Below are 57,671 nucleotides of genomic sequence, written 5' to 3'. Positions count from 1 at the left end.
GCTTCGTTGTCTGCCTGAAACACTTGGCCTTTAGCATTTAATAACAAGTCGCTGTTCCAAATAGCCACGGGTTTGTGCTCAACAATGTAAACCTGTAATTCGTCAGGCCATTGTTTTCTTACCGATACTGTTGCGACCCAAGGTAAATCCTGCACCGAGCGTTGTACTGCTTTCACATTAAGTTGAAAGTAACTACTTAAATCAACCTGCTTAATAGCAGCGACGACCTCTTTGTCAGTGGTGTAATTAGGTTTGCCTAACACCACTATTTTCTTTATTTGTGCATCTTGGTTTTCAACCAGCCAATCAGAGATCCAATATCCGCCACGAATAAGAAGACCAGTAACCAATACGAAAAAGCCCACACTCAATATCTTTTGCCAATTGAGCTGTGAATTAACTAACTGAGCTTTCTCAAAAAGAGCACGCATATTAAAGCGTTTGCTCCAAAATGCGAACAACTAATTGCTCAAAAGTTACGCCAACCGATTTAGCCGCCATAGGCACTAAAGATTTCTCTGTCATGCCCGGCACAGTATTCACTTCTAATAAGTAAAATTGGCCATTTTCATCTTGCATTGCATCAACACGACCCCAACCTTGCGCACCAACTAAAGCAAAAGCATGCGCCGCCATAATTTGTAATTGCTGCGTGTGCGCCTCACTCAATGCTGCTGGGCAATGGTATTCAGTACTATTTACTTTGTATTTGGCCTCGTAGTCATAAAAACCACGCGGGGTGACCATTTCAATAACAGGTAATGCTTCATTACCTAACATGGCAACAGTAAACTCACGGCCGGTGATCCACTGCTCAACTAAAACCTGGTCGTCATACTTAAAAGCATTATTTAAAGCGTCGGTTAATTGCTCTGCCGTTTCAGCTTGAGCCATACCAATGCTTGAGCCTTCATGGCTTGGCTTCACCATGACCTTGCCAAACTCATTGATAATGTTGGCTGCATCAAAGCCTGCTTTTGCATCAACAACGGTAAATGCCGCAGTGCTTAATTGTGCCGATTGGAACAGCTGCTTACAGCGAATTTTATCCATTGCCAAAGCACTGCCTAACACACCACTGCCAGTGTATGGAATACCCATAAACTCAAGTGCGCCTTGAATGGTGCCATCTTCACCACCACGACCGTGCAAAGCGATAAAAACACGATCAACGTCTGAGGTTTGTAACTCTGAAAGCGCACGTTCTGCAGGGTCAAACGCAAAAGCATCGACACCTGCTGCAATCAGTGCATTTAACACAGCATTGCCTGAGTTTAATGACACTTCACGTTCAGCTGACGTTCCGCCTAGTAATACTGCTACTTTACCAAACTGTTTCATTATTCACCTTTTAACGCAGCGATTGACATCTCTGTTGCTGCCAACTTCTTAACGATTTGACCAATGTTGCCGGCACCTTGCGTGATCACAAGGTCGCTGTCTTGCAAAACATTTGAAAGAACTTTGCCCAACTCTTCATTGTCTGCAACATGAATTGGCTCTACACCTCTTTGACGTAAGCTACGGCATAAACTCTTACTATCAGCACCTACAATAGGTGCTTCGCCAGCACTGTATACATCTAACAAAATAAGTTGATCAACTTTAGAAAGTACTTTGACAAAATCTTCGTATAAGTCACGAGTACGTGTAAAACGATGCGGCTGATAAATCATCACTAATCGACGCTCAGGCCAACCTGCTTTTGCAGCCTCAATGGTGACATCAACTTCTGATGGGTGGTGACCATAATCATCAACCAGCATCACATTACCTTGTTCATTTTCAAATGTGCCGTAATGTTGGAAACGGCGACCAATGCCTTCAAACTCTGTGAGTGCAGCTAAAATCGCAGCATTGCTGATATTGTGATCTTTCGCCACGGCAATCGCTGCTGTCGCGTTCAGCGCGTTGTGTTTACCTGGCATATTTAAATGTACGGCGATCTCTTCGCCTGACTTAGTCACAACTTTAAATTCGCTGCTATTTACCGTTTGTTTGAAGTTTACTAAACGATAATCTGCCGCGTCGTGCTCACCATAAGTAATGGTTGGGCGTGCAAAGCGAGGGATAAGCTCAGCGGCAACGTCCGAATCAATACACACCACAGCCAGACCATAAAACGGTAAGTTATGGATGAACTCAACATAGGTGTCTTTCATCTTCTCGAAGTCACCTTCGTAGGTATCCATGTGATCCGCTTCGATATTGGTAACAACTGATACCATTGGCTGTAGATGCAAGAAAGAAGCATCACTTTCATCGGCTTCGGCGATTAAATAATCACTGGTGCCTAATTTAGCATTGGTACCCGCGCTATTTAGCAAGCCGCCGATGACAAACGTAGGGTCAAGTTCTGCTTTAGCAAAAATACTGGCGATCAAACTGGTTGTCGTTGTTTTACCGTGTGTGCCCGCAATGGCGATACCGTGACGATAACGCATGAGCTCAGCCAACATTTCAGCACGACGAACAATTGGAATTCGCGCTGCTTTCGCGGCTTTAATTTCAGGGTTATTGACATCAATCGCTGTCGAAACCACAACCACATTGGCATCTTTAATATTATTTTCGTGATGACCAATGAAGACTTCAGCACCCGCTTTAATCAAACGCTCCGTCATCGCATTCTGAGCAATGTCTGAGCCTGTTATACGATAGCCTTCATAGGCTAGTACCTCAGCAATACCGCCCATACCAGCTCCACCAATACCGATAAAATGTATGGTATTGATGCGTCTCATTGCTCTTCGATTATTCGCTTCGTTCACTTGCGTCTCTTTCTCTAAATTCATTTATTTTGCCAACTCACCACACACCTTCGCGACGCGTTCGGTGGCATCAAATTTCGCCAACTGCTTTGCTTTATCAGCAATCTCAGACAATAAGCTTGGCTGTTCAAAATAAGGTGTTAATAACTCAACTAATCGCTCAGTCGTAAAATCATGTTGCGGCATAAGCAAACCGCCTTGTTGATCGACTAAATAGCGGGCATTTGCTGTTTGATGGTCGTCAACCGCATGCGGTAATGGCACAAACAAAGCTGCTTTTCCTGCTGCTGCCACTTCACTGACAGTTAAAGCTCCAGCACGACAGATCACCAAATCAGCCCATGCATAGGCTGCATCCATATCGTGAATAAATTCATCAACTTGTGCATCTAATTCGCGACCAACATAAGCACTTTTGAGTTTATCTTGGTTATTTCGTCCACTTTGATGGCGTACACGCAACGAAAAGTCTTTTGCCAATGTCGAAAATACCTCTGGCAAACGCTCGTTTAACACTTGCGCGCCCAATGACCCGCCAACAACTAGCACATTCAATTGTTCAGTCTGTGGCTTTTTAGCAATAGAACTGACACTGGTTCGAACAGGATTGCCAACCACTTCAGCTTTATTTGCAAAAGCATTAGGAAAGGCTGCCAATACTTGATTAGCGACTTTTGCCAAAAGCTTATTGCTAAACCCAGCCACTGCATTCTGCTCGTGGATCACCAAAGGCACGCCAGATAATTTTGCAGCAATACCAACAGGGCCCGTGACGTATCCGCCCATCGCTAAGATCACCGCAGGCTTACGCTGTTTGATAATTTTCTTTGCCGCTAATATGGCTTTTAGCACCATAAATGGCGCTTTGAGTAAACGAGTTATCCCGTTACCACGTACCCCTTGCACTTCAACAAAATCAATCTCGAAACCGTGCTTTGGCACTAATTGCGCTTCCATTCTGTCGGCAGTGCCTACCCAAGACACTGTCCAACCTTGTTGCTGCATATGCTCTGCAACCGCAATGCCCGGGAAAATATGACCGCCCGTACCACCGGCGACCACCATTAAATGTTTATTCACTGTCATCGTCGCCCACTCCTCGCCGTTGCTTGTCGGCTCGATAACTTGGTTTCAAAATCAATACGCTGCAGCACACCCGCTGCAATCACCATAATTAAAAAGCTCGAGCCGCCATAAGATACAAACGGCAAAGTTAAGCCTTTGGTTGGCAAAATGCCGGCACTTGCACCAATGTTCACCATGGTTTGAAACGCAAACCAAATACCTATGGCCAGCGCAAAATAGCCTTCATATTCTTTACCATGCTTTAATGCTTTCTGGCCGATTAATAAGGCCCTAAATACCAAAACACCAAGCAAGAGTAAGATACTGGTTACACCGACAAAGCCCAGCTCCTCAGCGATAACGGCAAAAATAAAATCGTTATGCGCCTCAGGTAAATACTGCAGCTTCTGCACACTATTACCTAGGCCTTGGCCAAACCAACCACCTTGACTGTAAGCCATTAATGACTGTACTAACTGATAACCAGCTCCAAATGGGTCATCCCAAGGGTCTAAAAAGCCAGTAACACGTCGCCAGCGGTAGGGTTCAAAGACTATCAGTACCACTATCAAACCAATTCCCGTTAAGATCAGCATAAAAAACTGCCATAACTTTGCGCCGGCTAAAAACAACAACCCCACTGTCGTTACAAACATGACCACTACGGTGCCTAAATCTGGCTGCTTTAAAATCAGTAATGCATACACAGCAAAAACCGCTATGGGCTTAGCAAAGCCTTTTAAGTTTTCTTGTACTTCTTCGCGCTTACGAACCAAATAACCGGCGATATAACTAAAGAAAAACAGTTTGGCTGCCTCAGCAACCTGAAAACCAATCGGGCCGATGGGGATCCAACGTTTTGAACCATTCACCTCTCGGCCAATGACTAATACTAAACACAGTAAAAATAAGCCGAAGAATAGTAGATACGGATTACATTTCTTCCACCAATCCATGGGCACGCTAGTGCTAAACCAAAAACAAATAAAACCTAATGCTAAGAACACCCCATGGCGCATTGCGATACCATAAGGGTTGCTATAAAGTCGTTCAGCTACTGGCATAGAAGCACTGGTCACCATCACAAAACCGATACCGATTAAACACAGCATGGCGTACAGCAAAGGCACATCAAAAAGTGCATTTGACTGTTTTGGGGTGAGTTGCATTCTCAGCTCAGCAAACGTCATCATGGTGCAAGCTCCGCTACGGCTTTACAAAATGCTTCACCGCGCACCATATAATTCGGGAACATATCAATACTTGCACAAGCCGGTGCTAATAACACTGCATCGCCGTTTTGTGCCAGTGACTGCGCCTTTAGAATGGCTTGCTGTAAATCAGCAACTAAGTGGCTTTGTTCGTGTAATGGTAAAAACTTTGCACCATCTTGACCAAAACAAATCACGGCTCGACAAGCTGTATGCAATGGCTCACGTAAAGGCGATAAATCAGCCCCTTTGGCATCACCACCTGCGATAAGCACGATTTTGTTTACATCATCTTTTAAGCTTTCCAGTGCAGCGACCGTCGCGCCTACGTTGGTCGCTTTAGAGTCATTAAAGTATTTAACCCCAGCGACATCAGCCACTAACTGACAACGGTGTGCAAGGCCTGTGAAGTTTTTAAATGCTGTTGCAAATGCCGCTTTATCAATGTTAAGTGGCTCAAGTAATGCCATCACAGCCAACGCATTAAACTGATTATGTTTACCCACCATAGTCAAGCTAGAGACAGGTAAAACAGGCTGTTGATGTGCGGCGAAATACAAATCACCATCATGTGTTTGTAGGCAATAATCGGCTTGCGCTAATGCCACACTCACACCGATACCTGCATTGGCCAGTGTATTATTGTCTATAGCATTGAACACCACGTGCTTGGCATGTTGATAAATTCGCTGCTTCGCTTGGCAATAGGCGGCGAAGTCTGGATAACGATCCATATGATCTTCAGTAACATTTAAGATCATGGCACTGGTACAAACTAGACTTTGTGTGGTTTCGAGCTGAAAACTCGATAATTCTAAGACAAACACATCAAAATCTTGCTCAAGCAAATCTAGCGCAGCGGTACCAATATTGCCACCTAACCCCACTTTGTAACCGGCTTCTTTAAGCACTTCAGTGGCAAGACTCACAACCGTCGATTTACCATTTGAGCCAGTTACTGCGATGACAGGCTTTGTGTTTAAGCGAGCAAACAACTCGATGTCACCAATCACTTCAACGCCTTGTGCTATTGCCTCGGCGACACTTTGCTCAAATAATGCAATGCCAGGGCTGATAACGATTAAATCAGCGCTCGGTAAACTCGCCTGTGCCAACGAGCCAAACACCGCCTCACAATCAGGGGCATTATCAGCAAGCCACTGCGAACCAGGCGGCACAGCACGGCTGTCGACCACGCGTGGCGTAATACCGTGAGACAGTAAAAAACGCACAATGCCCAGACCAGTAATTCCCAGTCCGAGCACAGTGATGTTCTTATTTTTTAACTCATTTAAATACTGCATTTATCTGATCTTCAGCGTTGCCAATCCAGCGAGTACTAACACAATCGAAATGATCCAAAAGCGCACGATCACGCGCGGCTCCGGCCAACCCTTTAATTCATAATGGTGGTGGATCGGTGCCATTCTAAAAATGCGCTGACCACGTAGTTTGTATGAACCGACCTGCAAAATGACCGACAGCGCCTCCATCACAAACACCCCACCCATAATCAACAGCACAAGCTCTTGACGTACTAAAATCGCGATAATACCCAGTGCACCACCTAGCGCCAATGACCCCACATCGCCCATAAATACTTGTGCTGGATAAGTGTTAAACCATAAGAAGCCTAGGCCCGCGCCAACAATGGCGGTACACACCACGACCAGCTCACTGGCCAGTGGTAAATGCGGTAAATGTAAGTACTCTGAGAAATTCGCGTTACCTGTTAGATAGGCAATAATCGCAAGCGCTGAAGCCACTAAAATAGTCGGAACAATCGCCAAGCCATCAAGGCCATCGGTGAGGTTTACCGCATTAGATGTACCGACAATCACAAAATAGCTCATGACCAAATAGAAAATGCCAAGTTGCGGCATCACTTCTTTTAAGAAAGGCACAACTAGCACGGTTTCATTTGGGTCTAGTGACGTGAAATATAAGAAGCTCGCCACAGCCATAGCGATCACCGACTGCCAGAAATATTTCCAACGAGCGATTAGGCCTTTTGAATCTTTGCGGATCACTTTGCGATAGTCATCAACAAAACCAACAACGCCCAAGCTACCTAAAACAAAGAGCGTCACCCACACGTATTTATTGCTTAAGTCGCCCCACATTAAAGTGCTGGTAAAAATGGCGCCTAAGATCAACACCCCACCCATGGTCGGCGTACCAGACTTAGATAAATGTGACTCTGGACCGTCATCACGCACCGTTTGACCAATTTGCATACGCTGAAGTGCGCGGATCAAAATCGGACCGAAATAAAGCGATAACAATAACGCGGTTAAAATACCTAAAATCGCACGCAGCGTTAGGTAAGAAAAGACGTTAAAGCCACTGTAATACTGGGTTAAATATTCAGCCAACCACACTAACATGCTGATACTCCATCTGTGGCTGCTTGTTCACCACTTGTTGTTATTAATTCTTCTACTAGTAATTCCATTCGCGCACTGCGAGAGCCTTTTACTATCACAGTACATGGACCATTTTGCGCCGCTAAAGTTTGATTAATTGCGGCCAATAAGTGCGGACGCGTTGAAAAGTGCCTGTCGGCAATTTCAAACACATCACTGCTATAACGACTCAGTACCCCTAAGGTAAATAACGCATCGATACCTTGCTGTTTGGCATACTCGCCGACTTCTTGATGATACTCACGAGCATGTTCACCAAGCTCCCCCATATCACCAAGCGCAAACACCTTATAGCCCGGCATTTTAGTCAATAAATCGATTGCCGCTTTGACCGAGCGCACATTGGCATTGTAGGTATCGTCAATCACGGTTAAGTTTTCGTTGACCTTAATAAGGTTCACACGACCTTTAACTGCGCTCATACTCTCAAGCGCCGCAGCCACCTCATTCAGGCTAGCGCCTAGCTCAGTTGTGAGGGCCGCTGCAATTAAAGCATTGGTGACATTGTGCTCACCCGGTAACGCCAGCGTCACAGGTACTTTTTGCTCACCATCACAAAGCAAGAAGCTGGCGTGAGCGGTGTCGTTTAAAGTCACTTGCTCAGCCCAAATATCTAGCTGTTCATGGCTGGCAATGCGTTTGATGCGCTTATCAAACATGCTGCTATCCCACATCTGGCGAAACTCAGGATTAATATCGCAATTAAAAACGGCACAACCATTTGCTTTTAATCCAGAGAAAATCTCACCTTTGGCCTGCGCCACACCTTCAATTGAACCAAAACCTTCAATGTGCGCTGGTGCAACATTACAAATTGCAGCGACGTCAGGCCTAGTCATTTGCGTCGTATAGGCAATCTCGCCAATATGGTTTGCGCCAAGTTCAATCACCGCATATTCGTCGTCTTCAGACAAACGAATTAACGTCAGCGGCACGCCAATGTCGTTATTAAAATTGCCATTGGTTGCCAGTACTTTGCCTTTTTGCGACAAAATCGCTGCGCACATTTCTTTCACTGTGGTTTTACCCACACTACCCGTAATAGCAATGGTTTTTGGCGCTACTTGTGCCATTACGGCAGCACCGATATGCCCTAAAGCTAACCGAGTATCGGCTACCACAAACTGAGGAATATCGCATTCCACTGGTTTATCTACAATCGCTGCTATGGCGCCTTTTTCATACGCTTGCTGGACGAATTTATGACCATCAAAATTTGGTCCTTTCAGCGCTAAAAACACCTCATCATTTTTTATTGTTCTGGTGTCGGTATTAATATTGCTGACTGATAAATTCTCGCCACAACTTACTGGGGTGTTTAATACGGCTGTAAGCCAAGCAAAATCCATTGTGATCATGCTTTATCCCCTTTTAAAATTTTCATTACCCATGCTCTGTCACAGAAGGTGATCGTTTGATCACCGATAATTTGATAATCTTCGTGTCCCTTGCCAGCTACCAGTACCACGCCTGAAGCTGATGTGTGCTCAACTGCATAGGCAATGGCTTTAGCTCGGTCAGGTTGGCAGTAAGCATACTCAGGTTGACTGAGCCCAGCCTTAACGTCTGCGATAATATCGTCGGGATTTTCACTGCGCGGGTTGTCGCTGGTGATCACCAGCTTATCAGCGTTTTGCTCAGCCGCTTGCGCCATCATAGGACGCTTACCTTTATCGCGATCGCCACCACAGCCAAACACACAAGTCACCTGACCAGGTACATGTTGCTGAAGTGCTTGTAACGCCAAAGCCAGCGCATCTGGGGTGTGGGCATAATCAACCACGCACGTTGGTTTGCCTTCAACCGAAAACGCCTGCATACGACCCGCAACCGGTTTTAGTGAAGAAACCGCATTACACAATGCCACAAAGTCATACCCTTCAACCAAAAGTGCAGCCATCGCAGCCGCTAGGTTATAAAGATTAAATTGACCAAATAGCGGTACATTAATGGTCGCTTCCCCCCAAGAAGTGGAGAGCGTTGCACGAATGCCAGTTTGATGGCATTCAACCTCATCAAACCAAACAAACTGCGTAAAATTGTGTGCCGTTGGTTTTTTGCCATATACCACTAGATTGCTAAAACTAGATTGTGCGATCCAGCTTTGGGCAACTGCATCGTCATGATTTAAAACACAGTGTTTTGGCATACAGTCAGTAAACAGCAAGCGCTTTGCTTGTGCATAACTGTGCATGTCACCGTGATAATCTAAATGGTCACGAGACAGATTGGTAAAAACCGCCGTACTAAACTGTGTTTCTTTTACACGGCCTTGGACTAAACCATGAGACGACACCTCGATAGCTGCTAATTGATTATGCTCTGCAAGGGTTGCAAAAATACGCTGTAAGTCGACAGCCGACGGAGTTGTATTTTGCAGTGGCGTTAAGTCATCTACTTTGCCATAACCTAAAGTACCGACAACCGCAGCCGGCACATTAATGGCATCTGCAAGCGCTGCTATCATGGCTGTCGTGGTTGACTTACCATTAGTGCCTGTTACACCCATTACTTTTAAGCGCTCGGTCGGACTCTGATAATAAGTTTTGGCAATTTCAGCAATGCGCTCAGCCAAATTCTCAACCGGGATCAACAAACCTAGGCTTTGATCTAGTGCCGTAAAACTCGTTGCATCAACCAAAACACAGCTAGCGCCATTTTTAAAAGCCGCCGAAATAAAGTTTTCGCCATTACTTACATGGCCTTTAATGGCAATAAATACATCATCGGCTTTCACAACACGGCTATCGAGCTGTAAGTCAGCAGTTTGTGTGGGGATCTTTGCCTCAGAAGGTTCAATGTTTAACGCTGCTAATGTGTGAGATAAATTAAAGCGCATCTTTTTTCTCCGACAAATAAGCAACGCGGCCTTTATCAGGTGCCACATTCAAAATACGTAATGCGTTCGACATGATTTCTGCAAATGCAGGGCCTGCCGTTTGGCCACCGTAATAAACATCACCGCCAGGCTCATTGATCATCACCACCACAGCTAAACGTGGGTTCGTAACTGGGGCAACACCGGCAAAATAACCGACATATTCATCACCATACCCACCTGCTACTGCTTTCTCAGAAGTACCGGTTTTACCTGCTGCACGGTAGCCATCGACTTTGACGTTTGCCGCAGTACCGCCTTTTTCAAATACGGACTCCATCATATCCACAACCGCTTTGACGTCTTCTTCTTTAAATAGACGCTCACCTTCTGGCGGCGTATCTTGCTTTAGGATGGTTAATGGACGAGAAATTCCGCCTGCGCCAAATGTGGCGTATAAACGCGCCACTTGTGCGGTGCTCACTGAGACCGCATAGCCGTATGATAAAGTTGCAATTTCAAAATCTGACCAACGACGATTTGGGTAAAAAAGACCACTACTCTCACCCACCATCATGGTGCCTGTATCTTCACCAAAGCCTACTTTTTGATATAAACCAACGAGATACTCTTTAGGTAGCATTTGACTAATTTTAGCCACGCCCATATTCGATGATACTTTAAGAATTTCTCTCAGGGTCATTTCACCATGATTACGCTCATCTTTAACTAAGCTGCCACCTAGGCGCATCCAACCCGGAAAGGTATTGATGGTGTCATCGGCTTCAATCACATCATGATCAAGCCCCGCTAACACAGCCAACGGTTTAAGGGTTGAGCCGGGCTCAAATAAATCTGTAATGGCACGATTTCGGCGTTTGTAAGGGTGTGCATCGCGCATATCATTCGGATTGAAGCTTGGACTGTTTACCATAGCAAGTACTTCACCGGTTTTTACATCTACCACCATGGCAGAGCCTGAAGTAGCTTGATAGCTCAGTACCGCACTTTTTAAGGCTTTATAAGCAATTGCCTGAATACGTAAATCAATGCTGAGTTGAACATCTTCTGGCTCAACGCGTTGCTCTTCGGATAATACTTGGATCTCACGACCACGGGCGTCTTTACGAATGGTTCTTTTACCTTCAGCACCTGTAAGGGCATTCTCAAATAGCTTTTCGATGCCTTCGATGCCTTTACCATCAATATTGGTGAAACCCAGCACATGTGCGGTGACTTCACCACTCGGATAGTAACGTTTTGATTCGTCTAGTAAGTGAATACCTGGCAATTTTAATTGACTGATATAACTTGCAACTGCAGGCGTGACTTGGCGCTTTAAATAGACAAATCGGCGCGCAGGATTGTCACGTAGACGCTCATCCACTTCTTCGTGATCAATTTGTAATACGTCTGCAAGCTCGCGCCAACGAATATCATTGTCATACCGTACTTGCTTGCGGTATGTCATTTCTTCTTCATTTTCAGCCAGCGCTTTATGATCTTCTTTATTTTTACGCGCAGCACGAATTACTCTTTTACCAAGCGCTTTATCGAGGGCAAGCGGATCGGCATACACACTCACAACGGGCACACTGACAGCGAGCTCTTTGCCATTTCTGTCAAAAATCATGCCGCGTTGCACTTTTAGAGTTTCAACACGTACCGTGCGTTTTGTACTTTCTTCACGAGCATGATCGGGCTCAATCACTTGCAAGTAAGCAGCACGAGCCATCAGCGTTAAAAAAACCATGACTAACACAGTACACACCAGTGCAAAGCGCCAAGTTATGAGTGTTTTTGAGCTATTGGCTTTTTTCATGGCAACACCACCACTTGCTCATCTTTACTGGTTGGGCGCTTCATTTCTAGCTGCGTGGTTGCCACTTCTTCGATGCGAGCATGTTGCGAATAGAATTCTTCTTCAACCAGTAAGTAACGCCATTGCAAGTCCAATTCGTCACGCTCTTGTAAGAGTTTGTCCTGCTGGATCACTTGCTGACGAGATAGATAAGTGACTTGTACAACCCCCAAAGCCGAAGCAAAGATACAAATAAGCAAAAAGCCCGTTAGCTTATTCGCTAAAAGGCCTGCAAATATCTCATTAAACAGCTTAGGCTGTCGGCTTTGTGGTTTATTCATTATAGTTTTTGCGCTACTCGCAATACTGAGCTACGTGATCTTGGGTTAGCAGCTATTTCCTCAGCAGTTGGTTTTATGGCTTTACCCAACGCCTTCAGTGTCAGGTTTTTATTCAACTGCGCTTCCGTTAATGGCAAGCCACGCGGGACAGCCTCACCTTTACTTTGTTTCTTGATGAACTGCTTAACGATGCGATCTTCCAAAGAGTGGAATGAGATCACCACCAAACGACCGCCCGGCTTTAATACCGAAAGCGACGATTGTAATGCCGTTTGAATTTCTTCTAACTCACTGTTGATGTAAATGCGAATTGCTTGGAAAGTGCGCGTTGCTGGGTGCTTGTGCTTATCTTTCACAGGCACTGCTTCATCGACTAAATCAGCCAGCTGCTTTGTGGTGGTGATAGGAGTTTCGTCGCGGGTTTCAACAATTTTATGCGCTATGCGACGGCCAAACTTTTCTTCACCATATTTCTTGATCACAAACGCGATGTCTTCAAGCTCAGCCTCGGCTAACCACTGCGCGGCACTGCGGCCAGACGTGGGATCCATACGCATATCAAGTGGACCATCTTTCATAAAGCTGAAACCACGATCAGCATCATCCAATTGCGGTGAAGAAACGCCAATATCTAATAAAATGCCATCGACTTGGCCCAGAATACCCGCTTCTGTTGCCACTGCTTCGATGTTTGAGAAACGCGTATGGGCGATATTAAAACGGGTATCGTCAGCAAATTTCTTAGAGGCTTCGATCGCCTGCGGATCTTGATCAATAGCCTGTAAACGACCTTGTTCGCCCAAACGACTTAGAATTTGACCCGAATGGCCGCCTCGGCCAAATGTGCCATCGATATAGGTACCATCGGCTTTGATATCTAACGCGTCTAACGTTTCATTCATCAAAACTGATACATGGGTAAATTGCGCAGTCATGCGTTATGTAAGCCTTTTTGTTTGCTAAAGCGAAAAGTTTTCAAATTCAGGGGTCATCTCAAAGTCACCTGCACGCTCAATTTCTGTATCAAGCTGCATTTGCTGGTGCCATTTCGACTCATCCCAAATCTCAAATTTATTTAATAGCCCTATGAGCATGATCTTTTTCCCCAAACCTGCGTAGTTACGTAATGCCGGAGAAAGTAAAATGCGGCCATTCTTATCTAATTGGTACTCAGTGGCGTGCCCGACCAGCATACGCTGCAATCGACGCGCTCTTGGATTCATACTGGAGAGCTTTACAAGTCGAGCGGCAATTTCATCCCACTCGCTGCGAGGGTATAACCAAAGGCATGGTTCGTTAATCGCAATAGTGCAAATCAGCGAGCCCTGCTCTTCAGACAAAAGCGGTTGCCGATACTTAGTTGGTATCGCAAATCGACCTTTATCATCCAAATTTAGCGCACTTGCACCTGAAAACATGGAGCAACCAACCTTATCGTATTTTTAACCCTTTAGATCCAATTTGATCCACAAAAAACCACTTTTTCCCACAACTGCACAGTCTATGACTTGACGAGTATTTTTGTCAAGCCGAAAACTAAGCCGAAAATATCAAAAAACCCAGATAAAATGCGGCTTTGCTGAAAGCCTATGAAATGCTTGAGAAAACCCGAAAAGGGAGGAATAAAACTTTTTGATAACAAAAAATTCATCTATTTTTCGCACTATAAGAATTTTATAAGCATGACTTTTCGACTGGCTGTGACGTGCAAAATGTGTTTCATCTTCTTGTACAAGGAGTAATCAGTTAAATTCATCGCTAAACTTGGCGCTAGACTGGATTTTTTATACAATTAAGAGTCTTGCTGTTGTAAATCACCGAGCGTTATTATTTTAAATTTATCAATACCACGTCGCTTTAATCGCTTACTCTTTTTGCTTTGCCTACCAGGCTTAGCCGTGATCCTCTTTCAGTTACTTGAAGAACGTACGGATATTTTAAAAGAGCATGAGCAACAAGCGCGTGCGCTCGCATTACAGATCTCACAGCTGCAACGTGCCGATCTCAATGCAACCAGAAGGTTACTTTCCCAATTGGCGAAACATGATGAACTGTTGAAAGCCAATAATGGCCAATGCAGTAGCCTGCTTACTCATGCCAGTTTGATCACCCCTAACATTGCCAATATTGGTTTGATAGATCTGAATGGTGATGTGTTATGCACAGTAAAAAATACCAATCAAAGCATAAACATAAAAGACAGGCGTTATTTTCAAAACGCTTTAAACACACAGCAGTTCGCGATTGGTCAGTTTCAGGTTGATCGTTCTATTAACCGTTTAACCGTCAATTTTGCGATGCCTGTTTTTGATAATCACGGTAACTTAACTCATATACTTGCTGTAGCTAAATTACTAGAGCAATGGAGTCAAAGCCTAAACCAGTTGACTCTGCCAGCTAATTCTCAAGCGATTATTACCGATGTTGATCACAAAATTGTTGCCAATTATCCGTTTGACTATGCTCAACTCGGCCAGCCTGCCAATGAACATTGGCCCAATATGCACTTTCAAGGGGTATTACAATTTGAAGCCCCAACTGGTGAGCGCAGAATTTACCTGCGACAACACATAGTCGAAAGCAATTCGAACAGTCAGCTTACGCTACATTTATCTATTCCATTTGAGCATGCTATTGCCGCTGCAAATCGCAAAGTTAGCCTGATCTTTACTTTATTTATTGCCGCGCTGTTACTTATGTTTTGGCAAGCACGTAAACAGCTCAATAAGGTGCTCCTACAACCCTTAAAATCACTCCAAAATGCACTAGATGCTTTTGCGAAAGGAAACAAAACTCGCTTTCAACAAACTGGCTTATCTCCTGAGTTTAAAAGTATCGCGAGCAATTTTGAAAATATGGCAACCCAAAGGCTCACCGCTGAGAATGCGCTCGCACATAAACATGCCGAATTAGCTAGCCTGATCCAGGCGTTACCCGATACCTATTTGCGTATTGATAACGAAGGTAAAGTATTGGCGTCAAATGTCACCTTTTCGAGCCCGCCCAAGCATATACTCGATCTATTGCCTCAGCACTGCTGTGATCAATTACTTAACACCTTACAAAATCATTCTCTCAGTGACACAAATCAATTTGAATTTACTGCGCAGGTTGATGGCAATCTGCATACCTTTGAAGCACGAACCAACCTATTAGATACCCACCAGCAAGCCATTATCGTGCTGCGCGATATTACAGCACGTAAGCAACAAGAAGAAGCAATGAAGTTGGCAGCCATGGTGTATAAGAACTCGAGTGAGGGAATGACCATCACCGACGCTAACGGTATTATTCTGGATGTGAACCCCTCTTTCGAAAAAGTCACCGGCTACTCTAAAGCTGAAGTATTGGGTAAAAATACCGCATTACTGGGCTCAGGAAAGCATACTCAGCAGTTTTATGATGACATGTGGCAGCAGATCCAATCTAAAGGGGCGTGGCAAGGTGAAATTATTAATAAACGCAAAAATGGCGAGCTATTTACCGAATGGCTTACCATTAACTCTGTTTATGATGATTCAGGTATCCCTTACCGAAGAGTCGCCATTTTCACTGATATTAGTGAGAAAAAGCGTCAAGATGAATTGATTTGGCGTCGTACTCATTTCGACCAACTCACCGAACTAGCGAACCGCCTAGAACTGAAACGTCATTTAAAGCAGCAGCTCAGTGAAGGGGCTTCATTGGCCATCTTGTTACTCGATCTCGATCACTTCAAAGATATTAACGACAGTTTAGGTCATTATCATGGCGACAAGCTACTAAGGGAAGTTGCTAATCGACTCAACCAACTGGCTGGTAAATGTAGTTTAATTTCTCGTATTGGTGGCGATGAGTTTGTCTTAGTGATTTCTGAAAGTCCCCAACATGAGCACCTGATGCAAATAGCTGAGCAAGTGCTTACATTGTTAAAGTCAGCTATTTATCTTGATAATGAAGCTTGCCATATTAGTGCGAGTGTCGGCATTGCAACCGCGCCTAAAGATGGTAACAGCAGCGGCCTACTGCTCAAAGCAGCAGATCAAGCCATGTATTTGGCTAAGCAACAAGGGCGTAACGGCTTTGCCTTTTTTGACGCTCAGATGCGTCAGGCCACTGAACAACGCATGCAGCTACTGAAAGATTTACGTATTGCGATACAAAAGCAGCAATTTGAGCTGTATTATCAGCCTATCGTTGAGATGTCATCACGAAAGGCAGTCAAAGCCGAAGCCCTGATCAGATGGCAGCACCCAAATAAGGGCATTATAAGTCCAGCGATGTTTATTCCGCTTGCTGAAGAAACACAACTTATATTAGAAATTGGCGAATTTATTTTTGCATCAGCTTGTCGTACTCAAAAGAAACTCATATCTGCAGCACAGCAAGTACAACTGAGTATTAACGTCTCACCGATACAGTTTTCTTCTAAACATAGCCGTTTAGTTGATTGGAAAACACACCTTGATGAGCTGTCTTTAAATGCTGAGCAATTTGTCATTGAAATCACTGAAGGCTTAATGATGAACGCCCAACAGCGTACCCAGTCGCGTTTAAATCAATTATCAAAGCAAGGTTTTGCTTTAGCACTCGATGACTTTGGTACTGGTTATTCGTCGTTGGCTTATTTAAAGCAGATGGATACCGATTTTATTAAAATCGATAAGCGCTTTGTGGATGGCATTGCTGAAAGCCCTGATGATCTTGCGCTATGCGAAGCCATGATCATGATGGCACATCAACTGGGCTTAAAGGTGATTGCTGAAGGCATTGAAACCGAAGCGCAACACCTGCAATTGCTTGCTGCAGGCTGTGATTATGGTCAGGGCTATTATTACGCTAAACCAATGCCCGAAAAAGCTTATTTAGACTTTATGAAAGGTGCTTAAAACAGCTTCAGTAAAAAACTAAATACAAAATATGATTAAGAGTCTAAAAGTCGCTTAAGCAAACTCATCAAGCCGTCTATCTCTATCGGCTTACCTAGATGAGCGGTAAAACCTGAGCTCAGATACGTTTTAACATCTTGCTCCATTACATTGGCTGTCAAAGCAACGATGGGCAATTTAGGGAGTTGCTCTTTGATTATCTGGCAGGCCTGCACACCATCCATTTCAGGCATTTGAATGTCCATCAGCACTAAATCATAATGCTGGTTTGTCGCCATCTGAGTTGCTTGCAAGCCATTTTCAGCAAAGTCTATGCTCGCTTGTGTTGGTGCCAGCATTGCATTTATGACCAAGCGGTTTACCTGATTATCTTCCGCGACCAAGATCTTATACTCTTGCAGATCAGGGAGATCTGCATGTACTTCTGCTGTTTCATTAACCTGCTCAGCAGGTATTTTTGTTAGCGGTAAAACAACCTCAAAACTGCTGCCATGGTGAAGCTGGCTCGACACAGAGATCTCTCCCCCCATTAAACCAACTAGCTGTTTAGAAATAGATAAACCGAGCCCTGTACCGCCATACTTTCTTGTTGTAGACGCATCAGCTTGCTCAAAACGATTAAAGAGACGTGCTATTTGCTCGTCACTAAGCCCTATTCCAGTGTCTTTCACTGTAATGACAACCTGATCATCACCCACCTCTGAAACAGTGACTTTGACCTCTCCATCTGAAGTAAACTTAATGGCGTTTGAAATAATATTCTCAAGCACCTGCTTAATACGTGTGCTATCACCTTGTCTAAATAACCAAACTTCAGATGCTATCTCAATATTTAACTGCAGCTCTTTTGCTTTTGCTGCTCGAGATTGGTTTCTGATCACTTGATCAATTAAACTTTTTATCGACAGCGGTGCACTCTCTATCGAGACCTTACCCGCTTCTAGCTTAGAGAAGTCAAGAATGTCATTTAATATCGCTAATAATGATCGACTTGAACCCAGCGCACTGGCCACCAGTTCATGGTGTTTCTCACTTAATGCCGTTTTTAGTAATAGTTGCAAAGTACCCAGGATCCCATTCATTGGCGTACGAATTTCATGGCTCATATTTGCCAAAAATTCACTCTTCACTTTATCAGCTTGCTTTAGTTCAACCACTAGCTCTTCTAGTTGTGCCGTTTGCTTATCGACACGCACTCTTAGCTGCTCATTAAACCCTGCTAAAATCATAGTAAATGACATGCCTAATGCGGCAACTATCAGTCCTATGGTAAGGGTTAACCAACTTAACCAGTCTTTGTTGTTGTTCTCAAAGGTCTCGGTACTTTCAAAACTCAGCTTCCAACTGCGACCAAACCAATCTATTTGATATTCTGTGGTAAAGTGCAAATCATGTAGATCATGCTTAACTTCTGGCGTATAGCTATACCAAGTGTCTTGCTTTGATAAATCACTTAAAGTGTAACTAAAGCTATGTTTATATCGGCTGGTTGATAAAACGCGTTCAACGATAACATCAATTTCAAGTACCACTTCACTCAACCCCAATAACTTATCAGGGTCATTTTTATCAAAAACAGGAAAGTACACCACATTCCCTGTCGCCTTATTCGTTTGTTGCGCTAGCACTAATGGCGCTGTTGCGATGGGCGTTTTTTGCTTTATCGCTTTTGCCGCAGCCGACCCCGCAATGGGGTGGCTCATGACATCTAAACCAATTGCTGGCGCATTGACTTTATATGGGGCTATCAAGCTAATAGGTAATAAAATATCTTCAATCTCATTGCTGCCGGGGGCTTGTTTGATTTTTGCATCTGCAATGCCTGACTGCGCCAGAGACTTTTGCCAAGCAACAAGATTTTCGGTTCGAACAAAATCAACCCAGCCTAAGGCGCGATATAACTCAAAATCGTCACTTAAAAAGTGGCTGTAATGCTCAAACTCATCAATGCTCATCGCATGACCCGTTTGCATTAATACTCCAAGTGCTTTGAGGTCATTCTCTACTGAGTTTTTTAATAGCTGCATAGAGACGAGCTTTTGCTCAGTAATATTCACAAAGCGCCCATATAAATTGTCATAGTAAACACTGCGCGAATAATTAAAGGTCCAACATACCGTGATGAACAATAAACATGCTGACGCTAAAATCCATGATTTGTGGCTGACTTCTGTATAGCGATGGCTTTTAAATAAAAAAGTACATAGCGGTAGGAAAAATAATACACCAACGGTATCGCCTACCCACCAGGTAAACCATACAAATAGTAGACTATCTGAATGGATAAAACCCTGTTGTAATAAGCTCCATGCGCCGAAAGAAGACGATACAATACTGGCGATAGGCCCGGCTAATAAGAGCGCTTTAATAAGTGTTTCTGCATTTTGAAAATTCAGCGGAAAACGGCAAAAGCGCTTCATTAAAGAATAAGCAAAAATACACTGCAGTACGGCTGCGGCACTACGTAAAGCATTCCAAAGGATATTTGAGAAATCAAAGGGGACACCAAAAAAACCTGAATTATATAAGTTTGCTAATAGTGTCCCGAAGAATAATGGCAGGAGTGAAAATCGACCAAACGCCAACAGGCAGGCAACAGACCAACCCGCTGCGGGCCAGATCGCACTTGCAAAACCGGGCTCTATATTGAACAGTGTGCCAAACAGACCCAATACAAAGCAGCTAATGGTAATACCTAAAAAATACCCACTTTTGATTGTAAAGGGAGCGTCTTGTATACCCTCAGCTTTCAGCATAACCATAAATACATAATTTCAAACATGTTAAAAACATAACATAAGTTATCAGACTAAGCGGTGTTTTACATCAAAGTCCCCAAACTCAAATTGTATACAATATTTATTTCAGCTATGATCCGCACTCCATTTAACCAAGCAGAACTCCATCATGCGTATCACACTCGTTATTCTTTGTTTGTTAGCCACACTTATGGGCTGTCAGTCAAACATGTTAAACACCGAAGAGGACACTCCCATGACCCTAGATAATTTAGCAGAACAATATGTCAAATTAGCTTTGGCTGTGGGTGAACACCACCCTTATTATATCGATGCTTATTATGGCCCCAGCGAATGGCGAGCGGGTGAAAAGCGACCTTTAAATGATTTAAAAGCAGATATCTCATCGCTTCTAGCGCAATTAGAGCAAGTGCAAAATTCAGAGGCGCAATCACAGCGTAAGGCATTTCTTCAAGTACAAACTAAGTCAATGCTGACCTTCATCCAAATTATCAATAACGAACAAGTCAGCTTTGATGATGAATCTTTGCGTTTATACGACGCCGTTTCTCCAAACATTACCGAAGCCGAGCTAGATAAAGCGCTGAATGAGTTAGACGTAATGCTGCCAGGAACAGGCTCAGTGAGTGAGCGTATGAATGACTTTATTGAGCAGTTTGTGATCCCCAAAGACAAGCTAGACACTGTGTTTAAAGCGGCTGTGGTTGAATCTCGTAAAAGAACCAAGCAGTACATAGAGCTTGAAGCGCAAGAGAGCTTCACCATTGAATATGTCCAAGATAAAGTGTGGAGCGGCTACAACTGGTACCAAGGAAACAGCTACAGCTTAATTCAAGTGAATACTGACTTCCCTATTTATATTGCCCGCGCGATAGATTTAGCCAGTCACGAAGGCTATCCGGGACACCATGTCTTTAATTCCCTCATGGAAAAGCATTTAGTGAACGGTAAAGGCTGGATTGAATACTCGGTTTATCCGCTATTCTCGCCAATGTCATTGCTTGCAGAAGGCAGCGCCAATTACGGCGTAGATGTGGTTTTCCCACATGCTGAACGTATTCAATTTGAAAAAGACGTTTTATTCCCATTGGCAGGGCTAGATGCCAGCAAGGTCGAGTTGTACTACCAAGTGCAAGCTGTAAAACAGCAACTGTCATATGCTGATAACATGGTCGCAAAACGTTATTTAGACGGTGAGATTGACGATCAAAAAGCCATTGAATTACTTGTCAAATACACCCTAGTCACAGAGAAAAAAGCACAGCAACGTTTGGGCTTTATAAACGCTAACCGTGCATATGTTATCAATTACAACCTTGGCCAAGATATCGTTAAGGACTACATTGAAAAGCAAACTAAAACAGGCGCGCAAGCAGAGATTTGGGCATTATTTAGCGAACTACTTGCCAACCCAAAAACAGCAAGCATGATGCAATAATGCTTTTTTAATTTTCTAAAGCTGCCTCTGGCAGCTTTTTTTATATCTATTTTCTTTAGCGTTCCACATCTCTTAATAAAACACTCCGAACCCACATACAGAAAATAACCACTTTACAAAATAGTACAGTTGAACTATTTTAAAATATAACACTTGTACTATTTTGGCTTTAAACATGAAATTCAACTATTTTCACGACAAGCAAAATCGTTTTGGCGTTCAAAATGTCACGCGTGCTTTATCTGGCGGGCTAATAAAAATAGCGCCAAAGCTCAGCCTTACTATTGGAAAAAAACTGCTACTCAATCCATTTGGTAAACGTCATTACGCCTTTAATGAACTTGAAGCTGATGATGTCATTAATCTAGAGACCTCATTGGGCCAAGCACATATTAGTCTGTTTGGAGAAGGCCAAAACCTAGTGATTGTCAGTCACGGCTGGGCAGATAACAGCTCGGGGTTTGAAGCCATGATTATCAATTTGTTATCGCAAGGATTTAAAGTCGCAGCCATCGATCATGTTGCTCATGGTAAGTCCGCAGGTAAACAAACTCATTTATTAAACTTCATTGAGACTTTAAACGCCACCGTCGAGTATTTTGAGCAAAGAGAGCATCACATACAGGCCATTGTGGCGCACTCAATGGGCGCGGTTGCAACACTGAATTTACCTGAGGACAAACTAGCTAATAAAAAACTGATCTTAATTGCTACGCCAATTCACTTCTTTGAACTCATGTTCGAAAAAGTCAGTAAAGCGGGAATTTCTACCAAGCTACTTACACATGTACTAGAAAATATTGGCGCTGAGTTTAATCGACAGTGGCAAAGTCTCTGTCTTAGCCAGCATACCAGTAAACTCTCTGAGCACATCCACTTCATTCATGATGAACAAGACAAATACGCCAGTTATCAAAACGTCACCGACTATTTGCAAACATACAAATCATCCCTGTTTACTACTCAAGGGCTTGGTCATCGAAGGCTTTTAGGAGATACTAAAGTCATACAACATATAACTCAGGTGATCACTACTTGATAAGCAAAGGCGAACGCACTCGTAACGAGATCCTCAAACAAAGTATTAGATACAGTAGTCAATACGGTCTCGCTGATGTCACCATCGGCAGCGTTGCAAAACTCTGTGGTTTATCTCGAACGGGTGTTATTTCTCATTTTAAAAATAAAGAAGATATGCAAGTTGCCATCTTACAATATGGTGAAGCTTTATTTATTGACCGAGTGATCACTCCGGCTCGCTGTGAAAATCCTTTAGATCACTTGATCAACTTACTAGACTGCTGGAGCACCTGGATCAATGACATGTTCAACGATCCAAAAATGAGCTGCCCATTTATCAAGGCTGTGGTTGAATTTCAAAACCGACCTGACTCGCAGGTGCGTAGCTTTGTTATCGACCAACAAGAGCGACTATTGGGTTACCTAACGCATCGTATTGAGCGCTGTATTGAACAAAAGTACTTCGCACCTGACATCCCAAGTCACGTCATCGCCTATGAGCTTTATAGTTTATATTTAGGCCATGCCATTACAAAATATACCCTCTCCCAAAGTAAAGCAGGTGAGCTATTCAAGCAAAGCGTCTTAAGGTTAATAGCACAATATAAAGCTTAACTATTAACCCCTTAAAGCCCCGTGGTTCATGAGAGAAACAAATAAATTACTGCAACTCAGCACATTTATTGTGATAGTTTATACTCATAGTTGTTGATGTATCAGCGATTACTCTCAAAGCAAGTAATTCTAAGAAAATAAAAACCACAAGGGCGTGCTTTATATGATCAGTACCGAGTCATTTATTGCGACTTTTTCAAGGCGCTACAAACTAGCCCTTTTAGTTATCGTACTGGCCATTACTACCTCATTTGTCACTTTAAACGAGCAGCAAATAAAACAGCGAGATAGCGCAAGAATTATTAATATTGCAGGCGAGCAACGCATGTTGTCGCAGCGTTTAGCCTTATTTATACACCGTTTTCAGGCACCTGAAAGAGCGCAAGAAATTCAGCGTATAGCAACTAAGCTTTTAGACAACCAGCAATTTTTAATAGAGAAACTCGCAACTAAAAATGCTGAAACACAAGCTAAGGTGGCTCAACATTTCAAGGATACACAACTGTCGCCACGTTTAGAGCGTTATACCCACCTCGCGATTGAAGCGTCTAAGAAAAATTCAATGTCAGACCTGAAGCTATTCGAGCAGTTTGATAGTGAGCAGCTTTTACAAGATTTAAACCACACCGTTACCTTGTTTGAACAAGCCAGTCTTACGCAACAATTAACATTACAAAGAATAAACCTAGCCCTTTGGGGTCTTTCGCTACTAGTCATTTTATTCTTGGTATTTGCGATTTTTAAACCGATGCAACGCTGGTTATCTGAAACCTATCAAAAGCTATTGCTAGAAAAGAATCGCGTAAAAGACGTGCAATTTGCAATCAATCAGCATGCGGTTGTCATGCGTGTTGATAGCCAAGCGAATCTGCTTTTTTATAACAACAAATTTACCGAACAATATGGCTTCAACAAACAAGAACTACTGGGTCAAAATGTTAAAAAGTTACATAGCGGCATTCATAGCAAAGCCTTTTATCAAGAGCTAGACAATGCCATTAAGAATCGAAACGTTTGGCAAGGAGAGATTTGCAACAAAGCCAAAGATGGTCGACTTTATTGGTTTGATACCAGCATAGTGCCTATCAAACACATTGAAAATGAAGTTGATAGTTCTGTCATCATTCAACACGATATCACTGAAAAAAAACGCACTTTAGAGACGCTCACACAAATTCATAAGATCACCAGTGATCCGGCGCAGTCTTTAGACGAAAAAATAGCACGCTTATTGTTGCTAGGTAGAGAGGTGTTTAATTTACCTTTAGCGATTGTCAGTAACATAGACGAAGCGAAGAACACTTATTTAGTCAAATATGCCTCAACCCCTAATGGGGCTATAACTCCAGGCACCGTCTTCGAATACCAACACTCTTACTGTCTCCATACGCTTAAGGCAAATCATGCCATTGCCTACCACCATGTTGGGCAAAGTGATATTGCTACGCACCCATGTTATGAAAACTTTTCTTTAGAAAGTTATATAGGCTGTCCACTCGTTGTATCAGGAAAGCGCATTGGCACACTGAACTTTTCGAGCCCTGAAATCACTCCACATGCTTTTACACAGTCAGACCTCGAAATCGTGCAATTACTCGCTCACTGGATCAGCCATGAGTTCATGCGTGAAGAACAAGAAAACAAACTGCTTTCACAACAACAACTCATGACACAAATGAGTGAGCAGGCCAATATAGGTGCTTGGGAAGTCGACTTAATTACAGAAAAAGTATATTGGTCAGACATGACCAAACAAATACACGAAGTAGAGGCTAGTTTTGAGCCACAGCTCAGCACGGCAATCAATTTTTATAAGCCAGGGTTCAGTCAAAAGCGCATTTCAGAGCTGGTTGCACAATCAATGCAAACCGGCGAGCCTTATCAAGAAGAACTGCAAATTATTACAGCCAAGGGTAATGAAGTCTGGGTTGAGGCCAAAGGGCAAACGGAATTTAGAGACGGACAGTGTATTCGACTGTTTGGCTCATTCCAAGATATTACCGAGCGGGTCGAAGCGCAAAACAAACTGAAGCTCAGTAATCAAAGGCTCGAGTTTGTTTTAGACTCAACCGGTGTCGGCATTTGGGATTGGGAAATTGACTCAGGAAAAACCACCTATAACGAACGCTGGGCAAATATTCTGGGATACAAGCTCAGCGAATTAGAGCCTACTGACACGTTAACTTGGGTCAACTTAGTACACCCTGAGGATTTTAAATACTCAGAACATGCTCTGCGAGAACATTGGAACCGAGAGAATGAGCTATATCTGTGTGAAATTCGCATGAAACACAAACTCGGTCACTGGGTCTGGATATTAGACACCGGCCGTGTAGTTGAGTGGCACATTGATGGCTCGCCAAAGCGTATGATTGGTACCCATTTAGACATCAGTGCCTCTAAGAAAGCCGAGCAAGAAATCCAAGATAAAAATGAGCGCATGGCACTGGCAGCCGATTCTGCAGGGATTGGTATTTTCGATTACAACTTAGAGGATGACTCCTTAAGCTGGGATAACTGGATGTTTAAGTTGTATGGCATTCCTGAGTCTGACTTCTCAGCAGCGTATAACGCCTGGGAGCAGTCTCTCCACCCTGACGATAAAGTAGAAACAGAAGCATTATTAAGTGACGCGATCAAGTATGACGATAAATTTGATACCCAATTTAGAATCATCTTACCCAATGGCCAAATTCGACACATAAAAGCGTCTGCTATCAACAAAGTCAATGAACACGGTCTAGTTACAAATGTCGTCGGTGTGAACTATGACGTAACAGAACGCGTCGAGTATGAACAAGCATTGCAACAAGCGAAAACCGTTGCAGAAACAGCTGTTATAGCCAAAAATGAATTCTTGGCCAGTATGAGCCATGAGATCAGAACACCGATGAATGGGGTGATTGGCATGCTTGATTTACTCTCAAGCAGTGAACTTTCAGATGAACAGCAGCATCGCGTATCAATTGCACAAAGTAGTGCAAACTCATTACTCACCCTGATCAATGACATTCTTGATTTTTCTAAGATTGATGCCGATAAACTCGAATTAGAAAATATTCCTTTTGATCTTACCACTTTACTTGGTGAATTGTGCGAGTCATTCGCTATGACGGTCGAAGCCAAGGGGCTAGAACTGATCCTCGACACAACCGAATTACCAAACCAACTGATTATTAGCGACCCTGGCAGAATTAGGCAAATTCTCACAAATCTAATCGGTAATGCGATTAAATTTACCCATACCGGCGAGATTTTAATTTCTGCGCATTTACAAGGCACAGACTTAGATAATCTAACACTTATCTTAAAGGTTAAAGATACCGGCATAGGTATCGCACAAGACAAGCAAACTCACGTCTTTGAAACCTTCAGTCAAGCTGACTCCTCTACAACCAGAAACTATGGGGGAACAGGCCTTGGCTTGGCCATTGTGAAAAAGCTTTGTAATCGTATGAATGGCTCAATCTCTTTACAGAGTACGCTAGGAGAAGGCAGTGAGTTTACCTGTTCACTCCAAGTCTCTAGCTGTGAAAAAAATCACACTAAGGTGCCTGATGGAGACATTTCCTCACTGAATATTTTGGTCGTCGACGACAACGAAACCAACAGAGAAATTATAGACAAGCAATTATCGCAATGGGGTGCAAAAGTCACGACCTGTCATAATGGTGAGCAAGCCTTAACTATTTGTAAAAGCCAAACGGGGGCTATGTTTGATATTGCCATTTTAGATATGCAAATGCCAAATATGGATGGTGCTCAACTTGCACAACACTTGCAAAGTATTCCTGAGTGCGAGCAGATGCAACTTATCATGATGACCTCTATGCAAACCCGAGGTGACGCAAAATATTTTGCCGATTTGGGGTTTAAAGGGTATTTTCCAAAGCCCACTACGACGCAAGATTTATTAGGTGCACTCAAGATTATCTCTGATCAGGGAGACTCATTAGAAAACGCCAAACCGCTTGTCACACATCATTATATTACTGAATTGCAGCAGACTGATGACACCCCTGAGGTGGCTGACCAAAGCCCATTCCCATCATTGAACATTTTGCTTGTTGAGGATAACCCTGTGAACCAAATTGTGGCTAAAGGTGTGCTGAAAAGCTTAGGGCTGGAGTGCGATTGTGCTGAAAATGGGCAACAAGCTTTAACGCAACTAAAATCACAAGCCACGCCTTATGATGTCATCTTGATGGACGTGCAAATGCCCGAAATGGATGGCTTTCAAGCCACACGTCTCATCAGACAGGGTGAAGCGGGGACACACCATCAATCTACCTACATCATTGCCATGACAGCCAATGCAATGAAAGGCGACAAAGAAAAGTGCTTAGATGCGGGAATGAACGAATATATTGCTAAACCAATCAGTTTAAATGCGTTGAAAACCGCCCTAATTAGCACAAATACAAAGTCATAAATGGACTCAAATCACGAATAAAAACGCCCACTCATGGTGGGCGCTTAGTCGTTCTTTACTTTGAGGCTTATCTATTAACGAATGGACTGTACGATAAAGTCCAGTACATCATCGCCAGATGGTCGATAGCTCAAATCAAATAAAGGTGTCGGTTTATTTACCAAGCCGCGCTCTACCACTTCATTGGTAATCGCAAAATCAAGTAACCCTGTTTTGCCGACCAGTAAGTTATCGAGTGACTGCGTCTTTGCCAGTTCAACGATATCTCTAAAGCCACTGAGATAGAGATAATCTTTGGTAAACCCACCGCCTCGATAAACACGGGTTGTTAAAGTAAAGGCAAACTCTCTGTCTAACTCAAATTCACTCACTAAAGTGTGGAAGGTTTTCACAAAATCGCGATGCTTGAGCATATAGTTCACGGCAATAACACGCAACGCCAAAGTTTGTAGGCGCGATAGTGTCAAACTCCCCGAGCAATACTCACTGTAGATTGCTAAACCTTCTTGAGTGTGGGTATTGCCTGACAAACCTAATCCAAAGACCTTCAACGGTTGCTTTTTAGCATTCAGCGTCGTCACCATATGAATGCCTAACTCATGAAAAGCAAAAGCATGAATTTCTTTTTCGGTAAAACTGGCGTCTCGGTTAACTAATAGCAACGCTTTGTCGTTATTGACCATGGCCTTGGCAACTATTTTTGCCGACTTTTCGATGCGGCAGTTTAAGCCCCACTCTTGCGCCTGTGCTTTAAAGCAAGCGATTGCCTCATCCGCATTCAATACTTTTTCATTTTCATCAATGTGTGGCTTTAAGTGCAGTAAGAATCGTGCGTTCGCAATGTCTTCTTCACTCGGCTCGCCATAGTATTTTAATGAGTTATACATAAACTCATCGGTACCTATGGTGGCCAACAAATCAATTTTGTTCGCCAAATTATCAATGATATGACGATACAACTGCTGAATATCGGCATCGAGAATATTATCAACCGGTAACTTATAGAGCTTTTCTCTGAACTTATAAGGGTTTAGATCTAGCTGCTTATAGTTAAAACTCGGCGCGATATAGCTATTCTTCAAAAACTTTTTACGCTGCGCTTGCAGGTTTACTGGGTTAATAAAGTTCAACGTTTCAATATGACGACATAGCGAAAATAACGCTCTATCAACCTCTAGTACCTCAGGGCTGATACTAGAAGACAGCATGTCGGCTTTTTGCATGCGCTTTTTACTGCCAAAACGGCGAATAAAATATGCAGCGGTTTCAGAGATAGCACTCTTAAAACCTGCTTTTAACTCTTCAAGCACCAAAGGGTAAACATCGCCCGATGTTTCATCCATAAAGACTTTTTTGACTTCAGTTGGTAACACTAGGGTGTTATCAAAGTGTGCATTCACATGACTTATTAAATAGCCTCGACCGTGAAACACTTCGTCTGTTGCAGCACGCACTGATAAGTTAGGCAATTCAATCTTATTCAATTGCTTCTCAAAGTGCTTAACCACACTGCCCCAGCGCTCGACATCAATTTGCCCAGAGCCAATATTAAACGTCGGCGTGTCTTTTTCGATGCGCTTATAGTTGTACGAGTGAATATCAAACACAATTGCTCGACTAAATAGTGACTCTACTTTGGCAATGATTGCCTCAAGCACATTGTAAAAAGACTCATGTTTAGCTTGGCTAATTGCACGTTGCTTTGCACTCAACGGCTTTTGCCATACCTGCTTATTCCACGCCGTTTTAAAATACGTAGACAAGGTTTTGGCACGATTTAAGTCGTATTCAAAACGCGAGTCGTTCCCTATCAACTGAATAGGGAACGACGAGATAAGCTCGTCAGTGTAAGGATCTTCTTCGAAAAAGCGCTCGTCTTTACTGAGCATAAAGGTTTTTTCGAGATCTTTACGTAAACGATGGCCATTATGAATAGCCGCACAGATAACTGGCGTATATTCATCAATTTTAATAATAAAGGCGCCGCCTTCGACTTCAGCGTGAAAGCTCTCACCTTTATTAATTTTCGCGATGCACGCCTGCTCAGACAGCGTTAGCATTTTCGATTACCTGTCTGAATTCAGTTTTACGGTTGCGTACTAGCTCTTTGGCATGCACGACACTTTCAACAAAATCAATTACCTGCGCTTGTAATTTCACACGGTTTAATTTGTTTATACGTACAATGCCACCAGGGCTTAATACATTCACTTCAATCAACTTACCACCAATGACATCGATACCAGTAAAATAAAGGCCATCGCGAACCAGTTTAGGGCCAATGTACTTACACAGCTTTTTCTCTTGCTCTGTCAGTTTATGTTTCACAACTCGGCCACCCGCATGCACGTTTGAACGCAGATCACCTGTTGCTGGCACACGCTTCATTGCGCCAATTGGTTCGCCGTTGAGCATCATAATGCGCACATCGCCTTCTTCTGCGCCTTCAACGTAATCTTGTAAAATAACGTAGTTCTCGCCTTTGCCATTTTCGTCACCGCCGATATAAAAATCGAGTAACGATCTAAAGCTCTGACGTGCCGACTTTTCAATGACAATCACACCACGACCACCAAATCCATCTAGGGGTTTTAAGATCATGCGATCGCTGTCAGACTCATCAAAAATACGCTCTAAGTATTCGCGGTTTTTTGATACATGCGTTGCCGGAATAAATTCGCTCTCTGTATCTTGGAAAGACGCCGTGTAAATTTTGTTATTCGCAATACGTAGACCATCTAAGTCATTCATAATGAAAGTATCACCACGCACTGAATCTAAGAAGTTCAATGCTAAGGTATCTAGCGGTGGATTAGCACGCATGATAATGGCATCAAAACCTGCAAGTGGTAGCTGAGTTCGCTTTAAGTCAGCATTTTTGTAAAAACTTACGACATTGTCAGAACACTTTGTTTTACGCGTAAATACATCACAGAATGCACTCGCCACACTGTCTCTAATAGTCAGGTTATTCACCGTTGACATAGCAACGGTATGACCGCGTTTAACACACTCATGAATTAAACGAAGCGTAGTGTCTGTCTCAGGCTCAACACGATCCCAAGGGTACATAATAAAACAAATTTTCATGGCTATATGTCTTTAAGGTTTTAAATACCTATCCTCCTAACTCGATATTATTAAGGACAGGTATATCAGTAATAGAAATAAAATTAGCCAGTCGAAACTGGCTAATTGGCAATCAGATATAAAGATTGGGTCGTATGATTAATCAGCTAAACTGAAGTCGTTTCCCATGTCTTGCACAGTACGGCCGCTGCTTCTTGAGAAGCTGTGACCCACTTTGCTTTTATCGATTGCTTTTAAGTATTTTTTCCAAAGTTTGGCAGCATGTAAGGTGCTTTCGCCTTCGTCATTTACTTGCGCTACAAATAATTGCTCTTCGTCATTTTCAGGCTGTAGCGTCTCATTCGCCAGCGCACTTAACGTATGGCCGTAGCTTTCTAAAAATTCAGCTTCTTTCAACGTAAAATGACCGCTTCTTGATAACCCATGTGAAAATGTGTGGTCGCCATAAAACAGTGTTTTACCTTTACGAATCGTCGTATTCATATGTTCCCCTAAGTGGTTTGCCATATAACGGTTAAATAAAGTTAGATACAACTGATTAATCTATACCCAGCTTTTATGAACAAATTATTGCCAAGAGCAAAGAAAGCTCTTATTTGCGGAATGTATGTAAAAATCAATAAGAAGAAAAACAAAAAATATTTGTCGTGAAGATAATATTTATTTAAATTGAGGCCATTATGAGAAGAGAGCCATGACACATGGATATTAGAGTCTTTAAAACCTTTATCGCCGTTGCAGAAAATCGCCACTTTGGGCGCGCTGCAGAAACTTTGTATATCACCCAAGCTGCTGTCAGTGCAAGAATAAAACAACTTGAAGAGTTTTATAATACTGCTCTTTTTATTCGAGAAAAAAATAATTTAAGACTGACCCCAGCCGGAGAAGCACTGTTATCTCATGCACACTTGATGGTGAGTCAAATGGCGCAGTCCAAGCTCTCTTTATCAATTGCCGCCATGCAGAAAAACACTTTTAGTGTTGCAGCTACGCCCAATGTTTGGGACGCTTTTTTTAGCTCTCGTATTCAAGATATGTTGGCACTCTTTGAAGATCTGGTTGTTGGCGCTGAGCTCTCAGTGCGCGAAGCGATCCAAAGAAAGTTAGAAGACCGCTCACTGGATGTGGGCTTACTTACCGATCCGATCAAAGACAGCGATTTTTGTAATGAGTTAATAGGTCACTTTGATTTGTCATTGGTTGGGAGCCGCCCTCAATTCGACGCCAAAGTAGAAGACTATGTATTAGTTGATTGGGGCATCACCTTTCAAAAAGAACACGCTTTACACCATAAAGTCACCCCCAACTTTAAAACCTCTGCCGCTATGATTGCGCTTGAAGTGTTACAAACTAAAGGTGGGTTTGCCTACTTGCCTTACCCTCTGGTTCAAGCATTAATTGAAAACGGCGAATTATTTGAAATCGACACACCACTACAAATTAAGCGACCAATTTATTTGGTTTATCGTAAAAATAACCCTCAGGAGCAATTAATTACTGAGTTTAAAGCCTTGTTTTCTAAGCTTCAGTAGTAGAAATCTCCGCTGCGATAAATTTAAAACACTCTTGTGATACATTTGTGAATAATTAGCCATAGTTTCACGATAACTGTCTTGCACACTAGATTTGTGTTTAACAAAACTATAAAGAGCAAGACATGAACAAAGCAACAAGTGCACTCATCGCAGGACTAACCTTAATGGCGGGCGGTACAGCAATGGCCGCTGATGTAGAAGTAAAAATTACCAACCTCACACAAGGTATTTATTTTACCCCACTCCTTGTCGCAGCACATAGCAGTGACGCGCACCTTTACCAAATTGGCAGTAAAGCGTCTGAACCATTACAAGCAATGGCTGAAGGCGGCGATATTTCAGGTCTTGCCGATGTATTGTCAGGCATCAATGCAAGCACTGCCGCAAACCCTGCTGAGGGCTTATTAGCACCGACCGCATCCACTATGGCAATGGTTGAAAGTTCTGAAACTAATTCAACCCTGTCTATTGTCGCAATGATGTTACCAACTAACGATGGCTTTGTGGGCCTTGATGCATGGCCTATTCCAACCGAAGCAGGCACATATCATATCTACCTAAATGCGTATGATGCAGGCACAGAAGCAAACAACGAACTGGTTGTTGATGGCTCTGGTGCACCTGGCTCATTGGGTATTCCAGCCTCTCCGGGCATGGCACCGGGTACGCAAGGCAGTGGTGTCACCAGTGAAGAAACCAACATGATGGTCCATATTCACCGCGGGAATTTAGGTGATGACGAAGCAACAGGTGGTAAAAGCGATTTACACAATACAGTACACCGTTGGTTGAACCCAGTAGCGAAAGTGACTGTAACAGTAAAATAAGGGGCCTAACATGAAAGCACTCAAATTATGTGCGCCTGTATTTGCAGGCCTATTACTCGCAGGTTGTAGCAGTGACACCAATGATGTGATGATAGAAACACCTATGCCTACGCCGCCAGCAGCAGAAGAAATTATGCTAAAAGTGACAGCGGTGAACCTCACTAACGGACAGCCACTTTCGCCAATTGGTATTGCACTACATAAAGAAGGACAATTTTGGCAAATCGGTGAGGCGGCCAGCGCCGAATTAGAAACCTTAGCTGAAGGCGGGGATAATTCAGGGCTACTCGGATTAGATGTGGTTATGATGTCAAGCTCAGCAGATACTCCACTTGCACCTGGCGCGAGCCAAGAGTTAATGCTCACTACCGAAAGTCTTGAAGACTATAAATTGTCTTTAATCACCATGATGGTGAATACAAATGATGGTTTTACCGGTCTTAATGCTATGGACGTATCAAACCTAGCGGAAGGCGACAGTATTTCTATGCGTACCCATGCGTATGATGCAGGGACCGAAGAAAATACTGAAGCACAAGGGACTATTCCTGGTCCTGCAGATGGCGGAGAAGGCTTCAATAGTGCCCGAGAAGACATGGATAAGGTCGCAATGCATCCTGGCGTTGTCGGTAATGAAGACGGGCTCTCTAGCTCAGTGTTAGATAGCACGCATAAATTCGATAACCCACTAATGATGGTCACAATAACAAGAATGAAATAAGCCCGACATGCCCATTACACGGCGTGTAATGGGCATTGCAAAGTAAATAACAGCATATTAAAGGCATGATTTACTTTAAGAGGGTTGAAATATGCAGCATAAAGTATTGATCGTTGAAGACGATCTCGATATTGCAGGGTTAGTTCAAGTGCATTTAAAAGAATTGGCACTTGATGTTGAACACGTAAGCGATGGGGAAAGCGCCATGGCAAAATTAATGCAAGACCATTTCGACATCGTGCTACTCGATATTATGTTGCCTGGCATGGACGGTCTTAGTGTTTGCCGAGAGATCAAATCTCTATTTCCTCATATCAGCGTGGTATTACTGACCTCTAAAAGCAGTGAGATGGACAGAGTAATTGGCCTAGAAATTGGTGCCGATGACTATATTTGCAAACCTTTTAGCTATCGAGAATTCCAAGCAAGGATCAAAGCCCAGATCCGCCATATTAAATTGCTCAAAATGCAGCAACAGCCAACCGATACAATCGCAACAGCGCCAACTGCCTTGATGTTAGGCGCGCTGCAAATCGATACAGGGGGTCACGAAGTCTTTATCAATGATCAACTTATTGACCTCACCGCAACCGAATTTGATCTGATCCACTTCTTTGCCAAACACCCTAATCAAGTATTTTCACGTGCCCAATTACTCGAATCAGTTTGGGGTTATGACCACTCAGGTTACGAACATACCGTTAACTCACACATAAACCGTCTACGCAGTAAGTTAGGTAACTTATGCCAACAAGACATCATAGAAACAGTATGGGGGGTGGGTTACAAACTTAACGCCAAATCATTGCAACAGGCATCATTATGATCCAATCTCTTTATCAGCGCCTCAGTCTGACCATTTCAATGGTGCTTTTCATCATACTCATTTCGTTTGTAACTTGGACACAGTGTGTGTCTGAAGTGTCTCGCTCTCAAGCTGAGCAAAAACTACATTTAGGCCTTGCGGAACACCTCGCCAATGACAACCCCTTGCTAAAACAAGGCGTTTACGACTATAAGGCCCTTGAAAGCCTATTTCATACCTTAATGGTACTGGGCCCGTCTTTTGAGTTTTACTTTGTCGATCCTAGCGGCAAATTAGTCACCTACTCCGCAAAACCTGGCGATGTTAAAAAGCAAAGTGTCGATTTACGCCCTTTGTTACAGCTAATAGAAGAGCCACACAACTTGCCGATTTTTGGCGATGATCCGCGCAGTTTTGATCAACAAAAAATCTTCTCTGTTGCACCGGTTTATAACAACGACACGCTTCAGGGGTATTTATATGTGATTATCGGCTCTTCAGCCTATGACTCTATTTTTACCCAGATCAGTAGTTCAGATCATTTATTTCAACATTCTGCTGGCTTGTTGAGCTTAGTGATCATTTTACTATTCGTAGCGGTGTTATTGTTTCGCTATATCACTTCGCCTCTCAAGCAACTTGGCGACTTTATTCACAAAGCAGAAGAAGCGAAATTTGATTTAACTGAGTTGACTATGCCACAGTGGTCAAACTCTGATAACGAAGTCCACCAGCTTGGCAACAGTGTTAATCAAATGCTGGTGACCATTAATCAGCAGATGGCACAACTCACAGAACTTGACTCACAACGCCGTCAATTATTGGCCCATCTATCTCATGATTTGCGCACTCCGCTTGCTTCATTGCAAGGGTACTTAGAGTTAATTGAAAAACAGCATGCTAAGCCTGAGCAACAGATGCATTACCTTCAAGTTGCGCTTAAGAATTGCACCCAATTGAAAAGCTTGATCGATCAAATATTCGAGCTTGCACACCTTGAATCAGGTCATGCCAATGTACAATTTGAAGTGTTTAATTTAGGTGAATTGATTTATGACATTTTGGCAAAGTTCGCACTAAAAACTGAGCAAGCCAACATTACTTTAACTGTGCAGCCCAAAACCTTTGATGCCCAAGTTTACTCTGACATCGCTAAATTAGAACGGGTACTAACCAACTTGATTGATAACGCCATTCGACATACGCCGTCGGGAGGAAACATCACCATTGAAGTCAGCGAGTACAATAAACAATATGCGTTAGCTGTGCGAGATACCGGACTGGGTATCAATGCCAAAGAGCTGCCTTATATCTTTGAAGCCCGTTACAAGGCAAGCAACAGTCAGGGCTGTAAAAAGACCCATGCGGGTCTAGGGTTGGCGATAACCTCTCGCCTTATTCGTTTGTTAAAATCAGAGATCAAGGTTGATAGCGAATTAGGTAAAGGCACCGAGTTTTCTTTTGCTGTGCGTAAAGCCACAGATGCACTTAATTAACCTGAACCTTGATTAATTTAATTAAACAACTTCCTTAGCTCGCTGGGCGTCATGCCCGTCCAGCGTTTAAAGTTGCGGCGAAAGTTTGTCACATCTGCATATTCAAGTTGTTGTGCAACTTGCTCGTTTGAACAACCTCGCTCACTAATATGGATCACCGCTTGCTGCTTTTGTAGCTGATCTTTCAAAGCTTGCAAACTGGTATTGTGGGCTTTTAGCTTCCTTTTTAAAGTCGCCACACTCACACCTAAACATTCACTGAGCTCAGTTGCAGACTGTTTAGGACTCAGAGCGAGTAATGAACAGACATACTGTAAAAAACCGACATTATTTTCTGCATGTTTTGATTGCTGAAGATAGAAACCACGCATAGAAGTTAACGCTAAAGTTTGTGGCCGATACATGTAAGTAGTGGGCACACTCACCATAAAACAAGGTTGTGAAAAATGATATTGCAGCTGCAGATGTGATTGGTATTGTTCCACATGTTCAGGTTGCGCATAGGGCAGTTTGACTGTCAAATGCGACACCATGTCAAAGCGCCATCGGCATAATTGGTCAATCACCGCTATCAGAAATTCGGCCATAAACTCCATGCAAGGTGCTGACACCTGAGCTATCGCGGGATTCACGACAAAATGGCGCGCATTCGCGCTGCGATAACTTTGAAAGAACATCAGTGGCCAAATTTGCGCTTGCCTAACTTGTAAGACTCGGCTCATATCTAACAAATTCCGGCTATTAAGTAGTGCCTGAAAGGCCGCTTCAGGCTGGCTAAATAGCCAATGTCTCGCCACTAAAAAGCTCACGCCATCTTGACTTAGGAGCGTTTGAGCATTGTCAAAAATTTGCGCCACCTGTGTGAAACTCACTCGCTTGTTTGGCTGATGTAAGTCTTCATTAAACAGACGACTGCCTTTGAGTAACTTATGACTACTCACCCCTCTTTGTTCAGCCATCTCAATCAAAGGCAGTAATAATGGCTGCATTGCCAAAATAGGGCTGTCACTTTCAAATACCTGCCTCATGCCGCCACCGCTTTGAGTTCATTTAAGCTTTGGCTTAAACGTTGTAACAGGGTGCTGTGATCGTCATCTTTACGGGCTGCCATACATTGCCATTGCACACCTTCAAACCCCAGTGCGCTATTATGATTATCATACGGCGTATGACTGGCCACCATTTGCGCCACCTGTTCAATCACGGCATGTGCTTCCACTAAATCAGTATCAGGTAACAACACAATAAACCTATCAGAGGCATAACGGCAGGCCAAATCGGACTCCCGCAAGTTAAGCGTGATGATCTGACCAATATCTGAGAGCAAACTATTGCTTCGCACGCCCCCATATTTACGATTAAATTCACTGAACCCTTTAATATCAAGTAAAGCCATACAAAATCCAGTTCCACTCTCACGGTAAGCGTGTAACTCGCGCGCGACCTGTTTTTTCATATAATCAGCGCGGTACAAACCAGTGATAAAATCTGTTAAGCCATGCTCACGATAAAAGCGTTCTTTCTTTTGCAGTAGATGATTTAAGACCTGCTGTTCGTGATACCAAAAATACATTGCTAAGCTCATCAGCCCCATTCCTAAAGTCGCAGGAAGCGCTTCTAAACTCGTTAACCAGTCATATTCAAGATCAAAGCGATAAAATTCATCTAAGAAGTCGAGCAACAAAGAAATATGTAAAGCACTCAAGCCAAGAAACAATAAGTTCGTTACCTTGCCTTTGGGTCGGGTGAGCAAGGTGGCCAGTAACCAAATCAAGGTCATCACCGCGATACCGCCCTCACCAAAGCAGTCAATCCAATCTATCTCGCTGGCAGGCTTGGCACTACCAAAAAGGCTCACCATGCATATTGCTGCGGCAATAAACACTCCTAGCAATAGTAATAGTCGCGTGTGAAGTTTTAAAAATGAATCGGTCATAACAGCAAATAAGCGCTTAAAAGTATCACCATGCTACAAAGCTGGCAGGTTTTATCGTAGGGTCACTTTAGCTCATCAAAGGTGCTGCGATTATGACAACTCGGCACTTTTCCCCATGTTTTATGGCACTTAAAACAATCACACCAAGATTGTAGGGGGTCATATTGGCTCAATAAGGCAAAAAATACCGACGAAAAACCTCGTTTTTAGCGAATTTTGCCTACTTTGCTTTTGTACTGACATATTTCTTTAATCTGAGTTCTCTACTTTTGCCGTCGTTATCAATAAACCCAAATACTCCTGTGCAAACTGAGAAGAGAAAGATGAAAACACATAAACCGTCTAGATTTACTCGTTCTAAAATCGCATTAGCTACCACTTGTGCATTATTAAGTTCACACGCTTTTGCCAATACCCTTGAAGGTCGTATTACCGATGCCAATAATTCGGTGTACTTTGAAGGGGCCAAGATCAGCATAAAAGAATTAAGCCGCACCATCAGCTCTGAACGCGATGGTCGATTTCGCTTAACAAACCTGCCAGCTGGTCAATATACCTTGGTCGTGGATTATCTGGGCGCGAAAAGTGTCGAACGTCAAATCACCATTAAAGAGAATGAAGTACTCACTCAACGTATTGCACTTGAGAACCAAGAAGCCTACATCGAAGATGTCATTGTGGTAGGTCAACGCGCAGGACAAGCTGGCGCGCTTAATCGCCAGAAAAATGCCATGGGCGTAAAGTCTATTGTCAGCAGCGACTCTATAGGCCAGCTTCCCGACCAAAATGCGGCTGAAGCGTTACAGCGTTTACCCGGTATGTTTATTCAACGCGACCAAGGCGAAGGCCGATTTGTTGGCATTCGTGGTATCGACCCCAGCTTGAATAATGTCACCATCAATGGCGCAAATGTGCCCTCACCTGAATCTGGCGTTCGTAGTGTCGCGATGGATGTGATCCCAAGCGAGCTGGTACAAAGCCTTGAAGTCAGCAAAACCGTTACCCCAGATATGGATGCCAGTGCCATAGGTGGCAGCATCGAAGTAAAAAGCTTAAGTGCCTTTGACCGTGAAGGTCAAAGCTACAGCGTGAGTGCACAAGCCACTTACAACGAACAAGTAGAAGCCACCAGCCCTAAGCTCTCTGCCAGCTTTACCGACGTTTATACCCTTAACAAACAGTTTGATCTGGGTATAGCCACAGCCCTATCTTGGTCTGAACGAGAATTTGGCTCGCACAACATGGAGACCGATGGTGGCTGGCAAATGCTCGAGCTTGAAACCGACAATGGTGAAGAAGTAGAACTATTTGGTGCTGAAGAAATTGAACAACGTCACTATAAAATTAAACGAGAACGACTAGGTGCAGCCCTAAACCTTGATTTGCACAGCAATGATTTCAGCAAATACTACCTGCGTACACTGTATAGCGAGTTCTCAGATGATGAGTTCCGTCTGCGCAATGAGTATAAGTTTGATAAAGGTGCATTAGTCTCAGGTCAATTTAACGACGCAAGCGCACAGTTTAGTGGCGCAGAAATGGATCGTGACACCAAAGACAGATATGAGTCGCAAACCATTTTGTCATTAGTAACAGGTGCCGAACACCAACTAAGCGATTGGTTTGTGGAGTATAGCGTGGGGTATGCTAAGTCTTCTGAAGAAGAGCCCAATCGCATTGATGCCGATTTTGCGGGAGAAGACTTGACACTCGGCTACAGCCACTTAGGCCAAGCCCCTGCCCTGACACAATCAGCCAATGCCCACCAGCTCGAAAACTTCGAATTAGATGAGTTGGTTTGGGAAAACAACAATACTGAAGATGAAAGCCTGAGTTTAAAGCTCGATTTAAGCAAGGACTTTACCTTATCTGGCTACAACACCCAACTCAAATTTGGGGCAAAATATGCGCAACGTGAGAAATTCAATGATGTGCGCACGACAGTGTTCGATGGTGGTTTTAACGATGCCACAGCTGCGCAATTTGCAGCATCATCACCTGATTGGTCACTCAGTGCTTTTGGCCCAGGTTTATCGCGCTCTGAGATTGCGCGCTTTGTCGCGACCAACCGCACTGAGTTTGACGTTAATCAATTAGATTCTGATATCGAAACAAAAGGCAAAAGCTTCATTAGCAACGAAGATATCTTTGCCGCTTACGCCATGTTCACTATCGATATGGGCGCTTGGCAAGTGATCACAGGTCTGCGCTATGAAGCGACTGATTACAGCACATCAGGTAACAAAGTTGAGCTAATTAAAGACGAAGTCAACGATGATGAGCGTGTTGAGATTAACCCTTGGGCGGTTGATAAAGACTACAGTCATTTATTACCGAACTTAACTGTTCGCTACGATATTAATGACAAACTCGTGACGCGATTTGCGTACACTAGCACCCTAGCAAGACCGGGCTTCTCAGATTCTGCGGCATTTCAAATCATTGAATCAGAAACCACCGAAGAAGACGGCCAGATTGAAACCGAGCGTAAGGCTGAAGTCGGTAATCCGCATTTAGACCCGTATGAATCGACAAACCTCGATTGGTCAATTGAATACTACCCTGGCCATATTGGCGTAATGTCAGCCGGCGTGTTCTACAAAGACATAGATAACTTTATCGCCACTAAAGAAGTGCAAGATAACGGAGAGTGGGATGGCTTTAAAGAAGTGATGCAAGCAGTCAATGGAGGTGAGGCTAGCCTCTCAGGCGTTGAACTTGCTTATACAAAGAACTTCAAAAATGGCCTGATGCTGTCGGCAAATGGTACTTTTATTGATGCCGATGACCAACTACCAAACCAGTCTGACACCGTTGCGAATTTAATGTTCGGCTATGAAAGCGACCATTTTAGTACGCGTTTAAGTGCAAGCTATAAAAGCAAAAGCTTCTCTCATGAAGATAACGATGCCCGCGTGATGCAAGACGCACACACTCAGTTAGATTTCAGCGCCAAGTACTATTTTAATGACCAAACGCAGATCTATTTCAATGCGGTCAACCTCACCGATGAGCCTTACTACCTTTACCACGGTCAGAGTCAATATAACTATCAATACGAAACCTATGGTCGCTCGTTTGAGCTGGGCTTCACGTTGACCTCTTTTTAAATTTTTAACTTTATGGAGCCGCAAGTAAAAAGCTTGCGGCAGCAGTATGAAAAAGTCTCAGTTAACCTCACTCATCACAGCCACTTTGTTTACGGTCGGTTGTAGCTCAGTCGCGCTACACGCTCAAGACACGCAGCAAAATATCGCCTTTTTAGCTTTTGGAGATGGCGGCTACCATGTCGATTACCCGAAACAAAAGCACATTGATAAACCGAAAACAAAAGAGGAGTTTATCGCCGCAGAAAAAGCCGATTGGCTTGCTGAGCACCGCCCTATTGACGAATTTGGCCATGCACCTATTTATGTTTATCCCGGTACAAATATAGCCACAGAGCAAGGTGGTGCGTTACCTGTGGGCAAAGCCATGGCTGAATTTTGTCAGACCGCAGAGTGTCAGTTTGGCATTCAGTTGGGCGACAACATTTACCCCGATGGCGCAGATGCAAAGGATGGTAAAGACGATCAACAACGTATGAACGATCTGATCAAAGCACCATTACAGCCCTTATTTGATCAAAAACCGGATCTTGTTGTTTACTCTGCGCTCGGTAATCACGATTGGAAAACCTCTCGTAAAGGCGTTGCACTGCAAACTGAATGGATGAAAACACAGCCTAACTTTTACATGGCTGAGCGCGGCTATTACAGCTATAAAAAAGGCTCACTAGGTAATGATGTGGAGTTTTTTGTGCTCGACACCAATATGTTACTGTCGGGTCAGCACTTCTATGAAGTACCACTGTTACCTGATGGTTCAGAGCAAGGACTCGCCTCAGCTTTGGCATCTGGTGCTGCCAGCGTGGAAGACATTGAAAAACATGAAGAGCCTGTAAATGGAGAAGATCACAAGCAACTTGCTTGGCTTGCCAAAGGCTTAAAAAACTCAACAGCTAAATGGAAAATTGTCTACGGCCACCATATTTTATGGTCCATCGGCGGCACCAAGTATGATGAAGGCCATGTCTTGCGACGTTTAATTTTGCCGGAACTGTGTCAGTACGCGGATGCTTACATTGCGGGTCATGAGCACGACTTAGAGCTACTGACCGATGACTGCTCACGCGTACTGCCGGGTAATAACAAACCTAAGCTACCACTTATCATCAGTGGCGCAGCTTCAAAAATGCGTGGCACGCATACCCCCTTTGCCGAGCAGCAAGAAAAGCGTTATCCAGAATATGACCTAGTATGGTCGAAGAGTTTTACCTGGGGCTTTGCTCACATAGAGCTAGATAATCAAACGGATGAACTGAAAGTACAATTTTATTCAACACCAACCGATGGCAGTGGCAAACCAGTGAAAGAGCAAAGTTTTAGCTTCAAGCATCGTAGTGACTAAGTGCAAACATTGACCTCTGCTAATCTCCACAGAGGTCAAATATCACGCTATTTAGAAGCATCATGGTAAATCAGCAACTTGGGCTCATTCTGAACAGCTTGTTTGATGCTTATGTCTAATTGCCGCAAGAGAGTTTGGGGCACTTGTTTATTGCATGCAAAGCCTAGTTTTGAATTTAATAGTGGCATGAGTAAACGATAGTTTTTCGGGTTGATATTAGCGCGCTTAAACTGAAACCGAGCGATAGCATCGCCATAAGCAATCAAATCAACCCGCTTATGATCTATCATTTGTACCAACTCTAAGCCCGTTTTTAAATACACAAACTGAGATTCTGAAATACCGTAGGCAAGTAATGCTTGATGACCAATATCGTTTTTAACAACCCCATAGGTTAAAGACTTATCTTGCTTTAATTGTGAAATACTAATGTCTGTATCTTTATGACCAATCACTGCCACTGTGTTTGGGATCACCAAACCTATGAAGTTGAATAACTTTGCCCTAGGCTCAGTATAGGTCATAGAAAACACACAAGTATTCGCTTGTTGTTGCACACTTTTATACGCTCTAGGCCAAGGCGCAAGCACAATTTGCGATTCATCTAAATACCAATCTAGGTCTTGATACGCTGAGCGAAGCACGTTCAAAGCCAAGCCATGCAACTGACCTTGGCTTTGATAATTGAAAGGCGGGTAATCTTCGGTATACCACTGAATATTAGGTGCAGAGAGTTGTAAGCTTGTAGACAAAATAAGTGTATTGAGCAGTAAGCCTAACATGCACCTTTCTCTAAAAATTAAACCATGAGAAAAGTATAGGACATGCATCTCAATAAAGGGCACAGTTCCTGAATTTTCACTCATTCACTTGCCTCTTAGCAGCGCTGAAAAAGATACAAAGTGCCTAGCGCTTAATGATCTCGCCTCTGAGTGGTGCTAGCTTGGCTAGAACCCTGTTTTGCTCTCGATAATTGACTCCTGCATCTTCCATCGCCAATACCAATAGCTCCACCACACGGTTAAAATCAGCTTCATTGATGTTCATACCTGTGTGAATATCAACCATGGAGTCTCCGGTATATTCACAAGGCCCACCACTGATGTCACACATGTGAGTAATAAAGCCTGCACGGAAGTGACTGACACTCGATTTAGCAAAATACGGTAAAATCGATTTATCTTTCGCAATACGCTTAATAAACGCATCAACAATGCGCTCTATTCCCTGCTCGGCACCTAGTTGCTGATATAAGCTAGTTTTAGGCTGTGAAACACATCCACTCAGACCAATCAGCAACACCGCGCTAATAATTAAAAACACTTTGCTCATTGTTAAAAGTATCCTGTCACTGATAAATACCAACCCGTTTGTTTTGGTAATGCTGCAATTGCACCTAAATCAATATATGCCGCCGTCACACTGACATGCTTGTTAGGAAACCAAGCCACAAACACATCGCGCCAATCGCTTTCTTGCAAGCCTAGGTTATCTGGCTTTTGACGATATTCAACACCCACCGCTAAATGCTGGTTTAACAAAACAGCTGACGATAACTCAAGTTGTACACTGTGATCATGCTTGCCCGAGCCAAAGCCGAGTAACCCCATTTCGTTTGCAGACGTACTGCGTACCGTGGCATTCCATAACAGGTTATATCCAAATGCCGCGCCTAAATGTAATTTACTGGCAGAAAGATAATAGTCATAACCCGATGTATCAGCTGCGCCCAGCGCATTGGCAACCGCTGGAGTATCAAGCTTTTTATATTGCACACCAAACGTCAGTTGCGGCCATTGACTATAAACCAAGTCGCCGTAAAGTCTGATCTTAGCGCCAGTAATACTCTGTGAAAGCTCGGTATTCAGTGGGTTCACTTTAAAATCTTGCTCTGCATAACTCAGCTCAAGTCTGTCGAAAAAATTTGCTTGCGCACCACACACATTTAAAGAAAAATCATCCACATCGGCTTTAGTGCAAAACCCCGATATTGCCCACTCATCTTCAGTGGCATAGCCCGCTAATTGTGCCCAAGGGACCAAACCGCCCCCAGCAGATCCCTCAACTTGTGACACGCCCGGCGTGCCGAGTAATTTACCACTTGCTTGTGATGTAAAGCTTATCGAGAGACAGACAAGTAACAGTATGCTCGCTACCGTTATTCTCATAACTTATCTCCTAGGGGTAAATCAGAAAATAAATTTTCGAAGCTATCTCGTTTCTCAGGCGGGTTTACTTCAATTGTTATCTCAATATTGCCATCAACAAACTTTAAGTCATCGAGTTTGATTGTACGTAGGCGATCAACACCAATTTTTGCTCTCGCATGCCAAACGGTGATCGCCTCAAGTTGATCAGCGGCATATGGCATAGTCACTAAGCCTAACACTGAGGTTTTTATTGCGGGCTTATCATCATAAACATATATGTAGCCCACCATCGAATCATGAATATTACAGCCAAGTACCACAATGCCAGACTGAGTAAAATCTAACGGCGCTTTGGGTTGGCCATGATATAGCCTCAACTCAAACGTTTTAGCTTCAGAGAACGAGTAAACGTGATGGCGAATATAATCACTATTAGGAAAGCTTACCTGAGCTCCTTTTGGAACAACGAGTACATGGGGTAAGAATGCCTTACTCACTTGATCCATAATATAAGGAGTTGGACTAACCGATGTGACCGGAGGAGCACCTTTAAACACAAAACTAACCACAGCATCTGCAAGAGGCTGATTAATTTGGTCAACAACCTTAATAGTGGTTTGGGCTGATGCAAAAACGCAAGTGAACAAAAAAAACGCTGAAATAATTAGACGAGTCATATTGTGTGCTTATAGCGCAAGAATATTAAAAGGGTAGGAGTTTATATATGAAATGTCTATAAAAGAGTATTACACCACAATAATAAAATGCCTTTTATTATAAGTAATTACCTTGTATTCACTTCGTTATATTCTTGGATTTCAGGTACAAATAGGATATTTTATACCCGACTTACAACAACATGGATAATTCTTATGGAAGAAATAAATCTACCAGCTCAACCTGAGCACAAAACACATCAAGTCCTATTCACTGGTAATGCGAAAGATTATTTTGGTATTTGGATAGTGAACATCTTACTCAGTATTGTCACTCTTGGCATTTACTCCGCGTGGGCAACAGTAAGAACAAGACAATACTTCTATGGTCACACATCAATTGATGGACACCGCTTCAATTATTTAGCTACGCCAATGCAAATACTCAAAGGTCGTATCATTGCTTTTGCTATTTTCGCGCTATACGTCACTTTAAGTACTTATAGCCCAATCATGGCAGTGGTATTTTTCTTAATCTGGGCAGCAGCTATTCCTTGGTTAATCAATCAAAGTTTACGCTTCAACTTAAGAATGACAAGTCACCGCAATGTGCGCTTCGGCTTTAAAGGTAACTACTTCGACGCATTAACACATTTTGTATTATTACCAATCGTTGGGGCATTAACACTTTATATCGCGATGCCTTGGGTAATGAAAAAAATCGACACCTATATTCACAACAATATTGAATACGGTAATAAAGCCTTAAAAGTCGAGCTTTCAGCGGGTCGCTACTATGGTGCTGTTTTAAGATGTTTAATAGTCGCGATTGGTTTTGGTGTGATAAGCGCGATTGTCGCTGGTGTTATGGGCAGCTTCGGTGATCCTGAATCTCTTGGCGTAGCCATGGTATTTATCTCACTAGGCTTTAACTTCTTAGCGATCAGCCTACTTGCAGGTATTTACCAAAGTAAGATCCGCAACCATATTTTTGCTAACGCTAAGCTAGAAGATGTGGCGACATTTGAATCAAAGCTAGATACCGTTGAATACTCAATACTACTTGCAACAAATGCGCTAGCCATTATCTTCTCGCTTGGTCTTGCCTTCCCTTGGACAAAAGTACGTAAAGCGAAAATGCTCGCAGCAGCAACCACAATCACATTATCTGAAAATGCAGAACAAGTGATGGAAGTATATCGAGAGTCGCAATCTTCTTTGGCTGAAGAAGCGGCGAATGTGTTTGACGTAGATATTTCATTAACTTAAGCATATGAAGATATTAGGTACTTTATATCCCGCAGGTAGCAGCAAAGCTGTTATCTGCTCAGCAGCGGTATTTGACTCTAAGCTGATGTTAAACCATGAAGATGGCAAACAAGAAAGCTACGACTTTGCGAGTGTGGTTTTAGGTGAACCGATTTTAGGTCAATCTCAAGAAATTACTTTCAGCAATGGTAGCCGTTTTTTGCCTGAAGACGTCAAGTTTCGCTGGCCAACTAAGCGTAAACGTTTAAAGCTGATTGAAAAGCTAGAGCAAAATCTATTTGCAGTGCTCGGTGCTATCGTACTAAGCCCTATTTTAATCTACGGTATTCTATTTAAAGCCGTGCCTGAGTTTGCTGTGCAAACCTATGACTTAGTGCCCGATACAGTAGTACAAGAAATGGGTGAGCAGTCTATGTATGCCATAGAAAAAGCCGTGCTTGAGCCGACCACATTGTCAGCGCAAGAACAGCAAATAGTAACTCAGCTTTGGGACGATAGTTTGCAAAAACTGTCTCTACCAGCAGATAAGTTTAAGTTGAGTTTCTATCAGTCAGATTTCTTTGGTGCGAATGCCTTCGCGCTCCCGCATGGTCAAATCGTAGTGACCGATGATCTTGTAAAAAGCATGCAAGATCACCCTCTAGCACTACAAGCCGTTTTACTTCATGAAATCGGTCATGTTGAAAAACAGCATAGTATTCGTATGGCTGCGCAAGCCGCTGCGGGTGCAATCGCTTTTGCCATGATATTTGGTGATTTAGAAGGATTTGCCGAAGTACTGCTTGGTACTGGTTCAACAATTTTGCAGCAGCGCTTCTCGCAAGATATGGAAAAAGAGGCGGACGAATACGCCCTGCAGCATATGAAGCAGCACGGTATCGACCCCAAAGAGTTTGCCAAAGCATTAGAGATTATCGTTGAGCAAGCAGGCATTGAGCTTGAGAATGACGAGGAAGGTGCATGGAGTAAGTATTTATCTACTCACCCGAGCATTAAATCACGTATTGAATATGCCAACACTTTCTAATAACAATTGCATTAAGTTTCTGGTCTATTATTGCGACAGAAAACCGGTAACCGGAAAAAGTCTAATAACAAGGATGATATTTTGATATATAGTTGTTCTATATTAAAAATTTCAGACGAAGTTAGTGGGCTTTTTAGCTCGCTAAAATGATTAGACAGTTAATAAAATTGGTAAAATACCTAGTTACAAGATAAATAATGAAATGCCACCCAAAACGCGGTGGCTTTTTTATAACAATCGTTAAATAGCTTTTAAAATAAGAAGATTGCTCTTAAGGATAAGCCTTAACTACTCGTAGAGAAAGATATAAAGCAATAAACAAAGACGCTATTTATACCAATCCTCTTAATTAAGTGGTCTATTTTGAGGCAAGGAAAGCTTGTCGATAACAAGGCGAAAATTTTGCTATTTAGTTGTTCTAAATGAGAAATTTTTAACGCGGTTAGCGGCAGCTTTAATCCCTCAAAATGATTAAGTATTATTGAGGATTGGTATTATTCACTGAACAGCAGAAGAAATGAGCGCAAAACTTTTCTGAGACAAATAAAAAACCCAACCGTAAATATTTAAATCTTAAACATTTACGGTTGGGTGTGAGTCAGCCTGTAAGCCGGGTTCTGTCCCTCTTGCGAGGTGATAATCATTCGTCTAGGCCTAGCATTGCTACTAGGCTCAAGCAACCTACCCGGTTCCGATGTGGGCCACACCATAAGGAACCCTATTTGGTCTTGCTCCGGGTGGAGTTTACCTTGCAACCAACTGTTACCAGTGGCCCGGTGCGCTCTTACCGCACCCTTTCACCCTTACCAACCTAAGTTGGCGGTCTCCTCTCTGCTGCACTTGTCGTAGGCTCACGCCCCCCAGCCGTTAGCTGGCACCCTGCCCTGTGGAGCCCGGACTTTCCTCCCCCTGATCATTTTCGTCACAGGCAGCGATTATCCGGCTGACTCAGGCGGGCGATTATACGCAAGAATGTCGCAAAGCACACGCTTTTTAAGGATTAATCTTCTTTACTAGCAATCGCTGCTTTATATAGCGCATTTTTCTTAAGGCCAAAGTACTCAGCAACAACCCCACAGGCTTTTTTCAGTGGCATTTCAGGCTCAAGTAAACTCAGCATTTTACGTGCATCAGCTGGTATTTCGTCTTGTTGTTTGGCTTTCCCAGGCAGCATTAACACTAGCTCGCCACGCTGCTTCTCTGGCTCATTAGTCAAATACTCAATAAGTTCGCTTACAGAGCCACTAAAGAAAGTTTCGTATGTTTTTGTCAGCTCTTTCGCAAACACCACATGTTGCTCTGCACCTAACGCGGTTTGCATATCTTCAAGACTGGCCATGATGCGGTGGGTGCTTTCATACATGATGCTGGTAATGCCGCTTTCAAATGCATCAACAAAGAACTGTTGACGGGCTTGGCTTTTCGCCGGTGTAAAACCAATAAACTGGAATCTATCTGTCGGTAATCCCGAACAACACAATGCCGTGATCGCTGCACACGCACCAGGCACAGGCGTGACATCAGCTCCCTCATTACGGCACAAATTCACAACCGCATAACCCGGGTCGCTAATAAGCGGTGTGCCCGCATCTGAAACTAATGCAATATCAAGCCCTTCGTTCAACCAATCTAAAATCTGTTGTGCTTTTTGTTTTTCATTGTGGTCATGCAGCGCAAAGGTTTTTGCTTTGATATTGAAATGACTCAATAACTTACCCGTATGACGGGTATCTTCAGCGGCAATTAAGTCAACCTCTGCTAAAGTTGTTAAAGCACGCTCACTGATATCGGCCAAGTTGCCGATCGGCGTTGCGACCACGTAAAGGGTACCAATTTTGTCTGTATTCTGTGCTTTTGTCATTGAGCTCTCCAGTTTCAGTCAGTAAGATATCCCTTTGAGGAATGTTTATCGTTAGGAAGTTGCGGTGCGACTGAAAGTAATTTGTCTTGTAATAGGTGTATTGTCGGGTTTATCGGCGTGTAGTACAACCGAAAAATCACCTGCTCAACCCCGTGCGGTGCAGAACCAGCCGCAAACTCAAGCACCTGAAGTCCTCAATGCAGAAGGGCTACTTAACAAAGCACGAGCCAAGCAAGGCGCATCTCGTATCCAGCTGCTTTATAGTGCCCGTGAAAATGCCATAAAAGAACAAAACTGGCCTATTTTAGAACAAGCCTGCCTCGCATTAGAACGAAACGAAACTGTCGATTATGTGCAAAATAAACTTTATATCGCACTAGCAAGAACAGAGCTCAATAATTACAGCACAGCACTCAACATTCTTAAAACTTTAAAAGAACGCTTGTCTTTACCTGAGCATAAAGCGTGGCACCAGTATTTAATGGGTCGTATTTATGCCTCTCAAGGTATGCCGAAAAAAGCGCTTACCTATTATTTTAAAGCGGCCGATTTAAGCTTTACTAACAAAGTAGAAGTGGCAAATTTAAATGATGAAATCTGGCAAGCATTACAGCAGCTGTCATCCTATGCGTTGGAGCGCTTCGACCGGGGTACTGTAGTCCAGAGAGGTTGGGTAAAATTAGCCAAATACCAACAAATTTATATTGGTTCTGGCATACAACTGCATCAAGCGCTTAATAATTGGCAGCGTCGCTTTGTTAATCACCCTGCGACTTACATTTTACCTAAGAAAGTTCAAAATGCGGTAAATCTTGCCCCCTATCAGGCAAAACGTATCGCCGTACTACTACCCCAAAGTGGTAGTAGCAAACGCCTAGGCAGCGCCCTAAAGAATGGGTTCTTAGCAGCAATGGATCATAGTGAGATTACAGAAATCACTTTTATTGACGAGCAACTCAGTGCCGAAGACATAGACAGGCAACTCGCCTCTCAGCAATTTGACTTCATCATTGGTCCGTTACTTAAAGATAATATAGAGAAAGTCAGTACTAGTAGTGCTATTCAAAGCACACCAACGCTTCATTTAAATACTTCAGAAACGCCGAACTTAAATGCTGAGCAATACTTTTTTGCCCTGAATCCTGAACATGAAGTCGAACAAGCTATGGTGCATTTCTTATCGCAGAAATTTCAAAAGCCTATGTTATTGGCACCAGATACGCTATCGGGTTTAAGACTCGTTAATCATTTCAAAAATGAATGGCAAAACTATAGCCTAATCGAACCAGAAGTAGGCCTATATACAGATAGCAAAGATATGGCGAAAGTCGTAGCTAACTTGCTTGAGGTAGACGCTTCTAAAGAGCGGATCAAAACTGTAAAAAGCCTATTCAGGAAAGAGGTAGAGAGTGAAACGCGTTCTCGCATGGATATTGATGTCATCTACATTCTAGGCGATGCCATCGAAACACGTTTATTGAAGCCTTATCTTGACGTCAATGTCAGTACTTTTGCCAAACGCATTCCTCTATACGCAAGCTCTAGAAGCTATTCTAAGCGTATGGATCACACTGACAAAGGCGACCTTGAAGGCTTATTCTTTACTGAGCAGCCTTGGATGCTAAACAAATCAGTTGATAAGTTTAATCTCAGAGCACAATACGATGCGCTCTGGCCTGAACAAGCAGATATAGAGCAGCGCTTATTTGCCATGGCCTTTGACGCCATTCACCTTATCCCTGAACTCAAGCAATTAGCTAAGATCCCTGGTAAAGCTTACTCAGGGCTAACTGGTAAGCTTAGTATTAAAGATAATAATACCGTTGAAAGACGATTAGACTGGGCACAGTATAAACAAAAACAAATTCAGCTAGTGCAACTTGAAGAACAAAAACCAACACCGCTGTTTATGCAAAATCATAATCGCTTCCAAGAAAACTTAAGGGATTAATTCTGTATCAAATAAGGGAGATCGTATGCTAAAAGGATTGTTTGCCAATACGCGTGCCAAAGGCATGCACTACGAGCAACTAGCAGAACAATATTTACAGGCACAAGGGTTAAGAGCTGTTGCTCGCAATTATAATTGCAAATACGGTGAGATAGACCTCATCATGGAAGATCAAAACACCCTTGTTTTTGTTGAAGTCAAATATAGAAAAAGCCAAAGCTACGGTGGCGCTATTTCAGCTTTAAGCCCGAGTAAGCTTCAAAAGCTGCAGAGAAGTATTTATCATTACTTAGAGTGCAAAAAACTAAAGAATTTACCAGTACGAATAGACTTTATTGCTATCGAAGGGGTGAGTTCAGATAATATAAAGTGGATTAAAAACATATATTAATTATGCAAGAATCAATAAAAACAATTTTCACTGAGAGTATTCAAGCACAAATCGCTGCAGGAGAAGTCCTTCCTGATGTTCTTGAAGCTGCAGCCATGACAATCGTGCAAGGTTTAATTAATGGCAATAAAGTAATCTGCTGCGGTGAATCTAGCTGTAATATGCTTGCTGAGCACTTTGCTGGTCTGCTTGTAAACCACTATGAAACAGAGCGCCCTTGCCTTCCTGCTATCGCTTTATCACAAAATCACATTCACTTAGACATGCACAATACGGAGCATGATAACGACAAATTCTCACGCCAAGTTCGCGCTTTTGCACAACAGGGCGATTTACTTGTTGTCTTTGCTATTGATGGCAATGAAAAAAATATTATTTCTGCAGTAGAAGCAGCGCTGACCAAAGACATGAAAGTCATTGCGCTAGTTGGTGATGAAGGGGGTGAGTTAATTGGCCTACTTGGCCCTAATGATGTTGAGATATTGACACCGAGTAAGCGCCCTAGCCGTATTATTGAATCACACTTATTCAATGTACACTGCCTAAGTCAATTGATTGATAGTACCTTGTTCCCTCAGGATGATCAGTAATGCCATTTAAACACCTCGCAATTATAGCCGCTCTTATACTTCTTCAAGGCTGCGCTGCTGCCGTTGTCGCGGGTACAGCCGGTGCAGTGTCTGCAGCCAATGATCGACGTACCATAGGCTCGCAAATTGACGATAACAACATTGAGATAAAAGCGACCTTAGCACTTAAAAGAGTACCTAACCTAAGTGAGCAAGCGAACATCAGTGTCGTCAGCGTCAATGGCACCATTTTACTTGTCGGCCAAGTACCTTCTAACAGTCTAATGTCGCAAGCAGCACAAGCTGTCAGAAATGCCGTCACCGTCAAGAATATCCATAACCAACTTCGTATTGGTACGCGCATTGGCATCACCACACAAACCCATGACACTTGGCTGACTTCAAAAGTAAAAACCAAGCTACTCACTGCAGAGACCATCACAGGTAATAACATCAAAGTGGTTACAGAGAACAGCGAAGTCTTCTTAATGGGCTTAGTATCAGAAGAAGAAGCTGATATGGCGGTTGAAATTGCCCGTCATGTCAACGGCGTAAAAAGAGTCATCAAAGCTTTTGAATATTTATAGTAGTGTGCAAAGGGTTAATGACAAGTGCGTAGCACTTCATTTCCTTTGCGCAAGGTGAATTGATTTCGTGATGAAGTCACGCTAATCACCTCCGATTGCGAACTTACTTGCAAAGGGTTTGTAGTATAGATTAGCTTCGTTGCCAGAGTAAGGAATAGTCTTGGTTAAAAAGAAGGTTTTACCAGCACCTGATTTATATGCATCATGCCCTAATGATGGAAAGATTCTCGAATATTACCAAGGAACTTTTGACTCCGTATTTGTTGCCTTACACCAGTTTTGCAAGCCTAATAAAATTCAGTTGAGGGAATTTGAATCTGATGATTGCCCCAAAAATGCCGAAATGCGAAATGATTGTAAGCCCATCTCATGGAAAGAAGTTCTACAGGAGCTACCTTTTGATCTTTATTCAGAAATGGATATTGGGTTGAGGACTTATATTGGTGGGCTTAATAGTCAATTTGAAAATAAAGCCCTTTCAGAAACGATACGTCGATTCTCAGAAACTAGTAACATAAAGATCCCCGACGAAGGCCTAGTATGCCCATTTATCGAAGAAAAAGTTCTGTCCACCTTAATTGAACTTGGCTATGAATGGTTATGGGTTGGTGATGAATTTGGAACCGAGAGAAAATTAAAATGGATAGAGGATATTCTTGAAAAAGATGAGCTGCCATATTCAGCTTGCTCTTATACCCCTGATAGAAAGGTTCTAATTGCTACTCACTGGGACAGTCATTGCACATTCATTTGTGCAAACAACAAACTTTTGAAATCAATAATAAACGGGGCTGACGTGGAAGGTTTTTATTGCAATGATCAAACTGAAGTTTATTGGGGTTTGTATTAATTAGCTTCCGTTGCTGGCACATATGCAACTATCAGATTTCATTGAGTTCAGTTATCCAAATCTGACAGTTTAAGTTAAGACTTACACTGATATTGATAGCTGCGAAACTCTTCACACACCTTAACTCCAGCTAAAACACCTCATTTCATCTTGCGCAAAAGAACCGTACTCACTTCGTTCGCAGTCGGTAACCTTTTGCACTATAAATAAAAAACCCGCAGAAGCGGGTTTTTAAAATACATATAAGCAGCTTTAAAGCACTTATTTAACAACGCGAAGATGAGCGCCTTTTTTCTTTTCAGGCTCTTTAGGCTTCTCTTCAGTGGCTTCAACAGCCTCTTCAGGTTCAACCTGCGGCTCTTCTTCATACTCAGGAAAAGTTTCTTGAGTAAAAACGGTACCTTCACCGTTCTCACGCGCATATATTGCCAGTACAGCGCCCATAGGCACATACACCTGCATAGGCTGACCAGAAAAGCGGGCATTAAAGCTAAGCTGCTGGTTATCCATATCAAAGTGGGTCACTGCACTAGGACTGATGTTTAAAACAATTTGACCATCTTGTACAAACTGCGTAGGTACTTGAACCGCTGGATATTCAGCATTCACAACCAAATGCGGTGTGCACTCATTATCGACAATCCAATCGTAAAACGCTCTAAGCAAATATGGGCGATTTGGCGTCATTATGCTCTAATCTCACGCTCGGCTTCTGTTAAAGAAGCTTGGAATGAATCACGCTCAAATAAACGAAGCATGTATTCTTTAAGCTCTTTTGCACCTGCACCATTAAGGTCGATACCCATTTCTGGTAAACGCCATAATAGTGGTGCTAGGTAACAATCTACTAGGCTGAACTCTTCACTCATGAAGTAAGGTGCCTCAGTAAAGATTGGCGCAATTGCAAGTAGGGCTTCAGTTAACTCTTTACGAGCCTGATCTGCATCACTGCCACCTTGCTTGATTTTAGCTGCTAATGTGTACCAATCAGTTTCAATACGGTGCATCATTAGACGACTGCGACCACGCATTACTGGGTATACAGGCATTAATGGTGGGTGCGGAAAACGCTCATCTAAATATTCCATGATGATGTTCGCTTCATATAAACCAAGCTCACGGTCGATCAATGTCGGTACTGTGCCATATGGGTTAATTTCGTGAAGCGCTTCAGGCAGGTTATCTTTTTCTGCTAAGTGGATATCTACACTTACACCTTTTTCGGCTAAAACGATACGTACTTGATGGCTATACATACAGTTTGCACCTGAGAAAAGCGTCATTACAGGGCGCTTATTGGCAGCTACGGCCATGCCTACCTCCATTAAAATTACAATAAGTAATAAATCATTATAAACAGCAATAGGGGCATGCGCCCCTATTACAAAATTACTTTAAAAATGCATCACTGTATTAGTGAACATCTCTCCAGTACTCTTTCTTCAAGAAGAAGGCCAAGATAAAGAAGATTACTAAGAATCCTAATACCTTATAACCTAGCGCTTCTGATTTTAAGCGAGTTGGTTCACCAACATAAGCCATAAAGTTCGTTAAGTCACGTACTGCCTGATCGTACTCATCAGCACTCATCTCACCAGAACCATCTGTTGTGATTTCAACTACTTTTTGAACTTTAACACCGTGCTCTTCAACTTCTTCAAAACGTGCCGTTGGTACACCTTGAAGTTCTTGAAGTACGTGTGGCATACCCACTGATGGGAATACTGAATTGTTTACACCAAACGGACGACTTTCATCTACATAGAAAGACTTCAGGTAAGTGTAAATCCAATCAGCGCCACGTACACGTGCAACTAGTGTTAAATCTGGCGGTGGAGCACCGAACCAAGTTGCAGCATCTTCGATCTTGATTGCATTATTGATATGACTACCAACTTTAGAACCATCAAAGATAAGCGTTTCTTGACCGATCTCTACAGGAATACCGATGTCACGGAAAGTACGCTCATAACGCTGATACTGCATTTGGTGACAACCAAGACAGTAGTTCATGAACAACTTAGCACCGCGCTGTAAAGACGCATTGTCAGTTAAGTCATGGTTTGACTCAAGTAGTGGTACCGACGGGCCTGCTGCCATTGCAAAAGTAGGCAGCAATGCGAATAAACCAATAATTAGCTTCTTCATCATTTCGTTAACCTCTCAGGCAATGGTTTAGTCTGCTCATTCTTCGAGTATACGAATAGTAATACGAAGAACATGAAGTAAGTTACAGTCGTAATTCTCGATAGCACTGTAGACAAATCAGTCTGAGGTGTCGCACCAGCCCAACCTAGGATGATGAACGTTACTACGAACTGAGCTATGTTTAGCTTGTGCCACTTACTACGGTAGCGAATTGAACGCACCTTACCACGATCTAACCACGGCAGTAATGCCAGTAGTACGATCGATGCACCCATTGCAATTACACCCATTAGCTTATCAGGGATAGCACGTAGGATTGCGTAGAATGGCGTAAAGTACCAAACAGGGAAGATATGCTCTGGTGTCTTCAGCGGGTTAGCTGCTTCAAAGTTTGGCGCTTCAAGGAAGAAACCACCCATCTCTGGTGCAAAGAACACAACCCAACAGAAGAAAATTAAGAAACCAGCAACACCTAATACATCTTTAACTGTGTAGTATGGGTGGAACGGGATTGCATCAACAATGTCTTTCTTGTTTGTGTAATATTCATGGAATTGGAACTTCGGCTTATCTTCTTCTGCCACAGAACCTTTCTTACGCTTAATTTCAACACCGTCAGGGTTGTTTGAACCCACTTCGTGAAGCGCAACAATGTGAAGGAATACTAGAATAACTAGCACAAGTGGTAGTGCAATTACGTGTAGTGCAAAGAAGCGGTTAAGCGTCGCACCTGAAATTACGTAGTCACCACGGATCCACTGAGTTAAGTCATCTCCAATTACCGGGATCGCACCGAATAATGAGATGATTACCTGAGCACCCCAGAATGACATCTGACCCCAAGGTAATAGGTAACCCATGAACGCTTCAGCCATTAATGCTAAGAAAATTAGCATACCGAATAGCCATAGAAGTTCACGTGGTTTTTGGTACGAGCCATAGATCATACCGCGGAACATGTGTAAATACACGACCACGAAGAATGCCGAGGCGCCCGTTGAGTGCATGTATCTCAATAACCAACCATATTCAACATCACGCATGATGTATTCGATTGAAGCAAATGCGCCTTCAGCAGAAGGAACATAGCTCATTGTTAGCCAGATACCAGTTAGAATTTGGTTTACTAGTACTAAAATTGCTAAAGAGCCAAATAAGTACCAGAAGTTAAAGTTTTTTGGCGCAGGATATTGCGCGATGTGCATGTTCCAAACACGCGTCATTGGAATACGGTCATCAATCCAGTTGATGACGTTACCAACAACACCTGTTGAAGCGTTATCTTGTTTACCAGCCATTATGCAACCTCTTCTTCACCAACCAAAATGGTTGTATCATCAATAAAGGTGTAAGGTGGGATTTCTAAGTTTAGAGGTGCAGGCACCGCTTGGAATACTCGGCCGGCCATGTCGAACTTAGAACCGTGACAAGGACAGAAGAAACCTGATTCAGTACCTTCAACGAATTCACCAAAACCACCATTAAAGAAGCTTGGTGAACAGCCTAGGTGAGTACAAATACCAACCGCCACGAAAATTTCAGGGCGCTTAGAACGGTATTCATTCTTAGCTGAATCTAATTGTTGAGGCTCTTCAGACTGCGGATCACGAAGTTGATCTTCGTGAGCTTTCATCTGCTCAAGCATTTTTGGCGTACGATTGATAACCCATACAGGTTTACCTCGCCACTCAACACGAATTAATTGTCCAGGCTCAAGTTTGCTGATATCTACTTCTACAGGCGCACCCGCAGATTTAGCTCGCTCACTTGGATTCCAAGACGCAATAA

Annotated in this window: 48 protein-coding genes and 1 other RNA gene (2 of these 49 cut by a window edge); 19 read left to right on the top strand and 30 right to left on the bottom strand. The window is 43.0% G+C overall.

Annotation, left to right across the window (positions count from 1 at the left end):
* The 13 genes in view from AAEU28_RS17645 to mraZ are tightly spaced (at most 24 nt apart) and all read right to left on the bottom strand, a layout consistent with a single transcriptional unit that may run on beyond the window.
* A protein-coding gene (locus tag AAEU28_RS17645) for a cell division protein FtsQ/DivIB (RefSeq protein WP_421965287.1) crosses the window boundary here: on the bottom strand, window positions 1–431 show its 5' portion. The gene continues 349 nt to the left of window position 1, outside the view; the window shows 431 of its 780 coding nt (coding positions 1–431); the start codon lies at window positions 429–431; its stop codon lies off the left edge, out of view.
* Window position 432: 1 nt separating this feature from the next.
* Entirely contained in the window at window positions 433–1,341 is a 909-nt protein-coding gene (locus tag AAEU28_RS17640) for a D-alanine--D-alanine ligase (protein ID WP_421965286.1), read from the bottom strand.
* Window positions 1,341–2,795 carry a UDP-N-acetylmuramate--L-alanine ligase gene (murC, locus tag AAEU28_RS17635; RefSeq protein WP_421965285.1) on the bottom strand — a complete coding sequence of 485 codons (1,455 nt, stop codon included), beginning with the start codon at window positions 2,793–2,795 and terminating at the stop codon, window positions 1,341–1,343. Before murC ends, AAEU28_RS17640 begins: the two co-directional genes overlap by 1 nt.
* On the bottom strand, window positions 2,796–3,851 hold the full coding sequence (murG, locus tag AAEU28_RS17630; protein WP_404395158.1) for an undecaprenyldiphospho-muramoylpentapeptide beta-N-acetylglucosaminyltransferase: 1,056 nt from the start codon (window positions 3,849–3,851) through the stop codon (window positions 2,796–2,798).
* 2 nt (window positions 3,852–3,853) lie between these two features.
* A complete protein-coding gene (gene ftsW / locus AAEU28_RS17625) occupies window positions 3,854–5,026 on the bottom strand; it encodes a cell division protein FtsW (RefSeq protein WP_421965315.1) in 1,173 nt (390 codons plus the stop codon).
* On the bottom strand, window positions 5,026–6,351 hold the full coding sequence (gene murD / locus AAEU28_RS17620; protein ID WP_421965284.1) for a UDP-N-acetylmuramoyl-L-alanine--D-glutamate ligase: 1,326 nt from the start codon (window positions 6,349–6,351) through the stop codon (window positions 5,026–5,028). The genes ftsW and murD overlap by 1 nt, the downstream gene beginning before the upstream one ends.
* Window positions 6,352–7,434, bottom strand: coding sequence for a phospho-N-acetylmuramoyl-pentapeptide-transferase (gene mraY / locus AAEU28_RS17615; RefSeq protein WP_421965283.1), 1,083 nt, complete (start codon window positions 7,432–7,434; stop codon window positions 6,352–6,354).
* Window positions 7,428–8,831 carry a UDP-N-acetylmuramoyl-tripeptide--D-alanyl-D-alanine ligase gene (locus tag AAEU28_RS17610; RefSeq protein ID WP_421965282.1) on the bottom strand — a complete coding sequence of 468 codons (1,404 nt, stop codon included), beginning with the start codon at window positions 8,829–8,831 and terminating at the stop codon, window positions 7,428–7,430. The genes mraY and AAEU28_RS17610 overlap by 7 nt, the downstream gene beginning before the upstream one ends.
* Window positions 8,828–10,312: a UDP-N-acetylmuramoyl-L-alanyl-D-glutamate--2,6-diaminopimelate ligase gene (locus AAEU28_RS17605; RefSeq protein WP_421965281.1), complete on the bottom strand. Its 1,485-nt coding sequence runs from the start codon at window positions 10,310–10,312 to the stop codon at window positions 8,828–8,830. The genes AAEU28_RS17610 and AAEU28_RS17605 overlap by 4 nt, the downstream gene beginning before the upstream one ends.
* Window positions 10,302–12,113 (bottom strand): peptidoglycan D,D-transpeptidase FtsI family protein, encoded by a 1,812-nt coding sequence (locus AAEU28_RS17600; RefSeq protein ID WP_421965280.1) that lies wholly within the window; start codon window positions 12,111–12,113, stop codon window positions 10,302–10,304. The genes AAEU28_RS17605 and AAEU28_RS17600 overlap by 11 nt, the downstream gene beginning before the upstream one ends.
* Window positions 12,110–12,433, bottom strand: coding sequence for a cell division protein FtsL (ftsL, locus tag AAEU28_RS17595; RefSeq protein WP_349284722.1), 324 nt, complete (start codon window positions 12,431–12,433; stop codon window positions 12,110–12,112). Before ftsL ends, AAEU28_RS17600 begins: the two co-directional genes overlap by 4 nt.
* Window positions 12,433–13,368, bottom strand: a complete 936-nt coding sequence (gene rsmH, locus AAEU28_RS17590; RefSeq protein WP_421965279.1) for a 16S rRNA (cytosine(1402)-N(4))-methyltransferase RsmH — start codon at window positions 13,366–13,368, stop codon at window positions 12,433–12,435. The genes ftsL and rsmH overlap by 1 nt, the downstream gene beginning before the upstream one ends.
* 24 nt (window positions 13,369–13,392) lie before the next feature.
* On the bottom strand, window positions 13,393–13,851 hold the full coding sequence (gene mraZ, locus AAEU28_RS17585) for a division/cell wall cluster transcriptional repressor MraZ (RefSeq protein WP_058028651.1): 459 nt from the start codon (window positions 13,849–13,851) through the stop codon (window positions 13,393–13,395).
* 480 nt (window positions 13,852–14,331) lie between these two features.
* Here mraZ and AAEU28_RS17580 point away from each other — a divergent pair, with 480 nt between their 5' ends.
* The gene (locus AAEU28_RS17580; RefSeq protein WP_421965278.1) at window positions 14,332–17,301 is read left to right on the top strand and encodes an EAL domain-containing protein; all 2,970 of its coding nucleotides are present in this window, start codon (window positions 14,332–14,334) and stop codon (window positions 17,299–17,301) included.
* Window positions 17,302–17,336: 35 nt separating this feature from the next.
* On the opposite strand, the gene AAEU28_RS17575 is transcribed toward AAEU28_RS17580, so the two are convergent.
* Window positions 17,337–20,057: an ATP-binding protein gene (locus tag AAEU28_RS17575; protein WP_421965277.1), complete on the bottom strand. Its 2,721-nt coding sequence runs from the start codon at window positions 20,055–20,057 to the stop codon at window positions 17,337–17,339.
* Between the two features lie 151 nt (window positions 20,058–20,208).
* Between AAEU28_RS17575 and AAEU28_RS17570 the strand changes: the two genes are divergently transcribed.
* The 4 genes from AAEU28_RS17570 (at window position 20,209) to AAEU28_RS17555 (ending at window position 27,565) form a co-directional block, all read left to right on the top strand.
* Window positions 20,209–21,498: a hypothetical protein gene (locus tag AAEU28_RS17570; protein WP_421965276.1), complete on the top strand. Its 1,290-nt coding sequence runs from the start codon at window positions 20,209–20,211 to the stop codon at window positions 21,496–21,498.
* A gap of 175 nt (window positions 21,499–21,673) precedes the next feature.
* Window positions 21,674–22,537, top strand: a complete 864-nt coding sequence (locus AAEU28_RS17565; RefSeq protein WP_421965275.1) for an alpha/beta hydrolase — start codon at window positions 21,674–21,676, stop codon at window positions 22,535–22,537.
* Complete coding sequence (locus tag AAEU28_RS17560) at window positions 22,534–23,133, top strand: TetR/AcrR family transcriptional regulator (protein ID WP_421965274.1); 600 nt, start codon at window positions 22,534–22,536, stop codon at window positions 23,131–23,133. Before AAEU28_RS17565 ends, AAEU28_RS17560 begins: the two co-directional genes overlap by 4 nt.
* A gap of 163 nt (window positions 23,134–23,296) precedes the next feature.
* On the top strand, window positions 23,297–27,565 hold the full coding sequence (locus tag AAEU28_RS17555; protein WP_421965273.1) for a response regulator: 4,269 nt from the start codon (window positions 23,297–23,299) through the stop codon (window positions 27,563–27,565).
* Window positions 27,566–27,639: 74 nt separating this feature from the next.
* Here AAEU28_RS17555 and AAEU28_RS17550 read toward each other — a convergent pair whose 3' ends face one another.
* From AAEU28_RS17550 to maoP, 3 genes are all read right to left on the bottom strand, one after another.
* Window positions 27,640–29,625, bottom strand: a complete 1,986-nt coding sequence (locus AAEU28_RS17550; protein ID WP_421965272.1) for a flavohemoglobin expression-modulating QEGLA motif protein — start codon at window positions 29,623–29,625, stop codon at window positions 27,640–27,642.
* Complete coding sequence (gshB, locus tag AAEU28_RS17545; RefSeq protein ID WP_421965271.1) at window positions 29,609–30,655, bottom strand: glutathione synthase; 1,047 nt, start codon at window positions 30,653–30,655, stop codon at window positions 29,609–29,611. The genes AAEU28_RS17550 and gshB overlap by 17 nt, the downstream gene beginning before the upstream one ends.
* 138 nt (window positions 30,656–30,793) lie before the next feature.
* The gene (gene maoP / locus AAEU28_RS17540; RefSeq protein WP_421965270.1) at window positions 30,794–31,138 is read right to left on the bottom strand and encodes a DUF413 domain-containing protein; all 345 of its coding nucleotides are present in this window, start codon (window positions 31,136–31,138) and stop codon (window positions 30,794–30,796) included.
* A 218-nt stretch (window positions 31,139–31,356) separates the two neighbouring features.
* Here maoP and AAEU28_RS17535 point away from each other — a divergent pair, with 218 nt between their 5' ends.
* The 5 genes from AAEU28_RS17535 to AAEU28_RS17515 all read left to right on the top strand — a co-directional run bounded on the left by AAEU28_RS17535 (window position 31,357) and on the right by AAEU28_RS17515 (window position 36,039).
* Window positions 31,357–32,187, top strand: a complete 831-nt coding sequence (locus tag AAEU28_RS17535) for a LysR family transcriptional regulator (RefSeq protein ID WP_421965269.1) — start codon at window positions 31,357–31,359, stop codon at window positions 32,185–32,187.
* A 125-nt stretch (window positions 32,188–32,312) separates the two neighbouring features.
* Window positions 32,313–33,017, top strand: a complete 705-nt coding sequence (locus AAEU28_RS17530) for a spondin domain-containing protein (protein ID WP_421965268.1) — start codon at window positions 32,313–32,315, stop codon at window positions 33,015–33,017.
* 10 nt (window positions 33,018–33,027) lie between these two features.
* Window positions 33,028–33,738, top strand: a complete 711-nt coding sequence (locus AAEU28_RS17525; protein WP_421965267.1) for a spondin domain-containing protein — start codon at window positions 33,028–33,030, stop codon at window positions 33,736–33,738.
* 91 nt (window positions 33,739–33,829) lie between these two features.
* Complete coding sequence (locus AAEU28_RS17520; protein ID WP_421965266.1) at window positions 33,830–34,564, top strand: response regulator transcription factor; 735 nt, start codon at window positions 33,830–33,832, stop codon at window positions 34,562–34,564.
* Window positions 34,561–36,039: a sensor histidine kinase gene (locus AAEU28_RS17515; protein WP_421965265.1), complete on the top strand. Its 1,479-nt coding sequence runs from the start codon at window positions 34,561–34,563 to the stop codon at window positions 36,037–36,039. The genes AAEU28_RS17520 and AAEU28_RS17515 overlap by 4 nt, the downstream gene beginning before the upstream one ends.
* Before the next feature lie 17 nt (window positions 36,040–36,056).
* On the opposite strand, the gene AAEU28_RS17510 is transcribed toward AAEU28_RS17515, so the two are convergent.
* Entirely contained in the window at window positions 36,057–37,067 is a 1,011-nt protein-coding gene (locus AAEU28_RS17510) for an AraC family transcriptional regulator ligand-binding domain-containing protein (protein WP_421965264.1), read from the bottom strand.
* Window positions 37,064–37,975: a GGDEF domain-containing protein gene (locus AAEU28_RS17505; RefSeq protein WP_421965263.1), complete on the bottom strand. Its 912-nt coding sequence runs from the start codon at window positions 37,973–37,975 to the stop codon at window positions 37,064–37,066. Before AAEU28_RS17505 ends, AAEU28_RS17510 begins: the two co-directional genes overlap by 4 nt.
* Window positions 37,976–38,298: 323 nt before the next feature.
* Between AAEU28_RS17505 and AAEU28_RS17500 the strand changes: the two genes are divergently transcribed.
* Both AAEU28_RS17500 and AAEU28_RS17495 read left to right on the top strand, forming a co-directional pair.
* Window positions 38,299–41,085, top strand: a complete 2,787-nt coding sequence (locus AAEU28_RS17500; protein WP_421965262.1) for a TonB-dependent receptor — start codon at window positions 38,299–38,301, stop codon at window positions 41,083–41,085.
* Between the two features lie 46 nt (window positions 41,086–41,131).
* Window positions 41,132–42,424 carry a metallophosphoesterase gene (locus tag AAEU28_RS17495; protein WP_421965261.1) on the top strand — a complete coding sequence of 431 codons (1,293 nt, stop codon included), beginning with the start codon at window positions 41,132–41,134 and terminating at the stop codon, window positions 42,422–42,424.
* A gap of 47 nt (window positions 42,425–42,471) precedes the next feature.
* On the opposite strand, the gene AAEU28_RS17490 is transcribed toward AAEU28_RS17495, so the two are convergent.
* From AAEU28_RS17490 to AAEU28_RS17475, 4 genes are read right to left on the bottom strand one after another with little or no spacing between them, the layout of a single operon-like run.
* Entirely contained in the window at window positions 42,472–43,290 is an 819-nt protein-coding gene (locus tag AAEU28_RS17490) for a substrate-binding periplasmic protein (RefSeq protein WP_421965260.1), read from the bottom strand.
* 40 nt (window positions 43,291–43,330) lie between these two features.
* Window positions 43,331–43,756 carry a group 1 truncated hemoglobin gene (locus tag AAEU28_RS17485; RefSeq protein ID WP_421965259.1) on the bottom strand — a complete coding sequence of 142 codons (426 nt, stop codon included), beginning with the start codon at window positions 43,754–43,756 and terminating at the stop codon, window positions 43,331–43,333.
* A 2-nt stretch (window positions 43,757–43,758) separates the two neighbouring features.
* Window positions 43,759–44,592 (bottom strand): DUF3034 family protein, encoded by an 834-nt coding sequence (locus tag AAEU28_RS17480; RefSeq protein WP_421965258.1) that lies wholly within the window; start codon window positions 44,590–44,592, stop codon window positions 43,759–43,761.
* On the bottom strand, window positions 44,589–45,251 hold the full coding sequence (locus tag AAEU28_RS17475) for a methylamine utilization protein (protein WP_421965257.1): 663 nt from the start codon (window positions 45,249–45,251) through the stop codon (window positions 44,589–44,591). Before AAEU28_RS17475 ends, AAEU28_RS17480 begins: the two co-directional genes overlap by 4 nt.
* Before the next feature lie 195 nt (window positions 45,252–45,446).
* Between AAEU28_RS17475 and AAEU28_RS17470 the strand changes: the two genes are divergently transcribed.
* Together AAEU28_RS17470 and AAEU28_RS17465 are read left to right on the top strand one after the other, a co-directional pair.
* Complete coding sequence (locus AAEU28_RS17470) at window positions 45,447–46,499, top strand: YjgN family protein (protein WP_421965256.1); 1,053 nt, start codon at window positions 45,447–45,449, stop codon at window positions 46,497–46,499.
* Window positions 46,500–46,503: 4 nt separating this feature from the next.
* Window positions 46,504–47,526: a M48 family metallopeptidase gene (locus AAEU28_RS17465; protein WP_421965255.1), complete on the top strand. Its 1,023-nt coding sequence runs from the start codon at window positions 46,504–46,506 to the stop codon at window positions 47,524–47,526.
* A 590-nt stretch (window positions 47,527–48,116) separates the two neighbouring features.
* On the opposite strand, the gene rnpB is transcribed toward AAEU28_RS17465, so the two are convergent.
* Window positions 48,117–48,477: RNase P RNA component class A (gene rnpB, locus AAEU28_RS17460), an RNA gene on the bottom strand.
* 49 nt (window positions 48,478–48,526) lie between these two features.
* A complete protein-coding gene (gene rsmI, locus AAEU28_RS17455) occupies window positions 48,527–49,387 on the bottom strand; it encodes a 16S rRNA (cytidine(1402)-2'-O)-methyltransferase (RefSeq protein ID WP_421965254.1) in 861 nt (286 codons plus the stop codon).
* A gap of 64 nt (window positions 49,388–49,451) precedes the next feature.
* Here rsmI and AAEU28_RS17450 point away from each other — a divergent pair, with 64 nt between their 5' ends.
* The 5 genes from AAEU28_RS17450 to AAEU28_RS17430 all read left to right on the top strand — a co-directional run bounded on the left by AAEU28_RS17450 (window position 49,452) and on the right by AAEU28_RS17430 (window position 53,735).
* A complete protein-coding gene (locus AAEU28_RS17450; protein ID WP_421965253.1) occupies window positions 49,452–51,338 on the top strand; it encodes a penicillin-binding protein activator in 1,887 nt (628 codons plus the stop codon).
* A 25-nt stretch (window positions 51,339–51,363) separates the two neighbouring features.
* Window positions 51,364–51,729, top strand: coding sequence for a YraN family protein (locus AAEU28_RS17445; protein ID WP_421965252.1), 366 nt, complete (start codon window positions 51,364–51,366; stop codon window positions 51,727–51,729).
* A 2-nt stretch (window positions 51,730–51,731) separates the two neighbouring features.
* Entirely contained in the window at window positions 51,732–52,319 is a 588-nt protein-coding gene (locus AAEU28_RS17440) for an SIS domain-containing protein (protein WP_421965251.1), read from the top strand.
* Window positions 52,319–52,885, top strand: a complete 567-nt coding sequence (gene dolP / locus AAEU28_RS17435; protein WP_421965250.1) for a division/outer membrane stress-associated lipid-binding lipoprotein — start codon at window positions 52,319–52,321, stop codon at window positions 52,883–52,885. The genes AAEU28_RS17440 and dolP overlap by 1 nt, the downstream gene beginning before the upstream one ends.
* Before the next feature lie 160 nt (window positions 52,886–53,045).
* On the top strand, window positions 53,046–53,735 hold the full coding sequence (locus AAEU28_RS17430) for a DUF2711 family protein (protein ID WP_421965249.1): 690 nt from the start codon (window positions 53,046–53,048) through the stop codon (window positions 53,733–53,735).
* Between the two features lie 261 nt (window positions 53,736–53,996).
* Here the strand turns inward: AAEU28_RS17430 and AAEU28_RS17425 are convergent, their stop codons facing one another.
* The 5 genes from AAEU28_RS17425 to petA all read right to left on the bottom strand — a co-directional run.
* Complete coding sequence (locus AAEU28_RS17425; protein WP_421965248.1) at window positions 53,997–54,422, bottom strand: ClpXP protease specificity-enhancing factor; 426 nt, start codon at window positions 54,420–54,422, stop codon at window positions 53,997–53,999.
* Window positions 54,422–55,048, bottom strand: a complete 627-nt coding sequence (gene sspA, locus AAEU28_RS17420; protein WP_058028619.1) for a stringent starvation protein SspA — start codon at window positions 55,046–55,048, stop codon at window positions 54,422–54,424. Before sspA ends, AAEU28_RS17425 begins: the two co-directional genes overlap by 1 nt.
* A 100-nt stretch (window positions 55,049–55,148) precedes the next feature.
* Window positions 55,149–55,886: a cytochrome c1 gene (locus AAEU28_RS17415; RefSeq protein WP_421965247.1), complete on the bottom strand. Its 738-nt coding sequence runs from the start codon at window positions 55,884–55,886 to the stop codon at window positions 55,149–55,151.
* Complete coding sequence (locus AAEU28_RS17410) at window positions 55,883–57,181, bottom strand: cytochrome b (RefSeq protein ID WP_058028617.1); 1,299 nt, start codon at window positions 57,179–57,181, stop codon at window positions 55,883–55,885. The genes AAEU28_RS17415 and AAEU28_RS17410 overlap by 4 nt, the downstream gene beginning before the upstream one ends.
* Window positions 57,181–57,671, bottom strand: partial view of a ubiquinol-cytochrome c reductase iron-sulfur subunit gene (petA, locus tag AAEU28_RS17405; RefSeq protein WP_421965246.1) — the 3' portion only. The gene runs 97 nt beyond the window's last position; 491 of the gene's 588 nt are visible here — the last part of the coding sequence; the start codon falls outside the window, past its right edge; its stop codon occupies window positions 57,181–57,183. Before petA ends, AAEU28_RS17410 begins: the two co-directional genes overlap by 1 nt.

Source organism: Pseudoalteromonas sp. SS15, assembly GCF_049257195.1.
Classification (GTDB): Bacteria; Pseudomonadota; Gammaproteobacteria; order Enterobacterales; family Alteromonadaceae; genus Pseudoalteromonas.
Note: the sequence above shows the minus strand (reverse complement) of the source record. Positions and strands in the feature narration are given on the sequence as shown.

Excerpts from the sequence above, each read along its gene's own strand:
- mraZ (WP_058028651.1), bottom strand. The coding sequence starts at position 13,851 with ATGTTTTCAGGTGCAAGTGCGCTAAATTTGGATGATAAAGGTCGATTT.
- mraY (WP_421965283.1), bottom strand. The coding sequence starts at position 7,434 with ATGTTAGTGTGGTTGGCTGAATATTTAACCCAGTATTACAGTGGCTTT.
- AAEU28_RS17415 (WP_421965247.1), bottom strand. The coding sequence starts at position 55,886 with ATGATGAAGAAGCTAATTATTGGTTTATTCGCATTGCTGCCTACTTTT.
- AAEU28_RS17515 (WP_421965265.1), top strand. The coding sequence starts at position 34,561 with ATGATCCAATCTCTTTATCAGCGCCTCAGTCTGACCATTTCAATGGTG.
- AAEU28_RS17410 (WP_058028617.1), bottom strand. The coding sequence starts at position 57,181 with ATGGCTGGTAAACAAGATAACGCTTCAACAGGTGTTGTTGGTAACGTC.
- murD (WP_421965284.1), bottom strand. The coding sequence starts at position 6,351 with ATGCAGTATTTAAATGAGTTAAAAAATAAGAACATCACTGTGCTCGGA.
- ftsL (WP_349284722.1), bottom strand. The coding sequence starts at position 12,433 with ATGAATAAACCACAAAGCCGACAGCCTAAGCTGTTTAATGAGATATTT.
- AAEU28_RS17495 (WP_421965261.1), top strand. The coding sequence starts at position 41,132 with ATGAAAAAGTCTCAGTTAACCTCACTCATCACAGCCACTTTGTTTACG.
- AAEU28_RS17600 (WP_421965280.1), bottom strand. The coding sequence starts at position 12,113 with ATGAAAAAAGCCAATAGCTCAAAAACACTCATAACTTGGCGCTTTGCA.
- AAEU28_RS17570 (WP_421965276.1), top strand. The coding sequence starts at position 20,209 with ATGCGTATCACACTCGTTATTCTTTGTTTGTTAGCCACACTTATGGGC.
- AAEU28_RS17425 (WP_421965248.1), bottom strand. The coding sequence starts at position 54,422 with ATGACGCCAAATCGCCCATATTTGCTTAGAGCGTTTTACGATTGGATT.
- rsmI (WP_421965254.1), bottom strand. The coding sequence starts at position 49,387 with ATGACAAAAGCACAGAATACAGACAAAATTGGTACCCTTTACGTGGTC.
- AAEU28_RS17550 (WP_421965272.1), bottom strand. The coding sequence starts at position 29,625 with ATGCTAACGCTGTCTGAGCAGGCGTGCATCGCGAAAATTAATAAAGGT.
- AAEU28_RS17500 (WP_421965262.1), top strand. The coding sequence starts at position 38,299 with ATGAAAACACATAAACCGTCTAGATTTACTCGTTCTAAAATCGCATTA.
- AAEU28_RS17610 (WP_421965282.1), bottom strand. The coding sequence starts at position 8,831 with ATGATCACAATGGATTTTGCTTGGCTTACAGCCGTATTAAACACCCCA.
- AAEU28_RS17470 (WP_421965256.1), top strand. The coding sequence starts at position 45,447 with ATGGAAGAAATAAATCTACCAGCTCAACCTGAGCACAAAACACATCAA.
- dolP (WP_421965250.1), top strand. The coding sequence starts at position 52,319 with ATGCCATTTAAACACCTCGCAATTATAGCCGCTCTTATACTTCTTCAA.
- AAEU28_RS17440 (WP_421965251.1), top strand. The coding sequence starts at position 51,732 with ATGCAAGAATCAATAAAAACAATTTTCACTGAGAGTATTCAAGCACAA.
- AAEU28_RS17505 (WP_421965263.1), bottom strand. The coding sequence starts at position 37,975 with ATGACCGATTCATTTTTAAAACTTCACACGCGACTATTACTATTGCTA.
- AAEU28_RS17575 (WP_421965277.1), bottom strand. The coding sequence starts at position 20,057 with ATGCTGAAAGCTGAGGGTATACAAGACGCTCCCTTTACAATCAAAAGT.
- AAEU28_RS17510 (WP_421965264.1), bottom strand. The coding sequence starts at position 37,067 with ATGAGGCAGGTATTTGAAAGTGACAGCCCTATTTTGGCAATGCAGCCA.
- AAEU28_RS17535 (WP_421965269.1), top strand. The coding sequence starts at position 31,357 with ATGGATATTAGAGTCTTTAAAACCTTTATCGCCGTTGCAGAAAATCGC.
- AAEU28_RS17520 (WP_421965266.1), top strand. The coding sequence starts at position 33,830 with ATGCAGCATAAAGTATTGATCGTTGAAGACGATCTCGATATTGCAGGG.
- AAEU28_RS17605 (WP_421965281.1), bottom strand. The coding sequence starts at position 10,312 with ATGCGCTTTAATTTATCTCACACATTAGCAGCGTTAAACATTGAACCT.
- ftsW (WP_421965315.1), bottom strand. The coding sequence starts at position 5,026 with ATGACGTTTGCTGAGCTGAGAATGCAACTCACCCCAAAACAGTCAAAT.
- AAEU28_RS17640 (WP_421965286.1), bottom strand. The coding sequence starts at position 1,341 with ATGAAACAGTTTGGTAAAGTAGCAGTATTACTAGGCGGAACGTCAGCT.
- maoP (WP_421965270.1), bottom strand. The coding sequence starts at position 31,138 with ATGAATACGACGATTCGTAAAGGTAAAACACTGTTTTATGGCGACCAC.
- AAEU28_RS17480 (WP_421965258.1), bottom strand. The coding sequence starts at position 44,592 with ATGAGAATAACGGTAGCGAGCATACTGTTACTTGTCTGTCTCTCGATA.
- AAEU28_RS17475 (WP_421965257.1), bottom strand. The coding sequence starts at position 45,251 with ATGACTCGTCTAATTATTTCAGCGTTTTTTTTGTTCACTTGCGTTTTT.
- sspA (WP_058028619.1), bottom strand. The coding sequence starts at position 55,048 with ATGGCCGTAGCTGCCAATAAGCGCCCTGTAATGACGCTTTTCTCAGGT.
- AAEU28_RS17490 (WP_421965260.1), bottom strand. The coding sequence starts at position 43,290 with ATGAGTGAAAATTCAGGAACTGTGCCCTTTATTGAGATGCATGTCCTA.
- rsmH (WP_421965279.1), bottom strand. The coding sequence starts at position 13,368 with ATGACTGCGCAATTTACCCATGTATCAGTTTTGATGAATGAAACGTTA.
- AAEU28_RS17530 (WP_421965268.1), top strand. The coding sequence starts at position 32,313 with ATGAACAAAGCAACAAGTGCACTCATCGCAGGACTAACCTTAATGGCG.
- AAEU28_RS17445 (WP_421965252.1), top strand. The coding sequence starts at position 51,364 with ATGCTAAAAGGATTGTTTGCCAATACGCGTGCCAAAGGCATGCACTAC.
- AAEU28_RS17525 (WP_421965267.1), top strand. The coding sequence starts at position 33,028 with ATGAAAGCACTCAAATTATGTGCGCCTGTATTTGCAGGCCTATTACTC.
- AAEU28_RS17555 (WP_421965273.1), top strand. The coding sequence starts at position 23,297 with ATGATCAGTACCGAGTCATTTATTGCGACTTTTTCAAGGCGCTACAAA.
- AAEU28_RS17465 (WP_421965255.1), top strand. The coding sequence starts at position 46,504 with ATGAAGATATTAGGTACTTTATATCCCGCAGGTAGCAGCAAAGCTGTT.
- AAEU28_RS17485 (WP_421965259.1), bottom strand. The coding sequence starts at position 43,756 with ATGAGCAAAGTGTTTTTAATTATTAGCGCGGTGTTGCTGATTGGTCTG.
- gshB (WP_421965271.1), bottom strand. The coding sequence starts at position 30,655 with ATGAAAATTTGTTTTATTATGTACCCTTGGGATCGTGTTGAGCCTGAG.
- murC (WP_421965285.1), bottom strand. The coding sequence starts at position 2,795 with ATGAATTTAGAGAAAGAGACGCAAGTGAACGAAGCGAATAATCGAAGA.
- AAEU28_RS17565 (WP_421965275.1), top strand. The coding sequence starts at position 21,674 with ATGAAATTCAACTATTTTCACGACAAGCAAAATCGTTTTGGCGTTCAA.